At 60.6% G+C, this 57338-nt stretch carries 53 protein-coding genes (2 of these 53 cut by a window edge); 30 read left to right on the forward strand and 23 right to left on the reverse strand.

The features are described from left to right. The 5 genes from VXL81_RS18910 to VXL81_RS18930 all read right to left on the reverse strand — a co-directional run. On the reverse strand, window positions 1–51 hold the beginning of the coding sequence (locus VXL81_RS18910; RefSeq protein WP_340546459.1) for an ABC transporter ATP-binding protein. The gene continues 1062 nt to the left of window position 1, outside the view; only the first 51 of its 1113 coding nucleotides appear in the window; its start codon is at window positions 49–51; its stop codon lies beyond the left edge, outside the window. 152 nt (window positions 52–203) lie between these two features. Next, a complete protein-coding gene (locus tag VXL81_RS18915; protein ID WP_340546458.1) occupies window positions 204–1328 on the reverse strand; it encodes an extracellular solute-binding protein in 1125 nt (374 codons plus the stop codon). A gap of 305 nt (window positions 1329–1633) precedes the next feature. After that, on the reverse strand, window positions 1634–2473 hold the full coding sequence (locus VXL81_RS18920; RefSeq protein ID WP_416555618.1) for a hypothetical protein: 840 nt from the start codon (window positions 2471–2473) through the stop codon (window positions 1634–1636). Between the two features lie 38 nt (window positions 2474–2511). Continuing rightward, entirely contained in the window at window positions 2512–4188 is a 1677-nt protein-coding gene (locus VXL81_RS18925) for a Na/Pi cotransporter family protein (protein WP_340546456.1), read from the reverse strand. Window positions 4189–4298: 110 nt separating this feature from the next. Beyond that, a complete protein-coding gene (locus VXL81_RS18930) occupies window positions 4299–5126 on the reverse strand; it encodes a DeoR/GlpR family DNA-binding transcription regulator (protein WP_416543504.1) in 828 nt (275 codons plus the stop codon). Window positions 5127–5312: 186 nt separating this feature from the next. On the opposite strand from VXL81_RS18930, the gene VXL81_RS18935 reads away from it, so the two are divergent. After that, window positions 5313–6890 (forward strand): sulfatase-like hydrolase/transferase, encoded by a 1578-nt coding sequence (locus VXL81_RS18935; RefSeq protein ID WP_416555620.1) that lies wholly within the window; start codon window positions 5313–5315, stop codon window positions 6888–6890. Continuing rightward, window positions 6883–8157, forward strand: coding sequence for a glycerate kinase type-2 family protein (locus VXL81_RS18940; protein ID WP_416555622.1), 1275 nt, complete (start codon window positions 6883–6885; stop codon window positions 8155–8157). Before VXL81_RS18935 ends, VXL81_RS18940 begins: the two co-directional genes overlap by 8 nt. Before the next feature lie 15 nt (window positions 8158–8172). Here the strand turns inward: VXL81_RS18940 and hpaR are convergent, their stop codons facing one another. Then, the gene (gene hpaR, locus VXL81_RS18945) at window positions 8173–8607 is read right to left on the reverse strand and encodes a homoprotocatechuate degradation operon regulator HpaR (protein ID WP_340546452.1); all 435 of its coding nucleotides are present in this window, start codon (window positions 8605–8607) and stop codon (window positions 8173–8175) included. A 229-nt stretch (window positions 8608–8836) separates the two neighbouring features. Here hpaR and VXL81_RS18950 point away from each other — a divergent pair, with 229 nt between their 5' ends. The 7 genes from VXL81_RS18950 (at window position 8837) to VXL81_RS18980 (ending at window position 16181) form a co-directional block, all read left to right on the forward strand. Further along, on the forward strand, window positions 8837–10255 hold the full coding sequence (locus tag VXL81_RS18950; protein WP_416555624.1) for a pyridoxal phosphate-dependent decarboxylase family protein: 1419 nt from the start codon (window positions 8837–8839) through the stop codon (window positions 10253–10255). A gap of 44 nt (window positions 10256–10299) precedes the next feature. After that, on the forward strand, window positions 10300–11070 hold the full coding sequence (locus VXL81_RS18955; protein WP_416555626.1) for an HpcH/HpaI aldolase family protein: 771 nt from the start codon (window positions 10300–10302) through the stop codon (window positions 11068–11070). 142 nt (window positions 11071–11212) lie between these two features. Beyond that, window positions 11213–12397, forward strand: coding sequence for a substrate-binding domain-containing protein (locus VXL81_RS18960; RefSeq protein ID WP_340546449.1), 1185 nt, complete (start codon window positions 11213–11215; stop codon window positions 12395–12397). A 114-nt stretch (window positions 12398–12511) separates the two neighbouring features. Continuing rightward, the gene (locus tag VXL81_RS18965) at window positions 12512–13288 is read left to right on the forward strand and encodes an ABC transporter ATP-binding protein (RefSeq protein ID WP_416555628.1); all 777 of its coding nucleotides are present in this window, start codon (window positions 12512–12514) and stop codon (window positions 13286–13288) included. Next, the gene (locus VXL81_RS18970) at window positions 13281–14024 is read left to right on the forward strand and encodes an ABC transporter ATP-binding protein (RefSeq protein ID WP_416534540.1); all 744 of its coding nucleotides are present in this window, start codon (window positions 13281–13283) and stop codon (window positions 14022–14024) included. The genes VXL81_RS18965 and VXL81_RS18970 overlap by 8 nt, the downstream gene beginning before the upstream one ends. A 58-nt stretch (window positions 14025–14082) precedes the next feature. Beyond that, on the forward strand, window positions 14083–15114 hold the full coding sequence (locus VXL81_RS18975; RefSeq protein WP_340546446.1) for a branched-chain amino acid ABC transporter permease: 1032 nt from the start codon (window positions 14083–14085) through the stop codon (window positions 15112–15114). Beyond that, window positions 15111–16181 carry a branched-chain amino acid ABC transporter permease gene (locus VXL81_RS18980; protein ID WP_416555630.1) on the forward strand — a complete coding sequence of 357 codons (1071 nt, stop codon included), beginning with the start codon at window positions 15111–15113 and terminating at the stop codon, window positions 16179–16181. The genes VXL81_RS18975 and VXL81_RS18980 overlap by 4 nt, the downstream gene beginning before the upstream one ends. A 24-nt stretch (window positions 16182–16205) precedes the next feature. Here the strand turns inward: VXL81_RS18980 and VXL81_RS18985 are convergent, their stop codons facing one another. The 4 genes from VXL81_RS18985 to VXL81_RS19000 form a co-directional block, all read right to left on the reverse strand. Beyond that, entirely contained in the window at window positions 16206–17879 is a 1674-nt protein-coding gene (locus VXL81_RS18985; RefSeq protein ID WP_416555632.1) for a DUF4139 domain-containing protein, read from the reverse strand. Between the two features lie 118 nt (window positions 17880–17997). Next, complete coding sequence (locus VXL81_RS18990) at window positions 17998–18342, reverse strand: hypothetical protein (RefSeq protein ID WP_416555634.1); 345 nt, start codon at window positions 18340–18342, stop codon at window positions 17998–18000. A 130-nt stretch (window positions 18343–18472) separates the two neighbouring features. After that, the gene (locus VXL81_RS18995; protein WP_340546442.1) at window positions 18473–19495 is read right to left on the reverse strand and encodes an aspartate-semialdehyde dehydrogenase; all 1023 of its coding nucleotides are present in this window, start codon (window positions 19493–19495) and stop codon (window positions 18473–18475) included. A gap of 78 nt (window positions 19496–19573) precedes the next feature. After that, on the reverse strand, window positions 19574–20752 hold the full coding sequence (locus VXL81_RS19000; protein ID WP_416555636.1) for an MFS transporter: 1179 nt from the start codon (window positions 20750–20752) through the stop codon (window positions 19574–19576). A gap of 177 nt (window positions 20753–20929) precedes the next feature. Between VXL81_RS19000 and VXL81_RS19005 the strand changes: the two genes are divergently transcribed. Further along, window positions 20930–22087 (forward strand): DUF3095 domain-containing protein, encoded by a 1158-nt coding sequence (locus VXL81_RS19005; RefSeq protein WP_416555638.1) that lies wholly within the window; start codon window positions 20930–20932, stop codon window positions 22085–22087. A gap of 41 nt (window positions 22088–22128) precedes the next feature. On the opposite strand, the gene VXL81_RS19010 is transcribed toward VXL81_RS19005, so the two are convergent. Continuing rightward, on the reverse strand, window positions 22129–22779 hold the full coding sequence (locus VXL81_RS19010; protein WP_340546439.1) for a carbonic anhydrase: 651 nt from the start codon (window positions 22777–22779) through the stop codon (window positions 22129–22131). A 130-nt stretch (window positions 22780–22909) separates the two neighbouring features. Here VXL81_RS19010 and VXL81_RS19015 point away from each other — a divergent pair, with 130 nt between their 5' ends. The 3 genes from VXL81_RS19015 (at window position 22910) to VXL81_RS19025 (ending at window position 25884) form a co-directional block, all read left to right on the forward strand. After that, window positions 22910–23314 carry a hypothetical protein gene (locus VXL81_RS19015; RefSeq protein WP_340546438.1) on the forward strand — a complete coding sequence of 135 codons (405 nt, stop codon included), beginning with the start codon at window positions 22910–22912 and terminating at the stop codon, window positions 23312–23314. A gap of 294 nt (window positions 23315–23608) precedes the next feature. After that, complete coding sequence (locus VXL81_RS19020; protein ID WP_416555640.1) at window positions 23609–25027, forward strand: leucyl aminopeptidase family protein; 1419 nt, start codon at window positions 23609–23611, stop codon at window positions 25025–25027. 8 nt (window positions 25028–25035) lie between these two features. After that, a complete protein-coding gene (locus VXL81_RS19025) occupies window positions 25036–25884 on the forward strand; it encodes a C40 family peptidase (RefSeq protein WP_416555642.1) in 849 nt (282 codons plus the stop codon). Between the two features lie 48 nt (window positions 25885–25932). Here the strand turns inward: VXL81_RS19025 and VXL81_RS19030 are convergent, their stop codons facing one another. After that, entirely contained in the window at window positions 25933–26277 is a 345-nt protein-coding gene (locus VXL81_RS19030) for a DUF2794 domain-containing protein (protein WP_340546435.1), read from the reverse strand. A gap of 69 nt (window positions 26278–26346) precedes the next feature. Further along, window positions 26347–27048, reverse strand: coding sequence for an ArsR/SmtB family transcription factor (locus VXL81_RS19035; RefSeq protein WP_340546434.1), 702 nt, complete (start codon window positions 27046–27048; stop codon window positions 26347–26349). Between the two features lie 163 nt (window positions 27049–27211). Here VXL81_RS19035 and VXL81_RS19040 point away from each other — a divergent pair, with 163 nt between their 5' ends. Beyond that, a complete protein-coding gene (locus VXL81_RS19040; RefSeq protein WP_416555644.1) occupies window positions 27212–27760 on the forward strand; it encodes a cytochrome c in 549 nt (182 codons plus the stop codon). Window positions 27761–27791: 31 nt separating this feature from the next. Here VXL81_RS19040 and VXL81_RS19045 read toward each other — a convergent pair whose 3' ends face one another. Next, complete coding sequence (locus VXL81_RS19045) at window positions 27792–28436, reverse strand: TetR/AcrR family transcriptional regulator (RefSeq protein ID WP_416555646.1); 645 nt, start codon at window positions 28434–28436, stop codon at window positions 27792–27794. 421 nt (window positions 28437–28857) lie between these two features. Here VXL81_RS19045 and VXL81_RS19050 point away from each other — a divergent pair, with 421 nt between their 5' ends. From VXL81_RS19050 to VXL81_RS19080, 7 genes are all read left to right on the forward strand, one after another. Beyond that, entirely contained in the window at window positions 28858–29796 is a 939-nt protein-coding gene (locus VXL81_RS19050; protein WP_416555648.1) for an AEC family transporter, read from the forward strand. A 175-nt stretch (window positions 29797–29971) separates the two neighbouring features. Beyond that, the gene (gene fghA, locus VXL81_RS19055) at window positions 29972–30805 is read left to right on the forward strand and encodes an S-formylglutathione hydrolase (protein WP_340546430.1); all 834 of its coding nucleotides are present in this window, start codon (window positions 29972–29974) and stop codon (window positions 30803–30805) included. A gap of 3 nt (window positions 30806–30808) precedes the next feature. Then, window positions 30809–32302 (forward strand): Si-specific NAD(P)(+) transhydrogenase, encoded by a 1494-nt coding sequence (gene sthA, locus VXL81_RS19060; protein ID WP_416534551.1) that lies wholly within the window; start codon window positions 30809–30811, stop codon window positions 32300–32302. Continuing rightward, entirely contained in the window at window positions 32299–32754 is a 456-nt protein-coding gene (locus VXL81_RS19065; RefSeq protein WP_416538280.1) for a YaiI/YqxD family protein, read from the forward strand. Before sthA ends, VXL81_RS19065 begins: the two co-directional genes overlap by 4 nt. Window positions 32755–32836: 82 nt before the next feature. Next, window positions 32837–33802, forward strand: coding sequence for a DMT family transporter (locus tag VXL81_RS19070; RefSeq protein WP_416555650.1), 966 nt, complete (start codon window positions 32837–32839; stop codon window positions 33800–33802). A 12-nt stretch (window positions 33803–33814) separates the two neighbouring features. Next, a complete protein-coding gene (locus VXL81_RS19075) occupies window positions 33815–34435 on the forward strand; it encodes an HAD-IA family hydrolase (protein WP_416555652.1) in 621 nt (206 codons plus the stop codon). After that, entirely contained in the window at window positions 34432–35352 is a 921-nt protein-coding gene (locus VXL81_RS19080) for an ornithine cyclodeaminase family protein (RefSeq protein ID WP_416555654.1), read from the forward strand. The genes VXL81_RS19075 and VXL81_RS19080 overlap by 4 nt, the downstream gene beginning before the upstream one ends. Before the next feature lie 17 nt (window positions 35353–35369). On the opposite strand, the gene VXL81_RS19085 is transcribed toward VXL81_RS19080, so the two are convergent. Continuing rightward, window positions 35370–36611: an MFS transporter gene (locus VXL81_RS19085; RefSeq protein ID WP_416538279.1), complete on the reverse strand. Its 1242-nt coding sequence runs from the start codon at window positions 36609–36611 to the stop codon at window positions 35370–35372. 224 nt (window positions 36612–36835) lie between these two features. On the opposite strand from VXL81_RS19085, the gene zapE reads away from it, so the two are divergent. Further along, a complete protein-coding gene (gene zapE / locus VXL81_RS19090; protein WP_416534556.1) occupies window positions 36836–37906 on the forward strand; it encodes a cell division protein ZapE in 1071 nt (356 codons plus the stop codon). A 115-nt stretch (window positions 37907–38021) separates the two neighbouring features. On the opposite strand, the gene VXL81_RS19095 is transcribed toward zapE, so the two are convergent. The 4 genes from VXL81_RS19095 to VXL81_RS19110 all read right to left on the reverse strand — a co-directional run bounded on the left by VXL81_RS19095 (window position 38022) and on the right by VXL81_RS19110 (window position 44427). Next, window positions 38022–39290 (reverse strand): bifunctional folylpolyglutamate synthase/dihydrofolate synthase, encoded by a 1269-nt coding sequence (locus VXL81_RS19095; protein ID WP_416555656.1) that lies wholly within the window; start codon window positions 39288–39290, stop codon window positions 38022–38024. A 91-nt stretch (window positions 39291–39381) separates the two neighbouring features. Further along, window positions 39382–40326 carry an acetyl-CoA carboxylase, carboxyltransferase subunit beta gene (gene accD / locus VXL81_RS19100; protein ID WP_416555658.1) on the reverse strand — a complete coding sequence of 315 codons (945 nt, stop codon included), beginning with the start codon at window positions 40324–40326 and terminating at the stop codon, window positions 39382–39384. A 62-nt stretch (window positions 40327–40388) separates the two neighbouring features. Continuing rightward, complete coding sequence (locus tag VXL81_RS19105; protein WP_416555660.1) at window positions 40389–41309, reverse strand: CPBP family intramembrane glutamic endopeptidase; 921 nt, start codon at window positions 41307–41309, stop codon at window positions 40389–40391. Next, on the reverse strand, window positions 41299–44427 hold the full coding sequence (locus tag VXL81_RS19110) for an ABC transporter transmembrane domain-containing protein (protein ID WP_416555662.1): 3129 nt from the start codon (window positions 44425–44427) through the stop codon (window positions 41299–41301). Before VXL81_RS19110 ends, VXL81_RS19105 begins: the two co-directional genes overlap by 11 nt. Before the next feature lie 356 nt (window positions 44428–44783). Between VXL81_RS19110 and VXL81_RS19115 the strand changes: the two genes are divergently transcribed. The 3 genes from VXL81_RS19115 to VXL81_RS19125 all read left to right on the forward strand — a co-directional run bounded on the left by VXL81_RS19115 (window position 44784) and on the right by VXL81_RS19125 (window position 46769). Next, the gene (locus VXL81_RS19115; protein WP_340546418.1) at window positions 44784–45419 is read left to right on the forward strand and encodes a hypothetical protein; all 636 of its coding nucleotides are present in this window, start codon (window positions 44784–44786) and stop codon (window positions 45417–45419) included. 189 nt (window positions 45420–45608) lie between these two features. Continuing rightward, the gene (locus VXL81_RS19120; RefSeq protein ID WP_340546417.1) at window positions 45609–46370 is read left to right on the forward strand and encodes a DUF6478 family protein; all 762 of its coding nucleotides are present in this window, start codon (window positions 45609–45611) and stop codon (window positions 46368–46370) included. A 21-nt stretch (window positions 46371–46391) separates the two neighbouring features. Then, complete coding sequence (locus VXL81_RS19125) at window positions 46392–46769, forward strand: hypothetical protein (protein WP_416555664.1); 378 nt, start codon at window positions 46392–46394, stop codon at window positions 46767–46769. An 88-nt stretch (window positions 46770–46857) separates the two neighbouring features. Here the strand turns inward: VXL81_RS19125 and VXL81_RS19130 are convergent, their stop codons facing one another. Continuing rightward, a complete protein-coding gene (locus VXL81_RS19130; protein WP_340546415.1) occupies window positions 46858–47790 on the reverse strand; it encodes an ABC transporter ATP-binding protein in 933 nt (310 codons plus the stop codon). Window positions 47791–47861: 71 nt separating this feature from the next. On the opposite strand from VXL81_RS19130, the gene VXL81_RS19135 reads away from it, so the two are divergent. From VXL81_RS19135 to polA, 3 genes are all read left to right on the forward strand, one after another. Beyond that, window positions 47862–48044 (forward strand): zinc-finger domain-containing protein, encoded by a 183-nt coding sequence (locus tag VXL81_RS19135; RefSeq protein WP_340546414.1) that lies wholly within the window; start codon window positions 47862–47864, stop codon window positions 48042–48044. 209 nt (window positions 48045–48253) lie between these two features. Further along, window positions 48254–50305: an EAL domain-containing protein gene (locus VXL81_RS19140; RefSeq protein WP_416555666.1), complete on the forward strand. Its 2052-nt coding sequence runs from the start codon at window positions 48254–48256 to the stop codon at window positions 50303–50305. A 97-nt stretch (window positions 50306–50402) separates the two neighbouring features. Beyond that, window positions 50403–53216 (forward strand): DNA polymerase I, encoded by a 2814-nt coding sequence (gene polA, locus VXL81_RS19145; protein ID WP_416555668.1) that lies wholly within the window; start codon window positions 50403–50405, stop codon window positions 53214–53216. A gap of 203 nt (window positions 53217–53419) precedes the next feature. Here polA and VXL81_RS19150 read toward each other — a convergent pair whose 3' ends face one another. The 3 genes from VXL81_RS19150 to VXL81_RS19160 form a co-directional block, all read right to left on the reverse strand. Further along, a complete protein-coding gene (locus VXL81_RS19150; RefSeq protein ID WP_340546411.1) occupies window positions 53420–53692 on the reverse strand; it encodes a DUF2798 domain-containing protein in 273 nt (90 codons plus the stop codon). A 172-nt stretch (window positions 53693–53864) separates the two neighbouring features. Next, entirely contained in the window at window positions 53865–54617 is a 753-nt protein-coding gene (locus tag VXL81_RS19155) for a hydroxypyruvate isomerase family protein (protein ID WP_340546410.1), read from the reverse strand. A gap of 278 nt (window positions 54618–54895) precedes the next feature. Next, window positions 54896–55513, reverse strand: coding sequence for a DUF1285 domain-containing protein (locus VXL81_RS19160; RefSeq protein WP_416534564.1), 618 nt, complete (start codon window positions 55511–55513; stop codon window positions 54896–54898). 64 nt (window positions 55514–55577) lie between these two features. Here VXL81_RS19160 and VXL81_RS19165 point away from each other — a divergent pair, with 64 nt between their 5' ends. Next, complete coding sequence (locus VXL81_RS19165; RefSeq protein ID WP_416534565.1) at window positions 55578–56585, forward strand: AAA family ATPase; 1008 nt, start codon at window positions 55578–55580, stop codon at window positions 56583–56585. Beyond that, window positions 56582–57338: the 5' portion of a DUF58 domain-containing protein gene (locus VXL81_RS19170; RefSeq protein ID WP_416555670.1), read on the forward strand. The gene runs 170 nt beyond the window's last position; the window shows 757 of its 927 coding nt (coding positions 1–757); the start codon lies at window positions 56582–56584; its stop codon lies beyond the right edge, outside the window. Before VXL81_RS19165 ends, VXL81_RS19170 begins: the two co-directional genes overlap by 4 nt.

Consider the following 57338-nt stretch of genomic DNA (forward strand, 5'->3'; position numbering starts at 1 on the left):
TCCAAAGCGGATCCAGAGGTTTTCAAGATCTACGCCTACCCCAGCACTCATGTGGCCTCTCCCTCGGTGCAACCGTTCGTTCGGAGGCGAACCCCCGGCCGATGCAGATAGCATCCGGTTGATGATATGTTGAATTTACGCCCTCAGGCGTGTGGCTGGCCCCCGCCGAAACGGGAGCCAGATGTACTTGCCCGATCAGGTGATCAGGCGCTCTTGAACTTGTTGACGAATTCGGTCCGTACGTCTGCGTACCAGGGGGCTTCAGCTGGCCATGGGTTGAGATTGGCAAGGCTGTTGCCGGGATAGGCTTCGGCAAAGTTCTTCTTATAGACATCGCCGGAGTAATCATCCGCTTTCAGCACGGGCGAATTGTACCCATGGCTGTCGATTGCCTTGCCCGCAGGTTCCTGCTGGTAAGCATAGTCGATAAAGGCATAGACCTGCTCTTCGTTCTGGGCGCCGACTGGCATCGACATGCCGTCAACCCAGGCCATCGCCCCCTCGACCGGTGCCTGATAATGAACAGGCTCACCTGCGGATTTCAGCGCAAGCGGCGGTCCATCCCAGGTCTGCCCGACAACGACACCTTCGTTCAGCAGGCCGTTTTTCTGGGTATCCGCATCGTTCCAGATCAGCTTGATCCGGTTTTTGCGCGCCACACACCAGTCGGTGACCTGGCCCCAGACCTTGCGCATGGTGTCTTCATCTTCATACGCCGCCCAGATCGAGCCAGGTTCCATTTCGCCGGCGGCCTCCATGTAGAGCCCCGCACCCAGCATCATGGAATGGGCACGGCCCATGGTCTTGCCTGCGTTCTCTTCACTCCAGACATCGCCGTAAGACGGCGCATCGCCGGATGGCAGCCACTTGTCAGTCCGGTAGGCAATTCCCTCAGTGCCCCAGATATGCGGCAGCCAATGGGCGCCATTGTCGCCAAAGTTCCAGGCATCTGTACCAATCTTCGCCATCGCCGGGTTCACCGCGTCAACATTTACCTTATTGAGATCAAACGGCTTCAGAAGTTCCAGTGGCCCCCATTGCAAGGAGCGGTTGTTGGTTGGCGAAACGATGTCGAAGCCTTGCCCCTTCGTGGCTTTCATCTTGTTGATGATTTCTTCGTTCGACCCGATACCTGTGTAGTTCACCTTGATCCCGGTCTTACCCTCGAACCCGGCGATGAACTCAGGTGGCAGATAGTCGGACCACATCAGAATGTTGATCTCGCCGGAGGAGGCCAGTGCGCTCTTGGAATAGAGCGGCGCTGCCAGGGCTGCCGCACCAGCGCTCTTCAGAATCGAGCGGCGGGTTACATTGGACTTTGCAGTCATATTCTTTTTCTCCCTATGGATCTGTTGGTCTTTTGTTTTTCTTTTTTGGTAGTGGAACTCTGCGAAACACACTCCGATTGCTACAGTGACAGATTCAGAATTCGATAAGGCCAGAAGAGGCCCTACAGGCGTATTTATGGTGCCAGTTTCAGTTCCATCCCTAGACATTCGGAACGAAACTTATGCGCGTTTGTCAGCGAAGACGCCGACTCCCACATGGTTCCACCGCAGTCAGTCTGCGCCTTTGGCGCCTCTCACGTCAACGATGCAACACTGTGGAAGTGTTCACAAAATCGCCGAAACCCTCAAACCGCCATGCCGATGAGCGCTACCCCCGCCGCCATGAGCACAGCCGCCCCAAGACGCCGTTTCCAGTTGCCCTCTTTCAGGATCAGAAACCCGATCAGCGCGGCAAAGATAACCGACGTTTCCCGCAGGGCAGATACAGCCCCCAGCGGCGCAAAGTTCTTGGCAAAGAGAACCAACCCGTAGGCGCACATAGATACCAGACCGCCGGCGACCCCCAAAGCCCAGACCCCGACAGGCACATCGGGCAGTGTTGCACGTTTCCGCAGAAGAACAAACGCCGCGACAAAGACATGGAGAAACGCGCCCCAAGCCCAGTAGCTGACCGTGTTGCCAGACAGACGCACGCCAATGCCGTCAACCAGCGAATATAGTGAGATGAAAAAACCGGTGCCCAGCGCGTACCACAAAGCGCTCTGCCCGACCCCTGATCGCAGCGCCTTCCAACTGCTAAGCTGAATCCCCCCAGCAATGAGCGCGATTCCCACCCAGGCCTGCACCGGCAGGATTTCCCCGACAAAGATCATCGCCCAGAGCGAAACCAACGCTGGGACAATGCCACGTGCAATGGGATAGACGACGCTCAGGTCGCCGTGATGATACGCGCGACCGAGCATGTAGAAATACCCAAAATGCACCACCGTCGACACGCCGATGTAGGGCAGGCTTGCCACATCCGGCAAAGGTAGCGTGGCCACCATGACCGCCCCGGGGATGACGTGCCCCAAAGCCACCAGACCCAGCGTCGTGGTCCTGTCGATCGCCGTCTTTACAATGGCATTCCAGATCGCGTGCAGCAACGCGGCCGACAGAATGATGGCAATCACAAATGGCGTCATATCAGGCTTTCACAGCTAGCGGGGCTCCAGAACACACATCAGTCCATTTCGTCCGCAGGCATATCCTGGATCAAACGGGTCTCCAGCAGCTGCCCGTTGCGGTATAGGATCGGATAGGCGATGGCGGCGATATGGCTGTTGAATTCCCGCAGCGCGCGCAATGTCTCGAGATGGATATCCGAGCTCTCGAAACTTTCCGCGGCGCCGCGCTGCAATCGGCGCAGATGGCGCTTACGGCTGTCACGTTCCATCCGCTTGACCTCGGTTTTCTCAAGGCTCAGCAAGCGTGCGCTTTCCAGGTCGTCCGAGATCAGCACATTCGATGCAAGCTGCATATTGGCGACGATCACCTCGTGCATACGGGTGATTTCTGCCCAGCCTTCTTTTGAGAACCGCACCCCCTTCTTGTGCATGGACGCAGCTAGGACGGCGAGCCGTTCATCCACCACGTCGCCGGCCGTCTCCAGCCGGATGGCATATTCAACCAGATCTCGGGCAACCTTGGCATTTTCTTTGCCGAACCCTTCGCTTGGCATGCCAGCCACGTAGCTTCGGATACCCGACAGGCAGCTGTTCACTTCCCGATCCAGAGCCTGCACCGCCTTGATCTGGGCACGGTCGCCGTGCTGATAAAGATCGGGAATTGGTCGGAACATCGCACCGACCAGATCCGACATCCGCAGCAGTTCGCGTTTCAGGCTGCTGATCGCCTGATTGGGTTGCCGGTAATCATCTGTGTTCAATACGCTCACCGGCAGCCCGTGCGTGTTGCCCTGCAGAGGGGTCGGGTTTGGTATCAGGCTGGTCATGACACCATGCAGCATTCCGCAGAACGGCAGCGCCAGGATCAACAGCGATGTGTTGAACAGAAGATGCGCATAGACCAGCATCTGGCCGCCCTCAGGTGCGCCCAGAACACCCGCCCGCAAAGCGATATTGGCGCCAAAGACGCAGATCACTGCCCAGGTTCCACGCAGTCCCAAATTCGCAAGCGGCACACGCCGCCCTGGCGCAGGCATCCCTCGGCTCAGCCAGACCGGAATGAAGGCCGAGCCGAAATTGGCCCCCAGGACCAGGGACAACCCGGCCGCGAAAGGGATCGCATCGATCTGAACGAGGGTGACGCACATGAGGATGGCCGCCACCGAAGAGTGCATGACAAAGGCCAGCGCAGCGCCCACGAGAAACGCCGTGATGTAATCCCGGGCGAGATATTCCGCGATTGCCGGTAGGAACGCGCTCTCCCGGATGGGGTCCATAGCCTCGCGCAGGAACCGCAGCGAAATCAGAATAAAGGCGATCCCCATCAGAATGCGCCCCATTTGCCGGGCCTTCTTCGCCTCGACCTTGACGAAAAGATAGCCACCGACAGCCAGCAGCACGGGCACCAGCCAGTCGAGCTGGAACGACAAGAGCTGAATGATAAGCGCCGATCCAAGGTCGCCACCCAGAACAATCGCCAGACCAGAGGCAAAGGACAGCAAACCGCTTGCCGCAAATCCCGAGGTCAGCAGGGCAACCGCGGCAGAGCTTTGCAGAACGATGGCCATGCCAATCCCCACGAAGCTGGCCTGCACAAGGCTGCGCTGCCCGGTCAATAGCCGCTGGAACGTCGCGCCGTAGCTGCGTTCAATACCGGTCCGCACCATCCGTACCGCAAACAGCAGCAACATGACGGCACCGGCAAGGCTGGTCAGAAAGCTCAATATGGCCATAGAGTTATGTCTTGTCCTTTTGTTGGGCAGCGTCGTGACGTTACCGCTCTTTTCTTGGCGCGATGGGAAACCCCAGCTGCGCAGCCCTCCCGGCGATTCCGCCAATCAGGTTATCCCTTCCTGATCTTGCTCTCGCCCCCTTCTGTTTCCGGGCTGTTCGAACCAGGCGCCAGTTCAAGGTCAATCTCCCAGAGTTCCAATGCACGGCGGTATTTGCGGGCAGGCATGATATCGGTCAACAACAGATCCAGCAGTTCCGGTTGCGGACCGCGATGCGGCGCAGTGCCTTCGAATTTCGGGTGCGCGACCACCAGCATGGTCCATTCGGCAACCTGCGCCACCACAGCTGCCAGCTGTGCTTCTGTCGCACTTTGGTAAAGCGCGCCGTGTTTGGCAGAAAACGCATCTGCCGACAACACCGCCACATCCAGCGCGAACTCCTGGACCTGCTGTTCAGCGACATGCCCAAATGTACCGCGTTCGTTGCTCTGTATTTCGCCGCCGAGGAAATGCACCCTGTTGCCGTTATGATTGGCCAGCGTCTGCGCCACACCAATGGAATTCGTGACCACCGTCAGACCGGCGCGACTACGCAGCGCCTTGGCGACAAAAGCGGTGGTGGAGCCGACATCGAGAAAAACCGCCATCCCGTCGGTAACGTGGTCCAGTGCCCTGGCAGCGATGCTTTGCTTTTCCGCCGTATATTTCGAGATCCGTCGGAAGAAACTATCCGCCGCATCTGGTCCCGCTAGGTAGGCGCCTCCGTGCACTCGCTGCACTAGTCCCTGTTTCGCGAGCGCCTTGATGGTCCGACGCACGGTTTCCTCCGACACCTTCAGAACCTTGGCCAGCTCGCCGCTGCGTGCCGATCCGCCCAGACGGCGCAAGGCCTCCAGCAGCTCCAATTCGCGGTGCGAGATTTTCTGGTCTTCGGGCAATAGGCAGCCTTGGCAAGGAGTGAGATTTCGCTGGAGAGTGAACCACAGGGATGCCGAAAAAATCAAACATAAAAACACAAAATTCCACACAAACGGTCAAATTCAACAATGTGATGGCAGGGAAACCCTTTGCCATACTCGTGATTTCAGGCTTATCTGGCCGCAATTGCGGCAAGGAAATTCCACATGAGCCAAGCTTCAGACCAGCGCAGGAATGTCCTGTTTATCCTGATCGATCAGATGCGGGCGGATTGCCTGTTTGGAGCCCTGGCCGAGCACGTAGCGCTGCCAAACCTGCGCGCCTTGATGGCGGATGCCGTTACCTTCCAGAGGAACTATACGGTCGTGAATCCCTGCGGACCGTCGCGGGCCTCGATCCTGACTGGCCAGTATGCGATGAACCACCGATCCGTTCGCAACGGGACACCGCTCCGGCATGACACACCAAACCTCGCGTCTGAGATGCGCAAGGCGGGTTATCTGCCGATGCTGTTTGGCTATACCGACACCTCGCATGACCCGCGCATCTACCACCCCGGCGACCCGGCGATGCAGACCTACGAATACCCGATGGCCGGTTTCCACGAGATGCTGGAAATGCGGATGGAGATGTCGCATCCATGGCGCGCGCATCTGCTGAACAAGGGCTATACCTTCGATCGCTACTGGGACATCTACAAACCGGTATCGCCAACCGGGGGCGCTCCTAGACTGAACGACCCCGCTGTGTACCGGGCCGAGGATAGCGATACCGCCTTTCTCACCGATCGGTTTCTGGCGACAATGCCTGGCTACCGCGATCAGAGCTGGTTCGCACATCTCACCTATATCCGCCCGCATCCGCCGCTGGTCGCGCCTGCGCCTTACAACGGGATGTACGATCCCGCCAGCCTGCCGCTGCCGCAGCGCCTCGCCACTGTAGAGGACGAACGCGCGGTCCATCCGTTTTTCGACCCGACCACCCGCGCTGCGTCTCCTGCCTCCTTTGTCGAGGGTTTTCCGGATCTGGACCTCAGCGACCCGGTAATCCAGACCCTGCGGGCGATCTACCTAGGCCTCGCCAGCGAGGTCGACGCTCATATTGGCCGGGTCATGCAATATCTGCAGGACAGCGACCAATTGGAGAATACACTTGTCGTGCTCAGCGCCGATCATGGGGAAATGCTGGGTGACCGGCACAGCTGGGGCAAATTCTCTGTCTATGATGCCGCCTATCATACCCCGTTGATCATTCGCCAACCGGGCAACGCCATACGCGCCGGAGCGGTCGTGCAAGACATCACGGAGTCGATCGACCTGGCCCCGACTATTCTCGACTGGGTCGGTCAGGCGGTCCCCAACTCAATGGATGGGCGGTCTTTGCTCCCACTGGTTTCCGGGGAAACACCAGACGACTGGCGCAGCTACAGCTATTCGGAACTGGACTTTGGCGAGCCAGAACGCCCCAGTATCTGGCAACACCATCTGGGAACCGATGCTAGCAATTCCTGCCTCGCTATTCTACGGGACGCGCGGTTTACATTGGTTGAATTTGCCGCTGACCTGCCGCCACTGCTGTTTGACCACACCGCCGAGGGCGAAAGGGTCAATGTCGCGGAACACCCCGAGCACCAGGGCGATCTGGCCCGTCTCACCCGCCAAATGCTGCGGCACCGGATGCGCAACATGGACCACACCCTGTCTCTCGACACCATTACGCCGCATGGGCCGCGCAGGCAGGCCCGCCACAGGCCAACGAATACTCCCGGTGTCCAGCATGGCTGACCTGCGAAGCACCCTCGGCGATCTGTTTGCCGCCGCCATCGCCCGAGCCGACCCTGCCATGGCCTTGGCGGAAAGCTTGCTACAGCATCCGCCACCCCTGCCGCGCCCCGGCGGACGCCTGATCCTTATTGCACTGGGGAAGGCCGCCGTACCCATGATGCGACAGGCCATGCGGATGCTCCCGCCATCCGACAGGGCGGTCGCCGTCACCAACCCGGAAAACCTTGCCGAGATCCCCGGAGCCAGTGTCCTGGCCGGTGACCATCCGGTGCCCAATGACATGAGCCTCGCGGCTGGCGCCGTCCTGCGTCAGGCCGTCGGCGACCTGACTGCCAATGACAGTGTGGTGGCGCTGATTTCCGGTGGTGGTTCTGCCCTCGCCGTGGCGCCGGCTGCAGGGCTTACACTTGCCCATAAAACCGCAGTCACCGATCTCCTTTTGGGAGCCGGACTGGACATCATGCAGATGAATCTGATCCGTCAGCAACTCTCTGAGCTGAAGGGAGGTGGCCTCCTGCGCTCCGCCTACCCCGCACCGGTCTTCAGCTATATTCTGTCGGATGTGATCGGTGATGATCTGCGCGCGATAGCCTCGGGTCCGACGGTGGCACCGCTGGGATCGCGCACCATGGCGCGCGACTGTCTTGTAGCGCATGACCTTTGGGCCTCGCTTCCGGGCGCTGTTCAGGCCCATTTGTCAGCACAGGATGACCCTGCACAAACCCTCCTTGATACAGGGTCCGTCATTGCACATCTGATCGGGTCTAACCGTCACAGCCTGATCGCCATGAAGGAACTGGCCGCACGCAAGGGCTGGTCTGCCGATATCGTTGATGATGCCCTGACCGGAGATGTGGAGGCCGCCGCGGCACGGATTATCTCCGCAGCCCAGGCACGGGTTTCAAACCACCCGGTCGCGCTGATCTTCGGCGGGGAAACAACGGTAAATCTGACCGGAACAGGCCGCGGTGGACGCAATCAGGAACTGGCGCTCCATGTGGCGCGCTTAGGCCGCCAAACGCTGAGCGGAAGCTGGGCTTTCCTGTCAGCGGGCACCGATGGGCGGGACGGTCCGACGGATGCGGCAGGAGGCATTGTCGATGGGGGCACGTGGCAGCGCATTCTGGACAAGGGGGGCGACCCGATGGCCTTGCTCAGGAACAACGACAGCAACCGGGCGCTCAGATTTGCGGATGATCTGTTTGTAACCGGCGGAACCGGCACCAATGTGGCGGATATTCAGATCATGCTTCTGCCCGCCCGTTAGGGACACCTGTCGCGGCTACTCTTCCAGCTGGTGCAGTTCGTTCAGCAGATCCAGAAGCGCCTCGTAACGCTCATTCCCCATCTGCGCGCGGGTCCGTTCGATCACGGCGAGACTGGCCTGCAAGTTGTCGTCAATCACCTGTTCGCCCGCTTCGGTAATACTGACAATCTGGCGGCGGCGATCCATCTGATCCTTTGCCCGTTGGATCAGCCCCTTATCCTCCAGCTTCTGCAGGATGCGGGTCAAGCTGGGAAGCAGCAGGCACGCGCGCTCGGAAATTTGCGTCGGATCAATGTCACCTGTTTCCTGAACGACCCGCAACACGCGCCATTGCTGTTCGGTCAGCCCCGCGTCGCTCAGCAACGCGCGAATAGGGCCCATCACGCGCTCACGCGCGCGCAGCAGGGCAATGGGCAAGGATCGGTCTGTGCTTGGTAACTGCTTGGTCATGCCAGATTATCGCTGTCTAGGGGCGCAAAGGCAAATCCTCAGTACCCGGTGTGACTAGCACTTACGCTGCTGGGCAATCCAAATCGACCGGGTCTATACCTGTATTGGCGGAATGACGCTGAGCGGATCTCTGACATCGGATACGATTGAGCATGTGGACAGGTATTAATGCACATGTTAATTATATGCTCATCTAAGGTAGCCGGATGCTAAGCCCAAGGACGACACGATGAACTGGAATGATTTTTCTCACTGGGGCCGCAAGGTTGCAGACTGGGCACAGGACTATCACCTGACCGTCGGCGACCGCCCGGTGCGAGCGCAGACGGCTCCCGGCGAGGTGCTGAGCGCCCTGCCCCAAACCCCGCCCGAGGATGGCGAGGGGATGGAGGTGATCTTCCGCGATTTCGAAGACATCGTGATGCCCGGCATCACCCATTGGCAGCACCCGCGCTTCTTTGCCTATTTCACCTCCAACGCCGCCGCGCCCTCGGTGCTGGCGGAATTCCTCGCCTCCGCCATCGCGCCGCAATGCATGCTGTGGCAGACCTCGCCGGCGGCAACTGAGATGGAAACGCGGATGATGGACTGGCTGCGCCAGGCGCTGGACCTGCCCGACCAGTTCCAGGGCGTCATCCAGGACTCCGCTTCCTCGGCCACCCTTGCCGCCGTCCTGACCATGCGGGAAAAGGCGCTGAACTGGCAAGGCAACCAGCAGGGCCTGTTCGCCCAAAAGCCACTCCGGATTTACTGTTCATCTGAGGTCCACACCTCCATCGACCGCGCTATCTGGGTCGCGGGCATCGGCCAGCAGAACCTGATCCGCATCCCCATCAAGGGCGACTGGCGCGGCATGGACCCGGACGCGCTGGAGGCGGCGATCCAATCCGACCTCGCCGCGGGTCACCAGCCAGCGGGCGTCATTCTCTGCGTGGGCGGCACCGGCGTTGGCGCCACCGATCCGGTGGATCAGGTGCTGAACGTCGCCGAAAAATACGGCCTCTACACCCATGTGGACGCCGCGTGGGCCGGCTCCGCCATGATCTGCCCGGAATACCGCCACTACTGGCCCGGCGTCGAACGCGCCGACAGCATCGTCTTCAACCCGCACAAATGGCTGGGCGTGCAGTTCGACTGCTCCGCCCATTTTGTGAGGAACCCGGACGATCTGGTGCAAACCCTCGCCATCAGCCCGGAATACCTCAAGACCCACGGCCATGACGGCATCATCAACTATTCCGAATGGTCGGTGCCGCTGGGCCGCCGGTTCCGGGCCCTGAAAATCTGGTTCCTGATCCGCACCTACGGGCTGGAGGGTCTGCGCCAGCGCCTGCGCAACCACATCATCTGGTCCAACCAGCTGCACGATAAATTCAAATTAGAGCCTGATTTCGAGATTGTGACACCACCAATGTGGTCGCTTTGGTCGTTCCGCTATGCCCCGGAGGGCGCTAACGATCTGGATGAACTCAATCTACAACTGGTGAACGCGATCAATGACGATGGTCGTATCTATCTGACCCAGACCCGCGTCGACGGCGCGCTGGTTATCCGGTTCCAGGCTGGCCAGTTTGAGACAACCGAAGCTGATGTTATGCTGGCACATGAGGTTATCACCGAGATTGCGCGCGCCCTGAAAGCCCGGTGACCAGAACAAACCCGCGCCACCCGACCCAAACAGGAGATTTGCCAATGCCCGCCACCACAAACACCTTCAAACAGGCTCTATCGCGGGGCGATCGCCAGATTGGGTGCTGGATGAGCTTTGGTGAGGGTGCCGTAGCCGAAGTAATGGGAACCTGTGGCTTCGATTGGCTGGTGATCGACGGTGAACATGCGCCAAACGACATCCGGTCCATTCGTGATCAGCTGATGGCTCTGGCTGCCTCCAAGAGTCATCCCGTCGTGCGCGTTCCGGCTGGAGAGACATGGATTATCAAACAGGTTCTAGACGCCGGTGCGCAAACGGTCCTGATACCTATCGTCGAAACTGCCGAACAGGCCAGAGAGCTGGTCCGAGCCTGCCACTATCCGCCCACCGGCACCCGTGGCGTGGGCGCAACTGCGGCGCGGGCGTCGATGTTCGGCTCTGTCAGCGACTATACTCGAACCGCCGATCAGGAAATCTGCCTCCTGTTGCAGGTCGAAAACCGTAAAGGCATCGAAAATCTCGACGACATTCTCGAGGTCGAAGGTGTCGACGGGATTTTTATAGGACCTGCCGACCTGTCCACTGACATGGGACATCAGGGCAACTCCGCCCACCCGGAGGTCAGAGCAGTGATCGCCGATGCCATGACCCGGATCAAGGCTGCCGGAAGGGCGCCTGGCATTCTGGGCACTGCCCCCGAGGCGACACAGGCCTATCTGGATATGGGCGCGCAGTTCCTTGCAGTTGGGATTGACGTAATGGTCTTGGCCAATAACGCCCGCGCCCTCGCCACTGAATGGTCTGCGAAATAGACGCCGAACGCCACGTTCACAAAACGAGATCAAAAAATACGTATTTCCGCGCAATTGACCGGTTTGACACCCCGCCGCTAGCCTGCCACCACAGGAGCGAGACCGCGCCAAACATCTTGGCGCGCCACGAGGGAGCTACAGGATGAAACGCACATTTGCTGCGGGGATGGTCTCCGCACTGACGCTGACCTCTGCGCTGGCCACCGCCGCCTTTGCAGATATCAAAATCGCCCATGTCTACGGCAAGACCGGCCCGTTCGAGGCCTATGCCAAACAATCCCATGACGGGCTGATGCTGGGTCTGGAATATGCCACCGGCGGCACTATGGAAATCAACGGCGAAAAGATCGTCGTGATCGAAAAGGACACCCAGCTCAAGCCTGAGAATGGCAAGGCACTTCTGGAAGAAGCCTACGGCGACGACGAGGTGGATTTGGCCATCGGGCCGGTCAGCTCCGGCGTTGCGCTGGCGATGCTGCCGGTTGCCGAAGAATACGAAAAACTGCTGATCGTGGAGCCGGCGGTTGCCGATTCCATCACGGGCGCGAATTGGAACCGTTACATTTTCCGCACCTCGCGCAATTCCTCGCAGGATGCGGTGGCCAGCGCCATCGCCCTAGCCGGTGAAAATGTGCATATCGCGACGCTGGCACAGGACTATGCCTTTGGCCGCGACGGCATCGCAGCCTTCCGCGAAGCCCTGGCCGCTCAGGGCCACCAAATTGTCCATGAGGAATTCGCCCCAACCGACACCACCGACTTTACCGCTGCGGGCGAGCGCATTTTCAACGCGATGAAAGATCTCGAGGGCGAGAAGAAGCTTTTCATCATCTGGGCCGGTGGTGGCAATCCATGGGCCAAGATCAACGCGATGGATCCCGGTCGCTTCGGGATCGAATTTGCCGGCGTTGGAAACATCCTCGCCGCCCTGAAAGGGTTCAAGGATTTCGCAGGTATGGAAGGTGGCACGTATTACTACTACGAACTGCCTGACAATCCGGTGAACGACTGGCTGGTGAAGACCCATTTTGAACGGTTCGACAGCCCGCCCGATTTCTTCACCGCGGGCGGAATGGCCGCTGGCATCGCCGCCGTGGAAGCGATCAAGAAGGCCGGATCCACCGACACCGAGGCGTTGATTGCGGCGATGGAAGGCATGGAATGGCAAACCCCGAAGGGCACCATGAAATTCCGGGCCGAGGATCATCAGGCGCTGCAATCCATGTATCACTTCAAACTACGTGTCGACGACGATGTCGAATGGGCGATCCCGGAACTGGTTCGCGAGCTGAGCATCGACGATCTGCCGATTCCGATCCGCAACTGATCACACAACGCGACCGGGTCCGGGGCGACCGCCACCGGGCCCGGCACGTCGCATAGGATTTCGCGGCCCGCCGCGATCACCCGGCCACCGCCCCCGTTTCAGATGGATGCACCCATGCCCGCCCCTCTACTGTCCACCAGCGATCTCACCGTACGCTTTGGCGGGCATGTGGCCGTCGATGCGGTGACTTGTGACTTTCATCCGGGCGAACTCACGGCCATTGTCGGCCCCAATGGCGCCGGGAAGACCACTTATTTCAACCTGATTTCAGGACAGATTCCCGCCAGCGCCGGTCGCGTCACGCTGATGGGGCGGGATATCAGCACGCAGTCCGTATCAGCCCGCACCAAAGCAGGCATCGGTCGCGCATTCCAGATGACCAATCTGTTTCCCGACCTTACTGTGCTGGAAAACGTCCGGCTGGTGGTGCAGGCCAAGGCTGCGCGCGGCTTCAATCTTTGGTCGATGGTCACAGGCCACACCGATCTGATTGATCAGGCCGAAAGAATTCTCGCCCAGGTCCGCCTGCTGGACGAGCGTCAGCAGATGGTTTCGGAGCTGTCCCATGGCAATCAGCGCAAGCTGGAAATCGCTCTGCTGATCGCGCTCGATCCTCTTGTCTATATGTTTGACGAGCCGACAGCCGGGATGAGCGTGGACGAAGCGCCGGTCGTGCTGGATCTCATCGCGGATCTGAAAAGCCAGACCGACCGCACCATCTTGTTGGTCGAGCATAAGATGGATGTGATCCGAACCCTAGCGGACCGCATTATCGTTCTTCACAATGGCGCGCTGGCTGCCGATGGCCTTCCGACGGAGGTGATGGCCTCCGACGTGGTGCAGGAGGCCTATATGGGCCGTGGGCTGGAGGGGATCCTTGATCATGTCTGACCTCGACCGGACCGCCCCCCCTCCTCTTCTGCGGATTGAGGAGATCCATACCAAGATCGCCCAGTACCATATTCTTCAGGGGGTCGACCTCGATGTTCCGCGCGGCGGTGTCACCATGCTGCTGGGGCGCAACGGTGTCGGCAAAACAACGACCCTACGCAGCATTATCGGCCATTGGCGAACCCATCGTGGCCGCATCCTGTTCGATGGAGCCGACATCACCCAGACGCCCACCGCCAGCATTGCCCGCGCGGGCATCGGCTTCGTCCCCGAGGATATGGGGATCTTTGCCGATCTGACTGTTGAAGAAAACATGGTCCTCGCCGCGGTTTCCGGCCCGATTGATACGGCGCGGCTCGACTGGATCTTTCAGGCCTTTCCGCCGCTGAAGACCTTTTGGAAATCCGAAGCCGGAAATCTCTCCGGCGGGCAAAAACAGATGCTGTCAATTGCCCGCGCCATGATCGAAGAACGCAAGCTATACCTGATCGACGAACCGACAAAAGGCTTGGCCCCGGCGATCATCTCCACCATGGCACGCGCGATCAAGGACCTGAAAGATCAGGGTGCATCGATCCTGATGGTCGAACAGAATTTTGCAGTCGCCAAGGCGCTTGGCGACACCGCCAGCGTTATGGACGACGGCCGTGTCATCTGGTCAGGCGCAATGGCTGAATTGGCAGGCGACACCGCTTTGCAGGAGCGGCTGATGGGCCTCAGCATGGAGGCGCATTGAACATGCCCGATGTTCAAGACAGACCCCGCCATTGCCTTATCCGGCAGGAGATCAACAGATGACCGCCGCCCCCGAACACGCGCCAACGATGGCTCAATCGTCGCTCCGCGACCGACTGGCCCCCTACGCACCGCTGCTGCTGGTTCCACTGTTGGCTATCGCCGGTTTTATCGCCGTGCAGAACCCTGCAAGCTGGATGACCCTGACGGTTTCCGGGCTGGCCATGGGAATGATGATCTTCCTCATGGCCTCCGGGCTGACGCTTGTTTTCGGGCTGATGGATGTCATCAACTTCGGCCATGGCGCCTTCGTTTCTGTTGGAGCCTTCATCGGAATTTCGGTTTTGCTGACACTGGGCCAGCTGACCAATGCGCCGTCGCTGGCATTGAACCTGCTGGCCATTCTCGCCGCCGTTCTTGCCGCAATGGCGGCGACCGCCCTCATGGGCTGGGCATTCGAACGGGTGATCGTCAAACCCGTCTATGGCAATCATCTGAGCCAGATCCTGGTCACCATGGGTGGCCTGATCATTGCCGAACAGCTGATCATCGTCCTTTGGGGGCCGGAAGAAATCTACTTCACACGTCCCGAGGCGCTGAAGGGGGCGCTGACCTTCGGCGACGCCGCTATCGAGAAGTACCGTCTTGTTACCGTCGCCGTCGGCCTTGCGGTCTTTGCTGCCATGCGCTTCGTGCTGCGCCGGACCAAGATCGGGTTGATCGTGCGCGCAGGCGTACAGAATGGCGAGATGGTCGCCGCGCTCGGATATCGCCTGCGCCTCGTCTTCGTCGGCGTGTTCATCGCAGGTTCAGCCCTTGCGGGCCTGGGAGGTGTGATGTGGGGCCTCTATCAGGAAGTTATCACCGCCCATATGGGCAATCAGGCGATGATCCTGATCTTCATTGTGGTGATCATCGGCGGTCTCGGATCGGTTGAAGGCTGCTTCATCGGTGCGCTGCTGGTCGGGCTGTTGCAGAACTATGTCGCCTTCGTAGAGCCGAAACTGGCCCTTGTTTCCAATATCGCCCTAATGGTCGCAATCCTGATGTGGCGCCCGATGGGAATGATCCCGGTGGTAAAGGCAAAATGATGCACATCCTTCTGTCTGGCGACCTGCCCCGCTCTCGCATTCTGGCCCTTTTGCTGGCTGTCATTCTGATTTGCCTTGCCTCCGCACCCTTCCTGTTTCCGGGCGTGCGGACAGTGGATACGGCTGCACGCATCTGCATATTCGTGGTGCTGGTGGCGAGCTATGATCTGCTGCTGGGCTACGGCGGCATCGTCAGCTTTGCCCACACGATGTTCTTTGGCATGGGCGCCTATGGTGTGGCACTGGCCTCCACCCACATGGGGCGCGGATTCGATGCGCTTCTGGTCGGCTCTCTCACCGGTGCTGGTCTCGCCGCTGGGCTGGCGCTGTTGATTGGCCTGTTTTCATTGCGGGTGCGGGCCATCTTTTTTGCGATGATCACGCTTGCGGTTGCCTCCGCCGTTGCCGTCCTTGTCAGCCAGCTCTCTGGTCTGACCGGCGGCGAAGACGGTCTGACGTTCAAGACCCCGCGCGAGTTGGGACCTGCGTTCAAATTTGGCACGGAGCTGTTTGGCGGTGAACTGTTCGGCGTCAAACTCAACGGACGACTGCTCACCTACTACCTGATTTTCGCAGGCAGCGCGCTGCTGTTTCTGGCCCTGCTGCGCGTCGTGAATTCACCGTTCGGTCGCGTTTTGCAGGCCGTCCGCGAGAACGATTTCCGCGCGGAGGCGATCGGCTACCGCGTTGTTTACTACCGCGTCACGGCCACCTGTCTCTCGGCGGCGATTGCTGCGCTGTCCGGCTCTCTCTATGCGATCTGGCTACGTTACGTGGGACCAGACACCACCCTGTCGATGACCATCATGATTGATATCCTGCTGATGGTCGTCATCGGTGGTATGGGCACGATCTACGGTGCGGTGGTTGGTGCGACCGTTTTTGTACTTGCGCAGAATTACCTGCAAAACCTGATGGGCGTGCTTTCCGGCATGACCGAAGGGTTGCCGTTGCTGCCCGAACTCCTGAGCCCGGACAGGTGGCTATTGTGGCTGGGTGTCCTTTTCATTCTTAGCGTCTACTTCTTCCCTAGCGGCGTGGTGGGCCGCCTGCGCGGGCAACGCTAGCGCCGAGACCGGCAGGCGGCAGGGCTAGCGCAGAATTTGATCTTCAGGCCAGCTCAGCTCTGTCTCGATCTGGATCACTTCACGCGCGCCCTGAGCGATCTCCATGTCCCAGGCCAATATCCCGCGCTGTTTCTCGACGTTTTCTTCCGTCGGCGCAGGGCGCGCAGACCAGCGTATCTTAAGGTCGTCCTGCTGGGAGTATGGAACACGGTCAAGGACCCGCAAAGGCCAGGGCTGGTCAGTCAGGTTCTCGATCTCGATCTCAACCCGGCTAAACTGTTCCGCATTGCGCGAAATCAGGCCCTGTTCACCTTCGCTCTGATCCAGAACATCGCGGCGCAGGGTCAGCCCCTTGATCGGCCCAAACCCGATGTCTGCCTCTGCCCCAGGTGCCAGACCCGGAAACTCTGCAACGGCGACCAGCTTCCCGTCCACAAAATGCGCAGCCTCCGTTGCAGGCAGCAACTGCTCGCCAAATTCGTTTGCGAAACGCACCACGCGATAAGCGACCTCATTGCGCAGTGGCACCGCCTGTGCCCTCAACTCGGCGCTTGCGGTGACACTGTCCATTTCTAGCCGCAACGCATCCACACCCGAGGCAATGGAGACCGGCTCACCAAACCCATAGACAGCCGCAACGCCGCCCGTGTCGACGCTCCATTGCGGAAGTAGCTCATCAACCAACACAGCCGCTTCGATTATCGGTTCGTTGGCAAGCTGCAATTCCATATCAGATGACAGCCGCTGCTTAGGCGTTGGGACAGGCATCGGTTTCTCGATCCGACGCAGCTGTGGGAACAGGCGCGATGGCGCTGATTGCCCCAGCGGTTCCGCCGTCGACAGCGTCAGCGCAATATCCTGCCAACTCTCGCCCGTATCCTGCGCCAGCATCACGCTGCGCGCCAGAGTCAGCTCCGCCACATCACCCGTCGCAAGATGCAGCTCATAATGGGGAGACCACCCTATATGTCCCGCTCCAGCTGTCAGATAGGTGAGTGTAACCTCGGCACCCCCAGCCTCCGCAACGTCGACTTCCACCTCAATGAAGAGCCGGTCCTCATCCTCCAGCGCGATGGCGGCGAGTGCTGCGCGGGCCTCCTTCAATTCGTCCTGGAGTGCTGTCAGAGCTTTTTCCTTGGCGCGGGCCTCGGCCTCTGCATCAATAATCTCACGATGGCTTGCAGTAGCCCGGTTTGAGATCATCACCGCGATATCCGCCAGCGCTGAGGCATCCGCCCCCGCCAGACCATCATTACCGCCAAGTTGTTCAAGGAATTGGATTGAACTCTGCGCGGCTCGGGCCATGGCTCGGGCACGTTCCGCTTCATCCGTCACGGCTGCGATCTGTTCTTCGATCTGACGGATACGTGTCTCAGCAGCGTCAATCTCAGGTGTCGCCACGTCCTGAGGGGGCACGGACTCCTCTCGCATTAGGGTGCTGATACGGCGCCCGCCCGCGATCTGCACCTGCAGGCTGGCGGTCTGCGCACTTTGTGGCACGTTTTGCAGGATCAGCTGGTGCCGCCCGACAGGCAGGTCCACCGCCGCAGTGCGGGTGATTTGGGCAAGCCCCGGATAAAGCGTTACCGCGGAAACCTGGCTAGAAACAGGGAACACATCCGCAACTGCGGATGTGGCAATGCTGATTGTGCCGGTGGCAGCCGCAAGAATGGCAAAAACTGAATGAACAGGTCGCATGATATCTCTCGATTGATCAAATCGCGGACAAGCGGCCCGCCTGTGATCAAATCTACGTATCGTTGCGAGATGTTACCAGCCGTTGCATCCCATCATGACGCAAACTGCCAGTGCTTGCTCAGGCTTGGCTTATGTTGTCCGGCAATGGAGCCCCAAATCGCACCTCCAGCTCTTTCCCAGGAAACCCAAGAAACCGGCAGGTACAGATTTCGACGTGGCTATGCGCATCGCGAAGACGGGTCCGCCCGTCACTGCGCTCCAGATAAAATCCCTTGCTGCGCAGAGCCCGGATCAGATCCAGCCAGTTCTTTGCTGTGCGAAAGCTCTCGCTCAAAACCATCCGCAGCTGCGCCGCCATTTCGGCATCTAGGCGCGAACCGTTGCGTGCTGTGGCCCAAGCCGTTTCCCCCGAGCTGATTACAGTCTCATGTGTCTGCGCCTGCGTCGGTGTTTTTCCCATCATGGTCTTACCCCCAAGTTACCTTCATCCAACTCCCATCAGACTAGTGGGATAAAGGCTGGCAAGAACAGTTGTACAAACGGTAAAGGGGCCGTCTCTTTCGAGACAACCCCCTCTCTGAATGGATAGGTTTTTAACCTTTTTTCAGAACTTCACGCCCCAGAAGCTCTGCGATCTGGACAGCGTTCAGGGCAGCGCCCTTGCGCAGGTTGTCGCTGACGCACCACAGGTTGATGCCGTTATCAATGGTCGAGTCCTGGCGGATCCGGCTGATAAAGGTTGCGAAGTCGCCGACGCATTCGACCGGCGTCACATAGCCGCCGTCTTCGCGCTTATCGATCACCATAATGCCCGGCGCTTCGCGCAGAATATCGCGGGCTTCATCTTCGTCCAGGAAGTCTTCGAACTCGATGTTGATGGATTCGGAGTGGCCGACAAAGACCGGCACGCGGACGCATGTCGCCGTGACCTTGATCGACGGATCGACGATCTTCTTGGTCTCCGCAACCATCTTCCACTCTTCCTTGGTGGAACCATCATCAAGAAAGACGTCGATGTGCGGGATCACGTTGAACGCGATCTGCTTGGTATAGACAGAGGGCGGAACATCCTGTGTCGGATTGTAGACTGCTTTGGTCTGATCCCACAGCTCATCAATCGCTTCCTTGCCGGAGCCGGAAACCGACTGATAGGTGGAGACCACAACGCGCTTGATCTTGGCGCGATCATGCAGCGGCTTCAGCGCGACAACCATCTGTGCGGTCGAGCAGTTGGGGTTCGCGATGATGTTCTTTTTGGCATAGCCATGCACCGCCTGCGGGTTCACCTCAGGAACAATCAGCGGCACATCGTGATCATAACGATAAAGCGACGAGTTATCGATAACCACGCAACCGGCGCCAGCGGCCTTGGGCGCGTATTTCTTGGTCGCGTCGGACCCGATGGCAAACAGCGCCATATCCCAGCCGCTGAAATCAAAGGTGTCGAGATCTTGGGTCTTCAGTGTTTTGTCGCCGAATGTGACTTCGGTGCCGAGGGATTTGCGGCTCGCCAGAACTGCAATCTCATCCACAGGAAACTGGCGTTCAGCCAGAATGTTCAGCATTTCACGGCCCACGTTGCCCGTGGCGCCCGCGATAACGACGCGATAACCCATTTTGTGTCTCCAATTGTGTCCGGCCTCGTGACCGGCTGCGGTGTCTTATCGGGAAAGCCCGCGCGAGGAAAGGCTAGATCAATCCAAGCTGTCTCGGCTGAGCAGATATATTGCGCATCCGGCCAGCAAAAACGCGAGCAGGAAACCGAAAATGGCCAAATAGGGCAAGGAAAGGTCCGCACCGGACGTTTCCGCATGCAGGCGCCCACTGGCAAACTGCATGATTCCCACCCCGCCGATGCCAAAGAAGTTGAGCATGGTCACTCCGCGACCCACCAGATGCGGCGGCACAAAGGCACGCCCCTGCGCCAGGATCACCGGAAACGCAGCGCCAAAGAAGCCAACGGCCGCCATCAGCGCCACCACCAGCGGCACGGGACCATCCACCCACAGCATCAAGGCCCCCAGCGCGACACAGGCAAGCAGATTGCCGCCAAGCACGACCCCCTTGCGGGTTCCCAGCAGCCGGTCCATCGGACCATAGGCAAAGGTGCCAAGGATCATCGCGACCCCCATCACCAGGCTGGCCAACCCGACCGCCTCCCGCCCCAGTCCAAAAACATCGCTCAGATAGGGTCCGATCCATAGCCCCCGCAAGGCCGCAGAGGGGGCGTAGGCCACGAACATCATGATGAATATCGGCCAGAGGACCGGCAGGCGCAGAATATCGAGAACAGACCCTTTGGCCCCCTCGCCCGCCTCGACCCGCGCCGGATCCTTTACCGTCAGCGCGATGCCCAGTGCGACTGCGGTAGAGATCCCTGCAAGCCCGAACAGCGTGCCCCGCCATCCCAAGACCTCAACCGCCAGCGCCGTTGGATAGGACGCGACCAGATTGCCCAGCGAGCCCACCCCGAGCATCACGGCCGCCAGTGTCGCAAAACGGCGTGGCGGATATTCGCGTGCGAATATGTAATAAGACGCCATGAGCACGGGAGAACAGCCGATCCCGATCAGGACCATCGCAAGGCTGATATGTGAGGGCTGAGCCGCCAGCGCAAAGACCAGCGTCCCACCGCCACCGCCAAGCAGCAGCAGTGCCGCAGCGGTCCGGCTTGGTCCGACACGATCCAGCGCCCAGCCGACCGGCAGTTGCATCGCCGCAAAGGTCAGGAACCAGAGCCCTGAGGCAAAGGCGAGATCCTTGGGCGTGGCTCCCAGATCGTTTTGCAAGGCGGAGCTGAGCACCGCCAGGAATGCGCGAAAAAACTGACTGAGCACGTAGCCCAGACATAATATGACCAGCCCGGCCTGCATGTTGGTCCCCCCCGGAATGAGATGTCTGCCCCGGCAAACAGCCAAGACCAGCAATCGTAATTCGTCCACAGTGGCGATTTCGCACCAATTCACAAGAGTGCGAAACCACTTAGCCGTGATTGGTCGTGTGCTGCTGTCGCGCTAGGCTATGGTGTCAACAGGATGAACGGATCGCAGATGACACAGGATGGTTTCTACCAAAGCCTAGCGCCCAGCCGCGACTTTGCCGGTCTGACCCGTTCTGGTGCCTTTACGCCGCTGCCGAGGGACTGGATGGTCGGCTGCTGCGATATCGTCAATTCCACCGATCTGATCGCGACCGGGCGCTACAAGACGGTAAACACCATCGGCGCCTCGGCGATTGCCGCGATGATCAACGCCCTAGGAGGCACGCCGTTTCCCTATGTCTTTGGCGGTGACGGCGCCTCCTTTGCAGTGGCCCCTGAACACGCCGCTATCGCGCGCGACACGCTGGCGCGGCTGCGCAGCTGGACCAGCGCGGAATTCGACATCGAGCTGCGCGCCGCATTGCTGCCGGTGTCCTGGATCAGAGCCGAAGGCCTGGATGTCGCCGTTGCCCGCTATGCCGTCTCAGACGCGGCCGACTACGCAATGTTTGCCGGTGGTGGCCTCAACTGGGCGGAACGGCAGATGAAGCTGGGAGGTTTCGAAGTGCCCCCCGCACCGCTGCCCGATCCGCCGGATCTGACAGGCCTGTCCTGCCGCTGGAATACGATACCGGCTCGCAACGGGATGATCCTCTCGGTCGTGGTGCAGCCCGATAGTCGGGCCTCAGCCAGGGATTTTGCCAAAATCGCCAGCGATGTTCTCGCAGTTGCAGACAAGTTGCAGCGCCATGGTCATCCGGTGCCGGACGGCGGGCCAAGCTTCAGCTTCCCCCCGCCGGGTCTGACGCTGGAGGCAAAGATGTCACGCGGGAAAACCGCGTTGATTTTGCGAAAGCTGCAGTTGTTTGTTCAGACGGTCTTTGCGGCCTATGCGCTCACCCGCAAGCGTCCGATTGGTGGCTTTGATGCCCAGCATTACCGCAGAATGCTCGTCGCCAACGCGGATTTTCGAAAATTCGACGATGGCCTGAAACTGACACTCGACTGTCCGGCAGAGGTGCGCGACGAGATCACACATATCCTGGAGAAAGCCGCGGCAGCAGGGCAGGTGCGCTATGGCGTGCATGAGCAGGACGAAGCGCTGGTAACCTGCATCGTACCGTCGGCGATGCGCGACGATCACGTCCATTTCATCGACGGGGCCGCGGGCGGCTATACGCAAGCAGCGCTGAGAATGGCCGCCGCTTCAAATCCGGCGGCGGCCTGAGGTCTGATTGGGACCGTTTTGCGTTGGCGAGATGCCCCCGATCAGACCGGCTGGAACTTGCCGCTGCGCGGCTCATAACACTCCAGACCACCCTCGCCGATATCGGTCCAAAGGCCATGCAGGCTCAATGTTCCATCCCGCACGGCGCTATCAATGAAGGGGAAGGTCATCAGGTTTTCGAGCGATGCAACCACCGCCTGCCGTTCAAACTGACGCGCCTGCGCGTCGGTATCCTCGATATCTTCGACCAGCGGAAACTTCGGCTTCAGGATATCCATCCAACGCCCGACAAAGCTCTCCTTGGCATCCAGCGCTGGTGCATGGCCTTTGCACATGTCGATACATCCCTGCACACCACCGCATTGTGAATGCCCCAACACAATCAGATGTGCCACCTTCAGAACGGTAACAGCGTATTCAACGGTCGCGCTGGTGCCATGGTGATCGCCGTCAGGCTGATAGGGCGGCACCAAATTCGCAATATTACGGTGAATGAAGAACTCGCCCTGATCGGCACCGAAAATCGAGGTGACATGAACCCGACTGTCGCAGCAGGAAATAACCATCGCGCGCGGGCGCTGCCCTTCGCTGGCGAGCCGCCGGTACCAGCCTTGATTTTCGCTATAGGTCGTGGCTTTCCACCCATGATAGCGCGTCACCAGATAGCTCGGCAGGGGTTTGGCAAATTGCATGTGTCGTTCCTCGATTGACCTCTGGCAGGTCTGTTACCAAGGATTGTTAGCAAATTCGAGAGATTTGGTCATCCGGCTGGAAACCTTTTGACAACTTCTAAGGCGCAAGTTTGGCCCGTGCCGTGGGGGCATGAATAAATTGGGGTTTAATGTGGTGGCTCAAATACTCACTGTAGTACACAAAGAAAATGTGCGCCTAGACTCCGACAAACTGTCGGATCTCTATACGCAACTCGGCGAAGCCGGGGCCGAAGATGTGGTTTGTCGCGCGATCGAGGAACTCGCCGTGCGGCTGTCTCATTGCGAACGTCTCTGGCGCCAGAACGATTTGCCAAACCTACGCAAAAGTGCGCGTTCCCTGATCGCTATCGCCGATCAGATTGGCATGACAGCAATGGCACGGGTTGCCCGTGACGTGACCGGCGCGATCGACATAAACGATTTTGCAGCAGTTTCGGCGACCCTGTTCCGGCTGATGCGGATCGGCGAGCGATCCCTGACCGCTGTATGGGAGCAACAGGACCTTTCGGTCTGACAAGTGATCCTGGGGGGACACTTGCTCGGATATATCTGACAGCGGATCTGCCGCCGATGGAGCCGGTCTCCAACTGTCAGACCAAGGCTTGATGCCAACCAAATGGCAATTTCGTAGCGACGCAGGTTATGCGTCCGGGCTCTTAGCGGGGCCCTTATTGGCGTTGCGCCTGCGGCCGTGGCGGATGCAACCTGTTGGAACCACATGTTGACCGACAATCAGCAGGGCTTGCAGACGGCGCTGTGACAGATACTCTGACGATGAAATCGCCCCCCGGTTCCGGAGTATCCTGTCATGCCCTCTGCCAAGCCATCCGCCATCAGCCGCCTTGCGCGTCCGGCCTTCGCCGACCCGGCGACGGCCAGCCTCGATCTGCATGTGCTGGATCAGGACAAGTGCGAAGACTGGCTTGCCAATGCGCCGAGCGAGACCAGTAACTGGGCCCGCACCAATGGGTTTCGCGGCGCCATCGGGCAGGCGCTCGTCATTCCGGATCGCGACGGTGCGCCCAGACAGGTGTTGGTGGGATACGGCACCGCCAAGGACCGCGCGAGGGGCAGGTTCATTCTGGCCGGCGCCCTCTCTGCGCTGCCCGGAGCAACCTATCGCCTGGTCGAAGGGATCGCCGAGGAGGATCGCCCGGCTGAGTGCCTAGGTTGGCTGCTCGCCCAATATAGGTTTGATCGGTATAAATCCGGGCGCGTCTCCGAAACCCATCTGATCGCACCCGAGGGCGTCGATGCAGCCCGGATCGAGGCCTGCGCGGCCGGGGAATATCTGACTCGCGACTTGATCAATACGCCCGCCTCTGACATGGGGCCGCAGGATTTGCAGGAGGCAACACAGGCGCTGGCGGATCGATATGGCGCCGCCCTTGACGTTGTCGCCGATGAAGATCTTCTGACGCAGAACTTTCCCATGATCCACACCGTTGGCCGCGCTTCGGATCGTCGCCCCCGCCTGCTGGATATGCGCTGGGGCAATACTGGCCCGAAGCTCACCCTTGTAGGCAAGGGCGTCTGTTTTGACACCGGCGGCCTCAATCTCAAACCCGGCAGCAGCATGGCCCTGATGAAAAAGGATATGGGAGGTGCCGCCAATGTCCTGGGGCTCGCAGAGATGATCATGGTGCTGCAATTGTCTTTGCAGCTCCGCGTCCTGATCCCAGCGGTTGAGAACAGCGTTTCGGCGAATGCCTTTCGCCCCGGTGATGTACTCACCGCGCGCAACGGTCTGACGGTCGAAATCAACAACACCGATGCCGAAGGTCGGCTGGTCCTGGCCGATGCCCTGTCCTACGCGGCGGAAGACGCCCCGGATCTGCTAATCTCCATGGCCACGCTGACGGGCGCGGCGCGTGTGGCGGTCGGTCCGGATCTGGCGCCGTTTTACACCGATAGCGATAGCGATGCCGATGCGCTCAGCGCGGCCGCCGCTGCCTCAGCCGATCCGGTCTGGAGGATGCCTTTTCACGCGCCCTATGAGACCATGATTGAACCGCTGATCGCTGATCTGGACAACGCGCCAAGCGGCGGCTTTGCCGGATCCATCACCGCGGCTCTGTTCCTGCGCCGCTTTGCCGGCGGCAGCCGGTATATCCATTTCGACATCTATGGCTGGACGCCGACCGCCGCCCCGGCCCGGCCAAAGGGCGGCGCATTGCAGGGCGCTCGGGCCCTGCTCGATGCGTTGCCAACCATGCTGAACCTCTGAGGCACCGGATGACCGATCCCCGCCGCACCCTGGCCAATGACCACGTGATCGCTGCACATCTGGCGCAGCACTCGCCCGACCGCACGGCAGTGACAGGACAACCCGCCTGTATTCGTTTGCCCGTGGTAAACCTGTTACGGCGCCCGGACGGGCCGCGCGACCGTCAACTGCTGCTTGGCGCCGAGATCACGATCTACGAAGAGCGCGATGGATGGGCGTTCGTGCAGGCTGTGGCTGATGACTATGTCGGCTATGTTCCGGCCACAGCCCTCGCAACCGATGCCGCCCCCGCAACCCATCGGGTCTGCACACCGGCAACACATGCCTATAGCGCTGCAGATATGAAATCCGCCGACCTCTGCAGTCTCAGCCACGGCAGCAGGGTGAGCGTCCTAGCTTTCACAGATCGATTTGCGGAAACCAATCTGGGGTTCATCCCCGCGTCTCATCTGCGGCCGGTTTCAGTGCCCGAAACCGATCCGGTCGCGGTTGCACAGCTCTTTCTCGGCACGCCTTATCTATGGGGCGGAAACAGCCGCTGGGGGATCGACTGCTCGGGTCTGGTCCAGGCGGCGATGCTGGCCTGCGGGGTCACCTGCCCCGGTGACAGCGACCAGCAGGAAAATGAACTTGGCCAGGACATATCGCTCGGCAACACAGCGGTTCCCAGTGATCTCAGACGCGGCGATCTCCTGTTCTGGAAGGGCCATGTCGCCCTGATGCAGGACCACGAAACCATGATCCATGCAAACGCCCATCATATGGCGGTTGCACTGGAGCCGGTGGCGGATGCGGTGGAGCGGATCATGGTGCAGGGCGATGGACCGATCACTCGTCACCGGCGCCCAGACCTCTGAAGCCGCTTCTTCGCGGCCCGGATCATCAGGCAGCGCCGCAACCGGCGGTCAGGTCACGGATCGGATGAGCTTGCGTTCGAGCACACGCAACACGGATTTGAGATCATGGCCGCGCTTCAGAATCTGCCCATCCATACCGACAACCGCATATTGCCCCTGCCTATTACGCAGCTTGGGACGCTTCTCGATACGGTAAAGAGGGTGCTCAGCGGTGCGCCGGAACACCGAGAAAACGGCCAGATCCCGAAGGGTCGAAATGCCGTAGTCCCGCCATTCCCCGGCTGCAACCATACGGCCATACAACGACAGGATCACCGAGAGTTCGGTCCGGTGAAAGGCAACCTGCTGCGGGCCGGAAAACGATGAGAAGGGCTGCACTTGGTCAAAGCTCATAATGACAGCGTTGCGCCAAACAGACAGCAAATCAAGCATTATTGCCACCTTGCGGCGCAGCTGGCGTCCTCAGGAAGGCGAAAGCTCGGGCAGAACAGAGCGTGTGTCCAGACCGATGGTCTGCTCAAAAGCCGCACGTCCAGGGGCGGTCAGCAGCAGCCCCCGTTTGACCGGCTGACGCTTGACCCAGCCCGAAGTCAGCGCGTGAGACAACAGCTGACGCCCCAATTCGCCCGAGATATGAAGGCGCCGCTCCGTCCAGTCCATGCAGGGCTTCGCAAAGGCTTGCCGTGAAGGCCGTGTCGGCAGGGTCACTCCCAGCCGGTCCCATTCTGCTGCCGGAATCACTTCGAACCCGCCGTTGCGCTCAACCAGAATTCCAAGATCGAGAAACCGTCGGGTCATCGCCACCGCCAATGGACCGGCAAAGTGGTCGTAGCAACTGCGCAATGGTGCCAGGACACCCGCCTTTCGCTGCTGCGCACGATGCAGATGATCCGACGGCGCAATCGCAGCCAGTTGCTCAAGGGTCTGTGCCACCTCGGCGCTGGCCAACCTGTGAAAAACGCAGCGCCCTCGCTTTTCAGCAACGACCAGGCCTGCGGATTGCAGCAGCTGCAGATGCGCTGTTGCTGTCGGCGCGGTGACACCTGCCGCCGCCGCCAGCTCCTTATTGGTGTAGGACCGACCGTCCAGCAGCTCGCATAACATACGGGTGCGGCTGGCATCGGAAAGCGCCTGGCCCAGAATATCAAATCGAGGAGTGCTCATGGTCAGACGATAACCCGCCGCCCGCGATTGCGCCTAGTACAAACGCTTCGACCATCGCCGAAGGGTTCTAGCCAGCCTGTCTATCCCATCATTAACCGGGATCTAACCTCAACCGCATAGTTTTTTCGCATCGCGCCTGATCAGGATCTGGAGCCAAGAGACCATGCAGCATGACCCCAAACAACAACGCCATCGACCTGACCGGGTTCAGACCCGAGCCGACGAGCACTGGCGTGGTCTGGGGGGCCTCTGCCTTCTCATGGGCAGCGCGCTGCTGATCGCCTCACTTCTGCTGCTGGCCGGCAAGGTCGATGCCGATCCTCAACCGACCAACAAACACGTTGCCCAACGTATCGCTCTGATGGGTGGTCAAAAAACGGCCGTTCAGGATCTTGCAGCGATGACCCGCGACTACATCGCATTCGATCGCGGCGCCGCGCGTGCAGCCCGACGCGATCTGATCCGGTCGACGCGCCGCATCCCGCGCGAATTCCGCCAGGATGTCACCGATCTGTCATCCCATGCACGCGGCGGGATCTGGGCAAACTGGGCTGATTTCAAACGCCATGCGGAGTCTGCCGAACGCGCGGCACGCGCACTGAATACCCGCTCGGCGGCCGGGTTGAAACGCAGCCTGCCCCGCCTGCTATCCGCCTGTCACAACTGTCACCAGATCTACCGTGAGACACCGCGCGAATTCACCACTCACTGAGCTGCCCTAGCCGGTTCGACCCGATGGCAGATCAGCGAGCACTGTTGCCTGCCGTACCAGCGATCCCGTAGCGGGCAAGAAACGTCTTGATCGCGGCCTCAACCACACGCTCACGCTCGTCATCGCCGATATCGGCGTCGATGTTGAAAAGCAGCCTAAGGAACATATCCGCGCGACAAAGTTCCGCAAACTGATCAGCCGCTAGATCCAGATCCTCGATCCGCAGCTCGCCCCGTGCGGTCGCTTCTGTCAGATACTCGCGCAGCTGCGCCCGGATGGTTGCCGGCCCGCTTTCGTAGAAGCGGCGTCCCAGATCCGGAAACCTGTCCGCCTCGGCAACGCAGATGCGAAACATCTTCACGCCAAACTCCGACAGGATCACCGACAGAACGTGGTGCCCCGCCTCACGCAGCGCGGTCTCAGGGTCACAGCAACCCGCGCCAATGCTGACCGCTGTGTCAGCCTGACGCGCGCAACCGTGCCGAGCAACTTCCATGAACAACAGCCGCTTGTCCGGAAAGTAGCTGTAGAGCGTTGCCTTCGAGACCCCGGCTTCTCGGGCAATATCATCCACGCTGGCGCCCTCAAACCCATGGGCCATAAACACATCCCGCGCACCGAGGAGCACCTGATCATATTTGCGACCCTTGCGGGGAATAGCGGTTGGCTGGTTCATCAATACTCTCGGTCAGGGGGCGATACAGTGATCGGATATCGCGGGTTGCAGGCCCAATCTAGGCATTCTGCGGCAAGGTCAAGCGTGACCTCACAAACGGTTGCGGCGTCGTGATAGTCTATGAGCCAGAGCCCTGCGCGGCGAACAAAAAACGCTTGCGCCGACGATCTGTCCAACTCATGACATCAGCTTAACGCGTTTGTCGGCATAGGCAAACGCGCGGATGGAAACACACCGGAACCGCTTATGGCGGCGGCTCTGCGGTTGCGCCATGGGGGCCAACGGATAGGTGCCAGCGCGTCAGCGCTGCCCGGCCCAACGGGAAGAGGACCTCACCCGAGGTCCGATGACAGGCGGGAGCCCTGCGCGGGGTGAGAAACGCTCTTCCCGAGTTGGTCAAATTAGGTTACCAATTCCCACGATGCTCGACATATTTCTGAGAACACTCCCGTTTTTTGCGATCATCGGTCTTGGATATTGGGCCGGTCGCAGCCGCTTTTTCTCGGAAGAGGCCACCGCCAGCCTCACAAAGTTCGTCTTCTATTTCCCACTTTCGGCAATGATCTTCCGATTTGCCGCCAATCTGTCTTTTTCGGAGATCTTCGATCCCCGGCTGGTGCTCGGGTATCTGTTGGGCACATCGGTAGTTTATGGGGTCACCACGCTGGTGGCTGCGCTGCGTCGCCTCGACATGCAAACCGCCGCAGTAGAGGCGCAATGCGCGGCCATCGGCAACGTTGGATTTCTCGGCCTGCCAATGATGATCATCTTGTTCGGCCCGGCCTCGGTAGGGCCGATGATGCTGGTTCTCAGCGTCGATCTGGTGGTGTTTTCCTCTCTGATCGTCGTCCTGATCAACCTGGGGCGCGGCAGCGGCCTTAGCGGCGCCACGCTGGGGCTGGTTGGTCGTGGGTTGCTGCGAAACCCGATGATCCTGTCGATCTGCGCAGGTCTGATCTGGTCGGCGCTCGCGCTGCCGATACCGACCCCTGCGAATGCGTTTCTTGCCTTGCTGGGCGATGCCGCAACGCCCGGCGCGCTCTTTGCGATCGGCGCGTCTCTGGCCTCGAAATCTGCCGAACGGGTGCAGATTGCCAGCTGGCTCAGCTTCGCCAAGCTGGTATTGCACCCGGCCGCAGTGGCGCTCTGCGTGCTGGTGCTGGTGCCTGTGGATCCCTATGCCGCCGGTGTCGCCATCGCCGCCTCAGCGCTGCCGGTGGCCGGAAACGTCTACATGCTGGCGCAACACTATGGGGTCGCCCCGCACCGGGCCTCAGCCGCCATCCTGCTATCGACGACACTCTCGATCCTGACACTGCCCTTGGTGATCGCTGGGGTCTCGGTATTGACGCAGCCCTGAGCCGATCCGGCCGCTGACCTGGCGATATTGGCATCAATCGCGGCCATCGGCGTCCGCAGTTTTCAGGTTTTTGCAATGATATGTCGCAAAAACAGGGACCACAGACGCGCAGTCACTGGACCCTATGGCTGACCACAGGTAGCGATAGAGCAACATAGAACAAAGGAGTCGCCCCATGGAAACCGTCTCGGAAAATGCCGCCTTCGGAGGCGTGCAAGGCGTCTATCGCCATGCCAGCAGCAGCACCAATTGCGACATGACCTTTGGGCTGTTCCTGCCGGAGGAAGTCGCCGATGGGCCGGTTCCGCTGCTGTGGTATCTGTCCGGGCTGACCTGCACCCACGAAAACGCCATGACCAAGGCAGGCGCGCAGGCCTGGTGCGCGGAACAGGGGATCGCCATCGTGTTTCCGGACACCTCCCCGCGCGGCGACGGGGTTGCGGATGACGAAGCCTATGACCTGGGACAGGGGGCTGGTTTCTACGTGAACGCCACCCAGGATCCCTGGGCGCCGCATTTCCGGATGTGGGATTACGTCACCGAGGAGCTGCCTGCCCTGCTGGCTGAGCAGTTTGCACTGGATATGGACCGCCAGTCGATCACCGGCCACTCCATGGGCGGACATGGCGCGCTGACGATGGCGATGAACCTGCCGGGCCGGTTCCGGTCGGTGTCGGCCTTCGCGCCGATCTGCAACCCCTCGGCCAGTGACTGGGGCCGCAAGCAGCTGACGGCCTATCTGGGTACTGACGAAGCCGCATGGGCGCGCCACGACGCCACCCTGATGATGCAGGAGAGCGGCTTTGACGGGCCAATCCTGATCGACACCGGCACATCCGATCAATTCCTCGACCTGTTGAAACCGGAGGCTCTGGCCGAGGCTGCGGCGGCCCGCCGCCAGCAGGCCGTCCTGCGGATGCAGCCGGGATATGACCACAGCTATTTCTTCGTCTCTACCTTCATGGAGGACCATGTGTCCTTCCATGCCGAAGCGCTCTACCGGGGCTGATACATGGCAGATTTCAACTACGACCTCATCATTATCGGATCCGGTCCCTCCGGGCGCACCGCAGCGATTCAGGCAGGCAAACTGCACCGCCGCGTATTGGTCATCGACCGCAAGGATCGTCTGGGCGGTGTCTCGGTGCATACCGGCACTGTCCCCTCCAAAACCCTGCGAGAGACCGTGCTGAACCTCTCTGGCTGGCGCGAGCGCAGTTTCTATGGCCGCGCCTATCGGGTGAAGGATCAGATCCAGGCCGAGGATCTCAAGGCCCGCCTGCACATGACCCTCGACCATGAGGTCGACGTGCTGGAACATCAGTTCAACCGAAACCACGTCGAGGTCCTGGCCGGCCTTGCGCGTTTTGTCGGCCCGAACGAGGTCGAAGTCGCTACCGAGGCAGGCGATACCACCCGTGTCACCGGCGAGAAATTCCTGATTGCCACCGGCACGCGCACCTATCGCCCGGAGTATGTGCCATTCAACGGCAAAACCGTCGTCGACGGCGATGAGTTCCTCGAAATGGAGGAAATCCCGCGTTCGCTTGTCGTGGTCGGAGCCGGGGTGATCGGCGTCGAATATGCCACCATGTTCTCTGCCCTTGATGTCCGTGTGACCCTGATCGAGCCGCGCGACACCTTCCTCGACTTCATCGACAGCACATTGATTCAGGATTTCACTCACCAGATCCGCGAGAACGGCGTCGATTTGCGTCTCGGCTCTGCCATCACCAAGATCGAGGACGAAGGCAGCCATATCGAGGTGAGCCTGGAGAACGGACGTCATGTACGCGGCGACATGCTGCTGTTCGCCGCTGGTCGCATGGGCAATACCGAGGCGCTGAACCTTGAGGCTGTTGGTCTGGAAACGGATCACCGCGGCCGTCTCAGTGTTGATCGCAAATCCTATCAGACCGCCGTGCCGCATATCTATGCCACCGGCGATGTGATCGGCCACCCCTCCCTGGCGTCGACCTCATTGCAGCAGGGGCGGGTTGCAGCCTGTCACGCGCTGGAAACACCGACCCTGCCCGAAAGCCCGTGGTTCCCCTATGGCATCTATTCGGTGCCTGAGATGTCAACCTGCGGCATGTCGGAGGAAGAACTCCAGGAACGTGGCATCCACTACGAAATCGGCATCGCGCGCTTCCGCGAAACCTCTCGCGGTCATATCATGGGGCTGGAACACGGCATGCTGAAGATGCTGTTCTCTCTCAAGACGCGCCGAGTGCTCGGGGTTCAGATTGTCGGCGAAGGCGCAACCGAACTGATCCATATCGCCCAGGCGGTGCTCAACCTCAAAGGCACGGTGGATTACTTCGTCCAGAACACCTTCAACTATCCGACCCTGGCCGAGGCCTATAAGATTGCCGGCCTTGACGCGTTCAACCGGATGCCGATCCCGGAGGAGTTCAAGGTGAAGAAGACCGGCCCCGAGACCTCCAAGACCGCCGCCAAGGCGAAACCGGCCGCCAAGGTAAAACCCACCAAGGCCGCTGAGTGATGGCGCTCTATATCGACGCCGATGCCTGCCCCGTCAAAGCCGAGGCAGAGCGCGTGGCAACCCGCCACAAGGTCACGATGTATGTTGTCTCAAACGGTGGGCTGCGCCCCTCGCAGAACCCGCTGGTAGAGACCGTGATCGTATCTGAAGGCGCCGATGTAGCCGACATGTGGATCGCCGAGCGTTGCGGAAACGGCGATGTCGTGGTCACCGGAGATATTCCGCTGGCCGCAAAATGTATCGAGGCCGGCGCCCGGGTGTTGCGGCACAATGGGGACCGCTTCACAGAGGCCAATATCGGCCAACAACTGGCGATGCGCGATCTGATGGCAGATCTGCGCGCCGCCAATCCGCTTGGTGCCGGGGGCAGCGGCAAAGGCTTTACCAAAGCCGACCGATCCCGCTTTCTCGACGCGCTCGAGCGTGAGATCCGCGCCGCCAGCGCCACCTGAACCGGTCCGGTCGCCCCCTGCTCTTGCCCTTTGCCCATCGTTGCGTCACTGATTGCACCAATCACCGAGGCGGAGAGCAGATGTGACGCAGCAACAGGCAGGCCTCCCCATTCTTGGCGTCCTTGCGGCAGTCGGGGCCGCGATCTGTTTCTCCATCATAGACGTCATCTTCAAATTCCTGTCCGGCGATTACCCGCTATATCAGGTGGTGATGTTCCGCTCCGTCGTGGCCATGTTCGTCTTGCTGGCGCTGATCATCCCTCTGGAAGGCGGCTATGGCATTCTGCGCACGCGGCAACCCCGTCTGCATCTGCTGCGCAGCCTCGCGGTGCTATTTGCCAATCTCTGTTTCTTTACCGGTCTCGCGATCATGCCCATCGCCGAAGCGGTGGCGATTGCCTTTGCCACGCCGCTGGTTGTCACCAGCCTGTCAGTCCTGTTTCTGAAAGAGCGGGTTGGCCCTTGGCGCTGGATGGCGGTTGCCATCGGTTTTGTCGGTATTCTGATGATCATGCGCCCGGGTCCCGGCACCTTTCAGCCTTCTGCAATCCTGCCGTTTCTCGGTGCCTGCGGCTATGCCACGCTGCATGTCCTGACCCGCCGGGCTGGCGGTTCGGACAAGGCGGCGACACTGTCCTTCTACCCGACGCTTGGGTTTCTGCTGGTCAGCTCCCTTGTCGGGCTGCTGGCCGGTGACGGGCGCTTCGCCACCTCCGACAGCGCTGGTCTGCAGTTCATCCTGCGCGCCTGGATCTGGCCTGCCTCTCAGGATTGGCTCCTGTTTCTGACCGTGGGGCTAGCCGGCTCCGTCGGCGGTTATCTGGTCAGCCAGGCCTATCGCCAGTGCGAGGCTGGTCTGGTTGCTCCGTTTGAATATATCGCCATGCCGATGGCCGTGGTTTGGGGCGTATTGGTCTTTGACGAATGGCCAGACGGCCCGGTCTGGATCGGATCGACCTTGATCATTGGCGCCGGTCTTGTTTCAGTCTGGCGCGAAACCCGCCGCAGTCGCCCGGCCCCTCGCCCACGACCGCGTTCGACCGGATAGGAGAGCCTGAAGATGACCATCCAAGCCGTCGTTTTTGACATCGGCCGCGTGCTGATCGAATGGGAGCCTGAACGCTTCTACGATGCCAAGATCGGCAAGGAGCGACGCGAAGCGCTGTTTCGCGAGGTCGACCTGCATGAAATGAACCTGGGCATAGACCGGGGCGACGATTTCAAGGGCGCCGTCTATGCGCTGGCCGATCAGCATCCCGAATGGGCCGAGGAGATTCGCCATTGGCACGACAGCTGGCTCCAGATGGCCAGCCCTGCGATTCCTCACTCCGTTCGCCTGATGCGCGCTCTGCGCCGACGCGCTGTGCCGGTCTTTGCGCTCACGAATTTTGGGATTGGCACCTTTGAACTGGCCAGAACCACCTACCCTTTCTTCGACGAGTTCGACAAAGCATTTGTCTCCGGCCATCTACGGACGATCAAACCTGAGGCAGAGATTTACGCCCAGCTTGAACAGGATACCGGCGTACCGTCTGAGCGTCTCCTGTTCACCGACGACCGCCCCGAAAACATCGAGGCTGCCGCCGAACGCGGCTGGCAGACGCATCTCTTTACCCATCCCCAGACCTGGGCTGATCGCCTGGTAACAGAGGGACTGCTGTCGTCGGAGGAGGCCCAATGAGCGCGATCCTGCAAATCCCATTCGACCAGGGCGAAGCCAATCTGGACTGGCGATCGTTCTGTGATGCCCTCGCCGCAGGACACCGGCTGCCAAAGGCTGAGGTCACCGATAGTTTCCTCTACCGGGGCAAGGACACGCTGCTGAACCGCGCTGCGTGGATTGATGGGCTTGGTCTTGCGGTGAAAAGCGCGACGATCTTTCCCGGCAACCCGGATTGCGGCCAGCCGATGGTCAATGGTGCGGTGTGCCTCTACGACGATCAACACGGGATGCTGGAGGCGCTGATCGACTTCCATCTGGTGACCAAATGGAAAACGGCGGGTGACAGCCTGCTGGGGGCGCTCCGCTTGGCCAATCCAGACAGCCGGGAGATCCTGATCGTTGGGGCCGGCACCGTCGGGGCCTCGCTGATAGAGGCCTTTGGCACCGCCTACCCCAAAGCTCAGATCCGCATCTGGAATCGTACGTTGGCAAAGGCAGAGGCGCTGGCACACCGCTACCCCCATACGAAAACAGCACCCGATCTGGAAACTGCTGTGCGGGCGGCGGATATCATCGTGACCTGCACCATGTCGTCGACGCCTATCATCCATGGGGACTGGTTGCACCCCGGCCAGCATCTCAATCTGATCGGTGCCTACCGCCCAGATATGCGCGAGGCGGATGATACAGCTCTGCAACGCGCCGAGATCTATTGTGACAGCTTTGACACCACCATCGATCACATTGGGGAGTTCAAGATTCCGCTGGCCGACGGCGTGATCCGCCGCAACGAAATCCTGGCGGACTTCTACGATCTGGAGCGCTTTCCCGAATTCGACCCGACCAAGATCACCCTGTTCAAAAACGGGGGCGGCGCACATATGGATCTGATCACCAGCCGCCACATTCTGGACCGCTGGCAAGGAGGGAGCTGACCCCCAGGTCGCAGCCCTCAGGCAGCGGCCATCCGGGCCCGCGGGTGTTCGCGAATGGGCAGGTGCACAATGGCGCTGAACGCGCCGATCCCGACACCGATCCACCAGACCAGCGTGTAATCTCCGTAGATGTCATACATCCGCCCCCCCAGCCACACGCCCAGAAAACTACCCAGTTGGTGACTGAAGAACACGATCCCATAAAGCGTGCCCATGTAACGCAGCCCGTAGAGATGCGCGACAAGACCGGAGGTCAGCGGCACCGTCGCCAGCCACAGCGACCCCATCACGATGGAAAAAATGATGACCGAAACCGGCGTGATCGGCACCAGAATAAAGGCCGCCGCCGCAATCGTGCGGCCGGTATAGATCGCCGCCAGCAGGTATTTCTTGGAATACCGGTTGCCTAGCCAACCGGCGAGCAGGGTTCCCCCGACATTGGCCGCGCCGATCAGCGATATCGCAACCGCCCCCAATGTCGAGGTTGAGGTGATCCCCATCGAATAAAGCGCACCTCCCGGCAGGATCGGGCCGCACATCTCTGTCACAAACGCAGGGAAATGCGCCGTGACAAAGGCCAGCTGATAGCCGCAGCTGAAAAAGCCGAGGAAAATCAGCGTATAGGACGGATCCTTGAACGCCTTTACCAGGATTGCCCCCATGCTCTCTTCCAGCTCCGCCTTGGAGGCCGCTTCCGGTGCGCGCATCAGGGGCAGGGTCGCGATCAGCGCCAGAACAACGCCCGCAAACACCAGAAAAACGCTCTGCCAGCTCAAAAACGTCAGCATCCATTCGGCAGTCGGCGCGCCGAAAATCTGCCCGGCAGAGCCAGCGGCAGTGACAATTGCGAGAGACATTGACCGGTTCTCATCCGAACTGGCCCGGCCAACCACGGCCAGCACGACACCAAACCCGGTTCCGGCTATGCCGAAACCCACCAGCCATTCGTAAGCCTGCATCTCAAACGGCGTGGTTGCGAAGGCGCTGAGCACCAGACCGGCTGCATAGACCAGCGCGCCGATGATGATCGCCTTGCGGTCGCCGATCTTCTCTGCGATGGCGCCGAAAATCGGCTGCCCGATGCCCCAGGCCAGATTCTGGATGGCAATCGCCAGCGAAAATTCGGACCGCAACCAGCCAAACTCCTCGGCAATCGGGATCTGAAAGACGCCAAAAGACGCACGCACCGCAAAGCTTGCCATAATGATGATGCAGCCGACAACCAGGACGGGGGTAAACAGCGGTGCGGGGCGGGTCATGATCACTCTCCTTGCCGGAGGGGCTCCGGTCAGCCGACGGTACGGAAAAAACAGGGTCGGTCAAATCAGGATTTTTGCGCCTATAGGTAAGAATATTTGATGTATTACAGCCTGCCCTTTTCCATAGAGACTTCGCGACCGCCCGCATCTGTCCTTGCAGCTGCAAAACCGCGATAGGCTGAGATATCTTTCCATCCGAAGGCCCTCAGGCTATCCCTTCCGACATGACCCATCTGACCGCGCTTTATCAGCAGAAAATCGACGCAGGCATGTTGAAGCCCGACCCTGCGCAGGAGGCCGTGCTTCCCCATTTCGACCGCATCGCCGCGGGCCTGAAAGCCCCGCCGGTGAAACGCGGCCTCTTTCGCAAGGCCAGCTATCAGGCGGTGAAGGGCCTTTATCTCTGGGGTGGGGTCGGACGGGGCAAGTCGATGCTCATGGATCTGTTTGTCGACAGCCTTGATGACGTTCCATCGCGGCGCGTACACTTTCACGCCTTCATGCAGGAAATCCACGGCAAAATGCACGAAGCGCGCCAGCAGGGGGTCGAAGACGCGCTGGCACCCGTTGCGGCAGAGGTGGCGGGGTCGGTCCGGCTGCTGGCCTTCGACGAGATGCAGATCAGCGATATCACCGATGCAATGATTGTCGGCCGCCTGTTCGAGGCGCTGTTCGCCGCTGGTGTAACGGTGATCACAACGTCAAACAGGGTGCCGGATGATCTCTATAAGAACGGGTTGAACCGGCAGCTGTTCCTGCCCTTCATCGACCTGATCAAGCAGCAGATGCAGGTCCATGAAATGGTCAGCCCGGTCGATTATCGTCAGGATCGTCTGACTGGGGCACAGGTCTATTTCTCACCAGTGAATGCCGAGGCAAACGCCAAGATTCGCGAAATCTGGGAGGATCTCTCCGGCGGCCCGGCCCTTCCCCTGACGCTGGAGGTCAAAGGGCGAGACGTAACGCTGCCCGCCTTCCGCAACGGTGTCGCTCGGGCCGGATTTTATGATCTCTGCGGCAAAATGCTGGGTCCCGGCGACTACCTGGCCATCGCCGAGGTGGTCAAGGTTCTGGTGCTTGAGGATATTCCCCGTCTCAGCCGCAACAACTTCAATGAAGCCAAGCGTTTTGTGACACTGATTGATGCGCTTTACGAGGCAGGGGTGCGCCTCATCTGCTCAGCCGCTGCTGAGCCGGAAATGCTCTATGTCGAGGGGGAAGGCACATTTGAATTCGAGCGCACAGCCTCCCGGCTGCGTGAGATGCAGGACCGGGACTGGGGACGCGAGGGCTGAGAGCAACAAGGGGGCGCTGCCCCCTCGAAAGCACGGCTTTCTCACCCCCGGAGTATTTTTGGAAAGATGACGGGCAGCACTGGCACCGATCACCGGCGCCGTCAGTCGTCAGTCGTCAGCCGTTTTCGCGCAGAATGTGACCGGCCAGATAGAGCGAGCCGCAGATCAGCACTCGTGCCTGCGGGTCCTCGGCGACAATCGCCTCCAGCGCTGCCATAGTGCTGTCTGCCGTGTCGGCCTCGATACCCACGGATTTGGCCGCGGCCTCGGTTTCTTCGGCGCTCAGCGTGTTCACCTCATCGGGGATCGAAATCGCGGTGAGACTCGCCACATGCGCTGCCAGTGGTGCCATGTAGCCGCGCACGTCCTTAGTGTTCAGCATACCGCAGATCAGATGCGTGGGGCGCTCCGGCAGCTTGGCCAGCACATCTGCAAGCGCCACGCCCGCCGCGGCGTTATGACCGCCGTCCAGCCAGAGTTCGGCCTCCGGCGCGGCCTCGATCAGCGGGCCGGTTTTGAGCCGTTGCATCCGGGCGGGCCATTCGGCGTTCGCCATCGCCGCCTCGCAAGCCGCCTCATCGGCGCCCAGATGGCGTAGCGCCGCCAGTGCGGCGCCGGCGTTCTGGACCTGATGCGCGCCAAGCAGGACCGGAAGCGGCAAATCCAGCAGGCCGTTCTCGTCCTGAAACACCAGCCGCCCGCGCTCTTCCCAGACATGCCAGTGCTGGCCATAGGCGATCAGCGGCGCGCCAAGACGGGCGGCGGTGGCCTCGATCACCTCCATGGCCTCCTCGGGCTGCGGGCCAACCACAACCGGTATCCCGCGCTTGATGATGCCGGCTTTCTCGCCTGCGATCTTCGCCAGCGTGTTGCCCAGGAACTGCTCATGGTCAATCGAAACCGGGGTGATCACCGACACCTTGGGCGTGATCACATTGGTCGCATCCAGACGCCCACCCAGGCCCACCTCCAGCAACGTGTAATCAGCAGGCCTGCGGGAAAAGGCGAGAATCCCCGCCACCGTTGTTATCTCGAAATAGGTAATGTTCTCGCCGCCGTTCCTGGCGTAGCACTCATCCAGGACCTCGGTCAGATGCGCCTCGGAGATCAGTTCCCCCGCCAGTCGGATCCGCTCATGAAAGCGCGCCAGATGCGGCGAGGTATAGGCATGAACGCTCTTTCCCATCCCCTCCAGCCCGGCCCGGATCATCGCCTGGGTCGAGCCCTTGCCATTGGTGCCGGCCAGATGGATCACCGGCGGCAGCTTGTCCTGCGGATTGTCCAGCGCTTCCAGCAGCCGCCAGACCCGGTCCAGCGTCAGGTCGATGATCTTGGGATGCAGCGCCATCATGCGGGCAAGGATCGCGTCGGAGGTCTGGGTCATTCTACAGCTCACTGGCGTTGGTACAGGCGGAAAGATGTGCAAACGGCCCACCCGAAGAACGAGCGGGCCGCAACATCAGAGATTATCAGGATCAGCCGCCTGAGGCCGGTGCATCTGCGGCACCCTTGGTGTCGTTCCCGGCCTGCTCGCTGGCATCCGGGGCGGGCAGGTCGCCGACAATCTGCGGCGGCAGGCCCAGCAGCATGCGGGTGATGGTGATCAGCTCGTCACGCATCTCTGTGCGCGGGGTCACCCGGTCCAACATGCCGTGATCCAGAAGGTATTCGGCGCGCTGAAAGCCCTCAGGCAGTTTCTCGCGAATGGTCTGTTCGATCACCCGGGGGCCAGCAAAACAGATCAGCGCATTGGGTTCGGAGATATGGACATCCCCCAGCATCGCGTAAGAGGCTGTCACACCACCGGTCGTCGGATGGGTCAGCACGACGATATAGGGCAGCCCCGCCTCTTTCAGCATCTGCACCGCAACGGTGGTCCGCGGCATCTGCATCAGCGCCAGGATGCCCTCCTGCATGCGTGCGCCTCCGGCGGCGGAGAATAGCACCAGCGGGCGTTTCAGCTTCACGGCTTCCTGAGCGGCCGCGATGATCGCATTGCCTACGAACATGCCCATGGAGCCGCCCATGAAGGAGAAATCCTGTGCCGCAGCGATGATCGGCGTCCGGCCGATTTCACCGGCAGCCACCAGCATCGCCTCTTTCTCCGCGGTCTTCTTCTGCGCCGCTTTCATCCGGTCGGGATAACGTTTCTGATCACGGAACTTGAGCGGGTCGGCCAGAGGTTCAGGCACTTTGACTTCGGTGAAGACGCCGCCATCAAACAGCGCCAGAAACCGGTCGCGTGGCGTGATGTGCATGTGGTGTCCGCAATTGTTGCAGACATTCAGATTGTCGCTCAGCTCGCGGTGAAACAGCATGGTGCCGCATTCGTCGCATTTGCGCCAGAGGTTCTCGGGAACTTCGCGGCGCGAGAAGATCGAATTGATCCGCGGCCGGACGTAGTTGGTGATCCAGTTCATAAGCCATGCCTTTGTAGGGGCGGTTTGGACCTTCAAATAAGGCCCCGCGCGTCTAAATGCAATCAGCGCCGGATGGCAAGCCGCGCAACCAACCAGCAGAAGCCCACAACCGCGAGATCCAGCCAGAGCATTTGCCGCATGACAACGGGATCCGACAGCTCAAACGGGACCAGATATAGCGCCAATCCCGACAGGCTGGTGGGCGATCCGAACAAGAGGATAGCAATGATATTATTGGCAAAATGTACTGCGATTGCGGGGCCCAGCGTGCCCGCCCGGGCGGTCAGATCCGCCATCAGCAGTCCAAACGCCCCCGCCCAGAGCGCAATGAAGGGCGCATTCACCCCGGCATCGGCCGGCACATAGTGACCAGCAGCAAAGAGGATCGACGGCACCAGAAGCCAGACCAGCGGATGAGAAAACCGCGCCGCAAGCGCCTGCTGGAGATACCCCCGGAACAGGATTTCCTCGGCGCTGACCTGCACGAATATCGCCATCAGCGCGAATGGTAGCAACAGCAGCCATTGCGCTGGTGGCAGGTTCGGCACCAGATCCGACATTACACCGCCGTCCAGCCCGCCCGGCAGGACCAACCACAGAACGGCAAGCCCCATCATCAGGACCATCAGTCGAACGCCGGTCCGGCAGAACTGTCGCAAGGTCTGCGGTATCGGGCCGATCAGGCTGGTCAGGCCGCGTCGGTGCAACAGGCGCAGCACGCAGGCAACAGCCACGGTCACGGATAAGAAGCTGCCCAGCAGCACCAGCATGGCCACAGGCGAGCCCCCGGTCGGCAAATCACTCACCCAATCACCCGGCGCGACAGCAATCAGCAGCTGGACAGCGACATTGGTCATCGCGTAGCTGAGTACTGCCACGAGCAGCATACCAAGCAGCAGCCGCCAGATCTGCGGGCTGCGCCGGGCCGGATCGACCAGTTGCGCATGGGCAGCATAGGCCGCCATTGTGGGATCAATGGACATTGCCGCTATGCTCCTCCGCAAGTGTATTGGTCGCAGCCGCCGCTGGTGATTGGCTGCCTGCAACGTTCTGATCCGCCGCGCGGACAACACCCGCAACCTGCACCAGATGCCGTGAGACCGTTTCGAGCAGCTGCACGGCCACGCCCGCATCCGCCTCGATCACGGCACGGTACTCTTCGGCGCCAATCCTGAGAAAACGGCAATCTTCCACCGCAATCAGGTCCAATTGCCGTGTGTCGCGCAGGATAACAGCCAGATCACCGATCAACCGCCCCGGCTCAACCCGGGAAATCGGCGTGGTCTCCGGCGTTCGATCGGGCCAGTACAGTTCCGCTGTACCGGTCAGGCAGAGAAACACCGCATCGCCGCTCTCTCCAAATCGGAACACGTAATCGCCCTTGGCCACATCATGCCAGCGCGCCGAGAAGGCCAACAGACGCTGGTTCCGCGCATCCAGTTTCGAGAACAGATCTGTGCTTTGAATAAGCTCCAGCCGTTTGCCAAGGTCGTTTCGCGCAGCATTCTCCATCGGGTCGGTCAATCCGCCTTCCACCCCGTCGATGCGCCCGTTCTGAATTTTCACAAAAATATCATAGCGTTCGGGGTGATTGAATTGATCTTCCAGAAACAGCATCGTGGTATTTGGCATCAGCTCAGCAAGGCGCTCGCGTGATTTCAGCCGACTGGCGCTGTCATGACTCGCCAGCGCGCGATCCAGGATCAGGACATCAGGCCGTTTGATCGCTGCACGGGTAAAGGCCGCGCGCTCCTGAAACACCGGCTCCAGCGCCGCGCCGCCCAGACCTGCCGGCAGATCATAGAGAATAAGCGCCAGCCGCTTGCGCAGACCGTGTTCCTCCAGCACGTCGGCGACCAGATCCTCAACCTGTTTCGCCTTTGCTCCCGCGCCCAGCGACAGCCGCCCGTATAGAAGATTCTCCAACACGGTGAGACGCGGAAGATAGGCGTCGGGCGAGATCGAAATAAAGAGATCGCCCAATTGCGCCTGCAGGGTCTGCGCCATATCACGCCGCATCGTCAGGATCTGCTGCTTGAAGCGTTCCGGGAACGCGGTGCCGATCTGCTCTTCGGAAATCAGAAACGGAACCGATGCAAGCAGACCCCGCTCATCCTCCCGCAATCCCAGCACACCCAGAGTCTTCTGCCGGTCGGCAACCTCAGCGATACGTTGATAGAGCGCCTCGTCCAGCCCCAGCCGCTTGAACAGCGGATGGTCGGTATCAGCCAGACCAAAGGTCTGCCGCAGTGTTTCCATAACCCCGAGGCCAAAAGCGATCACATCCTGCTGCAAGCCATTGTCACGCAGCGCACTGATAATCGGCCCATCTTCGGCAATCAGCTCTTCCGGGGCGATGGCGCGCGTGGGCGCGGCAAACAGGATATTGCCGCCCAGCGGCACCGCCGGGTTGAAACTGCCCGGGTCGAAACGGTGCACGACGTCAGACAGCCCGGCACGCTCCAGCCGTTCAGCAACCAGAGCTCGCAGCCCGATGATCTGCTGGACCAGCCCCAGATGCGGTCCGATCTGAAAACGCGTGTGCAGGGTGCGTCGAAACAGCTGCTCATCAATGCCCATCGCCTCAACCAGCTGGAACCACCAATCGCGCAGCTCGCTTTCCGATCCGAGCCCGGCCAGCGCCGGATTGATCCAATCCGCCGTCAGCGGGTCGGGGCTGTTACCCGCACGGCAGGCTTCGGTCAGCGCCCGGTTTTTGCCGCGCGCCTCGGTGTGGGCTGGCATGTGAGGTTGATCACGCAGCGGCATCAGCACATTGTCCCCGAGCGATCCGTCAAATAGGTAGGGCCGCGAATAGGCATAGCCGACGCGCGTCGCGATCACGCCTTGGTGCAGCTGATCCAGCCGATGGCCTGCAATGGTCACCGTACCTCGAAACGGCATCACCTCACGCGTCAGCAATGCGGCAAAAGCTGCGCGTTCGGCCTCGCTGCCGCTCTGGATCGCGACACGTCCCCCGGCGGGAATGGTCAGCGACAGATCTTCAAGCACCATATTGCCATCGGCGTCCTTCACCGAAACATTGCGCAGCTCAATCTCCCCGCGCAGATGGGGAATATCGGCGGGCACACCGTCGATCAGCGTCTCCGGGATCATCCCCTTGGGCGAGAAACGATCGGTCATGATCGACCAGCGCAGGCTCATATCCTGCACCTGATTATAATAGGTCAGCAACTCCCGCCACGGCGCGGAAAGGTCCTTGTAAGCTGCCAGCGCCGCCACCAGAGCGCCCACTGTGATATCGCCGCGGATCGCCAGCACCCCTCCGGCGGAATAGAACACAAAAGGCGTCAGATGGCCGATCATGTTGTTGAGGAACTTCATGAAGTATTTCTTGCTGTAGATGCGTCGCCGAATATCGAACAGTCGCCCCAAACGCGTCGAAATCTGCGCCAGCCGGTAGCGTCGTCCGCCATTGATCCGCAGATCGCTGATCCCGGCCGCCGTTTCACCGATCTCGGCCGAGAAAGCCCGCACCTCCTGGATACGATCCTTGTTCAGCAGGTTGATCTGCCGTTGCAGCATCGGGATGAGCCAGGCCTGTAGCGGGATCAATGCGATGGACGCGAGACCGAACCACAGACTCTGCATGAACAGGAACACGACGATCGTCAGCATCTGCCCGGCCTGAAACACCGGCTGGGCGACGGCATCCCCCATCAGCCCGCCCATCGGCTCCGACTCCGAGGTGATCATCGACACAAGTTCACCTTGGCTCGTGGTGCGGAAATAGGGCGTGGGAAAGCGCATCATCCGGTTGATCAGCGTATAGCGCAGACGTCGCAGCAGTCGCTCCGCCACAACCCCCTTCATGGTATTGAGACGCATCTTCAGCAGCCCGCTGATCAGAACCGCAGCAAGGAACCCAAAACAGAGCAGCAGCAGGTAATCGACCTGGCCAATCTCCTGGCCCAGTACCTCAACCTGATCCATCGGTGCCCCGATGGCGTCATTGATGATCCGCTTGGGCAGTTCCAACGCAGCGTAGAGAAAGGGGAATGTGACCATGGTCAGCGCCAACAGACCTATCTGCTGGCGCCGTGAATAGGTCCAGATGAATGAAAACAGGGTGGATTGCATCCCCTGCTCCTCTTACGTGTCGGAAGGTGTCAGCGCGAAATCGCCTGCTGGCTCTGCAGCGGTCAGACCCTAATCACTGCCCCCTGACATTACAAGGCAACACCCGGCCGACTTTTGCGTGGGCTGCTTGCGACAGAGGCGCCCCCGGACTATTCCGGAATCGAGCAAGACAACGACAGGCAGAGACCACCGTGACCATCATAAGCGACGGAAAAATAGTATCTATTTCTGATGGAACGCAGTCAGAGGCACAAACGGAAAACGGGTATCGGTCCGCTCAACCCCGGCTATCCGGTTGTTGCTTTTCTACCGCGATTGCACAGTGGCTTTGCGATGGCGCACACACGACGTTGCAGGTGACCGGCTGCCACCGACTGTATCGGCGTGCTCTGACCCTGCTTGCCGCCGCCGCTCTGGCCGCCTGCACCGCCGATTCAGGTCTCTCGCTGGTGGGGGCCACGACTGAGCCGCAGCCCGGGGATATCACCCGGATGAGCTTTGCCAGTGACACCATTCATCTGGTGCCACCAGCCGGCTTCTGCATCGATCCCCGCATGACGGGCCATCGCGCCGAAGGTGGGTTTGCCATCGTCGTTCCCTGTTCCAGTCTGCGTCCCGGCCCCGCCAGTCGCAACCGCGCCTTGATCACCGTCGCTGTCGGACCCGCTGGCCCAGCGGATGCGGCATTGACCAGCGCTGATCTGTTAAAGACAGCACCCGGCGCCCGGCTGGTCGCTGAGCGCAACGACATGATGCTGCCGCTGGTCAAGCTGAACATGCCGGACCACCGCGCTCGTGGCGCCAGCCCCGTGCACTGGCGCGGCGCCTTCGTGCTGAACGACCAACTGGTGGCCGTTGCGCTCTACGCGCCCAGCGGCAGCCGCAACCTTGGTCGACGCGGCGCACAATTGCTGAACGAACTGACCGCAAAAACGCTCGAAGCATCGGTGACTGCCGATCTTGATCCCGCTACCGATGGTATCACCCGGTGATATCCACGCCAGACCGGCGGGCGCGATGACACGGCGACGGGAGCTGCCAAGCACCAACCATCCAAACGGATTTCCGCTTCCGAGTTTGTCAGCGGTCACCGCTTTGGCTAGGGTCGAAGAAAACAATGAAACGCTGCTGCTTTGCCGCATCGCCGAAAAGCATGACTCGCAGGACAGGATATTGAGCCAATGGGCAGGACAATAGAAAAACTGCTGTTCGCGCGCGTTCTCAGGCGTTGGCGTCGGCTGGCACAGCAGGCGTCGAAAATGCCCCTCAGCCGTCTGAGGGAACAACGCAATCGCGCCCGAACCCTGCGCCTGCATCTGGACCGGCTCATTCACATCGCCGAAGGTCGGCTGGCGCTGCCGCAGGTGGGCTCGAACGCTTTTCCCCGCCCTCACGGCACCGACTGGGGCTGGCGGCCCGAACTGTGGCGTGGCCCGCTGCCGGTTCCCGGTGCCTCGGCCGTCGCCAGCAAAACACGGCTCGGCGGCGAGGTGGAGCTGTTTCACGACTGCACCGTTTCCGAACTCACCCTGCGCCAGCTGCGCAACAACCGCGAGGAAGACCTCGCCCCTTATGGTGTGCGTCTGGATGTGTTCGGGTTTGACGGCTCGTTCCTGTCTCTGGTCATCGAGTTGCCGCAAGACGTCACCGCAGGGCTGAACCGTGACCATCTGCTGCGGGTGGACTGCACGCTTGAGACGGAAAAACCGATCGAGATCTTTGCCCGGCTCAATATCAAACACGGCCCGAATACTGAACAGATGGTGCGGGAACTGCCGATGGGCGACAAACGCACCCATGTGGAATACGACCTAGCCTATGCTGAGTTGAACGAAAAACGGGTCGAGCGGCTTTGGCTGGAGCTGATCTTTGAAGCCCCGGAAATGAACCAGGTGACCCTGCGCGATGTCACTCTGTCGCGCAGTCGCCGCGCCAGCCTGTAACCCACATTCGAAAGGCCGGACATGAGCCAACTGACATTGACCAAAATTCGTTTTCGCGAGGGGCTCTGGGAAGGCCGGATCACGGGGTCCGGTCACAGCGCCTCCGCCCCGCTGATTGAGGTCCGGCACCTGGATCGCCCGGTTCGCGATGTTGCCCTGACCGAAAGCGACACCGCAGGCGAATGGTCGCTGACAATCCCGATCCCAACCGAAGCGATCGCCGACGGGGTGCAGAGTTTTGTGATCTACGACCTCAAGAGCGATGCCAAACTCGGCGATTTCACCCTGATCTGCGGTGAACTCACGGGCGATGACCTGCGAGTCGAGGTCGAGCTTTTGCGCGCCGAACTGGACATGCTGAAACGCGCCTTTCGCCGCCACTGCGTCGAAACGCAATAACCGCGTCACGCCGGGCTGGGCTAACTTATCGTCTCTAACACGGGCCCCGTTGCCTGCAGCCAACAGCGCGACTGCTTTAATACGCGTCTCAGCTGCGCGACGTCGTCAGCGCCAGGAACACGTCTTCCAGATCCGCCTCCTCGGTCTTCACATCGCGGATGGAGATCCCTGCGGCGCGCACCGCTGAGAGCACCTCCTCGGCGCTGGTTGCGTTGCCATGATAGCGCAGGATCACTGCCCCATCGCCGCGCAACTCCGATGTGATCCCCTTACCGGCTGGCAGTTCCGTCACCGCCGCCGCCGGATGCACCACCATCGCCTTGGCGTCCAGACGCCCCAGCAGATTTGCGGTGGTGTCGCGGGCAACCAGCTCGCCCTGGTTGATGATTGCGATCTCATCACACATTTCCTCGGCCTCTTCGAGGTAATGGGTCGTCAGGATGATTGTCATGCCCTGCGCGTTCAGCTTGCGGATGTTCTCCCACAGCATCTGGCGCAATTCGATATCCACGCCTGCTGTCGGCTCATCCAGCACCAGAATATTCGGATGATGCACCAGCGCCTTGCCCAGCAACAGCCGCCGCTGCATTCCACCGGACAGGGTTCGCGCATAGGCATGTGCCTTGTCCTCAAGCCCGACCATACGCAGGATCTCATCGCTGCGCCGCTCGGATTTTGGCACACCATACAGCCCGGCCTGCACTTCCAAGGCGCCACGTGGACTGAAAAACGGATCAAGATTCAGCTCCTGCGGCATCACCCCGATAGCCGCCCGGGACTGACGCGGATTTTCATCCTGGTCAAAGCCCCAGATCGTGACCTTGCCTGCGGTTTTCAGAACCAACCCGGCCAGGATGTTGATCATCGTGGATTTGCCGGCACCGTTGGGACCAAGAAGACCAAACACAGAGCCACGCGGAATGCTCAGATCCACACCTTTCAGCGCGGCTTTCGCGGGTTGCCCCCTGCGGCCCTTGTAGGTTTTTTGCAAACCTTCAATACGGATTGCGTCCTCTGTCATCGCGGCTCTTGCCCCCGGTTTTCCCTTGGCTCATAAAAGCCCCTAAACGATAACCAAGAGGACCGCCAGAGATGACCATCGAAGCGCCGGAAACCAAGATCGTGGACAGCTACCGCGTCGCCTGCGACGGCAGCGAAGGTGCGCTGGGACATCCGCGGGTCTACCTGCAAATCCCCGAAGCCGAAGGCTTTGTCGAATGCCCCTATTGCGACTGCAAGTTTGTCCATAAGGATGCAGCACAGAACCAGGCGTAACCGCCTGAAAAAAATCACAAGATTGGAAACGCCGCCGGAACGGGCGGCGTTTTGCGTTTATGCCAACACCTGCGCCAGCTCGTGAAAAGTGCGACGAGGTTGAGGCGAATTTTAGTGATCAAGACGGCGTCGATCCGGTCGCGGTAGCGGATTCTTTACGATGATGATGCACAGGATAGAAGGTATATCTGCTGCTACCGGAGACTGTGATGTACAGCGTCGTTCAATGCATTACGCAAGAACACAGCCTCGGCCTTGTGACCGTGGCTGCGCTTGTCTGCGTCATCGGATCCTGTCTTTCCGTCCTGATGACACAGCGGCTCGGTCAGACCGTCGGTAATCGCAAAATCGTCCAGCTGGTGCTGACCAGCCTGATCAGCGGCGGCACCGTCTGGACCACCCATTTCATCGCCATGCTTGCTTTTGATCCCGGATATGTCCATGGATATGATCCGCTGATCACGGCACTGTCCCTGGGTGCAGCCGTTGTCGGTATGCTGATGTCAAACGGTGTCTACGCCATTGCACATTCGACCAATCACCGCGTTGCGGCCAGCGGCGCGATGTTTGGCCTCAGCGTCTCGACCATGCATTATCTCGGGATGAGCGGCTATCTACTGCCAGGAGAGATCGTCTGGCAGACCACACCGCTCATATCCTCCATTCTGCTGGGCACGGTGTTCGGAATGGCGACCTATCAGTATCTCACCCGGTTCAACACCGGACGGCATTGGCTTGTTGCCGTCGCCCTGATGACGCTGACGATCTGTACCATGCACTTTACCGGCATGTCGGCCATCACCGTACAGCTCAGCCCACTGTATTCCGTCCCGCCCGAGGTGATCTCGGATGCGACACTTGGCCTGTTTGTTCTGGGTACGATGACGATCATCCTGGTGATCGGCTTTGCGGCGCTCAGCATCGAAACAAACGTCGAAAGCGAGGCCCGCGACCAGCTGCAGCACGCCGCCCTGCACGATCCCCTGACCGGACTGCCCAACCGGATGTCCCTGACGCGCAAGATGGCCAGCCTGACCGACTTGCTGGCGCGCGACGAGACCGAACGCGTTGCCGTGCTGACCCTTGATCTCAATCTGTTTAAGGAAATCAACGATCTTTATGGTCACGCAGCCGGGGATGCTGTTCTGATGACCGTAGCCGACCGGCTGAATAGCGTTCTGGAGAAAGATGAATATATCGCGCGCGTCGGCGGCGACGAATTTGTCGCTCTAAAGCAAGGGTTTCGCCGGGTCGATCAGGCCATGGCCTTTGCCGAGCGGCTGCACGCCTTGACCGTCGAGCCGGTGGATTTTGACAACACATCGGCGATCGTCGGTGTCGCCATCGGTGTTGCCACCAGCCTGGAAGACGGCCGCGACCTGCGCGATCTGCTGCATAAGTCGGATGTGGCCATGTATCGTGCCAAATCGGACGCAGACCGGCACATATGCCTGTTCAATGCGCAGATGGAAAAACACAACCGCGACCGTCTGGAACTGGTCAACGATCTGCGGCAGGCCTGCATCGCGGGCAATCAGTTCGAACTGGCCTATCAGCTGCAGAACGATCTGCGCTCTCTCGCTCCCATCGGGTTCGAGGTTCTCCTGCGCTGGAACCACCCGGAGAAAGGCCGCATTCCCCCCGACACCTTCATTCCCATCGCCGAGGAAACCGGGCTGATCCGCGAAATCGGCCTTTGGGTTCTGCGCACGGCCTGCCGTGAGGCAAGTGGTTGGCCCGAGCAATTCAACATCGCGGTCAACGTGGCGCCACAGCAGCTAATGCAGCCCTCTTTCGTCGAACATGTCTCCGACATCCTGCTGGAAACCGGCCTTGCTGCTGAACGTCTGGAACTGGAAATCACCGAGGCCAGCATTATCGACGATCAGGTCCATACCCTGAAGGTCATGCAACAGCTGAAAAACATGGGCCTACGGATCGCCATGGATGATTTTGGCACCGGCTACTCGTCGCTCGCGATGCTGCAAACCTTCCCCTTTGACAAGATCAAGATCGACCGCAGCTTCGTACAGGACGTACACAAAAACGATCAACGGGCGGCAATTGTCCGATCCACCCTGCTCCTGGGCGCTGCGCTCAATATCCCGGTCCTGGCCGAGGGTGTCGAGGTAGAGGATGAATTGCAGTTCCTGCGCACCGAGAAATGCGCCTCCGTACAGGGGTTTTACTTTGGCCGACCAATGGCACGGGACGAAATGCGCCTGATCGTCGAGGCGAACAAACAGGCAAAAACAGCCTGACGCCAGCCGACATCAAAAAGGCCGAGAATGGGCAATTGCTCTCCCTCCGCTGATCACCGATAACGGGGGCCAACGCGCAACACCCGGAGCATCGGCCATGACCACCGCATCTTTTGGCAAGGGCTGCCATCTGCACCTGATCGACGGATCGGCATTCATTTTCCGCGCTTACCACGCGCTGCCGCCCCTCACCCGCAAGTCCGACGGCCTGCCAATCGGGGCGGTTGCCGGTTTCTGCAACATGCTTCAGCGCTATGTTGAGGGCAATGGTGGTCCCGATGCACCAACCCATGTTGCGGTGATCTTTGACAAGGGGTCGCATACCTTCCGCAACGATCTCTATGATCAATACAAAGCCAACCGCGAGGCCATGCCCGAGGATCTGCGGCCGCAGATTCCATTGACCCGCACCGCGACCGAAGCCTTCAACATCGCCTGCAAGGAACAGGAAGGTTTCGAGGCCGATGACATCATCGCCACCCTCGCCTGCCAGGCCCGCGACGCCGGTGGCCGCGTGACCATCATCTCCTCCGACAAGGATCTGATGCAGCTCGTCGGTGGCGGTGTTGAAATGCTGGATGCGATGAAAAACAAGCGGATCGACAGCGATGGCGTTGTCGAGAAATTCGGGGTTGGCCCGGACCGTGTAGTGGACGTGCAGGCGCTGGCGGGCGACTCGGTCGACAATGTGCCCGGCGCACCCGGGATCGGGATCAAGACCGCCGCACTGCTGATCAACGAATACGGCTCCCTGGAAGAGCTGCTGGACCGCGCAGAAGAGATCAAACAACCCAAGCGCCGACAGACCCTGATCGAAAATCGCGAGCAGATCGAACTGTCCAAAAGACTGGTTCAGCTGGACAGCAACATGACGCTGGATTTCACTCTGGATGACCTAGAGGTGCGCGATCCGGACGCCGATCACCTGCTGGCCTTCCTCGCCGAAATGGAATTCCGCACCCTGTCCAAACGCATCGCGGACCAGCTTGGTAAGGAACCACCCACAATCACGGACGCCCCGGCCAAAGATACCGCGGCAACGGACGCTCCGACCGTAACCGACCTGCCGTTTGACAGCGCGTCATATGAATGCGTCCGCGATGCCGAGGCGTTAAAGAGGTGGATTGCCCGGATCCGCGAACGCGGCTGGGTCGCTGTTGATACGGAAACCACCGGCTTTGATGAAATGGTGGTGGATCTGGTTGGCATTTCACTCTGCGTGGAGCCGGGGACCGCCTGCTATATCCCGCTCACCCATAAATCCGGCAATAGCGACGATCTGTTTGGCTCGGACGAGCTGGCGGAGGGGCAGATGCCTTTGCAGGAGGCGCTCGATCTGCTGAAACCGCTGCTTGAGGACGACAGCATCCTCAAGATCGGCCAGAACATGAAATATGACGCCAAGATCTTTGCCCGCCGTGGCATTGATGTGGCGCCGATCGACGATACAATGCTGATGTCTTATGCCATGCACGCAGGTCAGCACGGGCACGGTATGGACACGCTGTCAGAGCGTTACCTGAACCACACGCCGATCCCGATCAAACCGCTGCTGGGCAGTGGAAAATCCGCGATCACCTTCGACCGTGTGCCCATTGGCGATGCGGTCGCCTATGCCGCGGAAGACGCCGATATCACCCTGCGCCTCTGGCAGCTGTTCAAACCGCAATTGCACCGGTCAGCGGTCACCACGGTCTATGAAACGCTGGAACGCCCGCTGGTGCCGGTGCTCGCCCGGATGGAGCGCGAAGGCATCAAGGTCGATCGTGATACGCTGTCCCGCATGTCGAACGCCTTTGCCCAGAAAATGGCCGGGCTGGAGGCGGAAATTCACCAGTTGGCAGGCCAGGAATTCAACGTCGGATCCCCCAAGCAGCTGGGGGAAATCCTGTTTGACAAACTCGGTCTGGAAGGCGGCAAAAAGGGCAAGACCGGCGCCTATGCCACCGGTGCCGATATCCTGGAGGATCTCGCGACGGAACACGCCTTGCCTGGTCTGGTGCTGGATTGGCGCCAGCTGAGCAAGCTCAAATCGACCTATACCGACGCGCTTCAGGATCACATAAATGCGGAAACCGGGCGCGTGCACACCTCCTACGTGCAGACCGGTGCCAACACTGGCCGCCTGGCCTCAACCGATCCCAACCTCCAGAATATCCCGGTCCGGTCCGAGGAAGGGCGCCGCATCCGCGAAGCCTTCGTGCCCGAGGATGGCAATGTCCTGCTGTCGCTTGACTACAGCCAGATCGAATTGCGCATCCTGGCCCATGTCGCCGGGATCGATACGCTGAAGCAGGCCTTTGCAGAAGGTCAGGACATCCATGCGCTCACCGCGTCCGAGATGTTCAACGTGCCGCTGGATGAAATGACCCCCGAAATCCGCCGTCAGGCCAAAGCGATCAACTTTGGCGTGATTTACGGGATCTCCGGCTTTGGTCTGGCCCGCAATCTGCGCATCCCGCGCGCCGAGGCGCAGGGCTTCATCGATCGCTATTTCGAGCGGTTCCCCGGCATTCGCCGCTACATGGATGACACCGTCGCCTTTGCCAAGGAACACGGCCATGTCCAGACCCTGTTCGGGCGCAAGATCCATACTCCGGAAATCTCCGCCAAGGGACCACGTGCAGGTTTTGCCAAACGCGCGGCGATCAATGCACCGATACAGGGCACGGCTGCGGATGTGATCCGCCGCGCCATGATCCGTATGCCCGCCGCAATCGCCCATCTGCCCGCGCGGATGCTGCTACAGGTGCATGACGAATTGCTGTTCGAAGTGCCCGAGGCCGCTGTCGACGACACCATCGAAACCGCGCGCAGGGTGATGGAAACCGCCGCAGATCCGGCCGTGCATCTCGACGTGAAGCTGGTAGTGGACGCAGGCAAAGGGCGGAACTGGGCCGAAGCTCACTAGCTTTGGCCGAGGCTTGATGCCAAAGATCCGGGCCGCTTTCAAAACCTGACCGAAGCGGATCGGATCGGACGCCCGCCTCGCATTTCAGCGGCACGCCATGCCTTAGGCATGGCGCCCGGCCCAACGGGAAGAATAGCATCCATGATGCTGTGATGACGGGCGGGAGCGCTTGCTCGGTCAGGACATTGTCGGAGGGGCTTCGCTTAGCGATCCTGCCGGGGAGAGGAAACCGTACCCTTGCTGGCTTCCTGCGGCGGCTTCACCATCCATGCCACCATGCGGCGCACGGCGGGTGCAACAACCAGCACCACGCCAAAGGCCACCGGCCAGCCAAAACTCCAGGCAGCCATCCAAAGTCCCGGCGCTTCGGAACTCAGGCCCACCGCCTTCAGCGTGGCCACCCCGGTGACGATACACGACATGATACCCGACAGGATCAGACCAAATAGGATGGGGGCAAAACGCGCAGGCAGCATGGACGTCTCCAGATCACGACTTACTGCCTTATGCCCCGCGCTCAGTCACATTTCAATTCACGAATATGTATTCCTGTCCCGCTGGACGTTTGGCCGCAGAGGCCGCAGCCCTCCCTCCACACCTGCCAAGCCTCAGGGTACGCCAGCCCCCCCTCACGGGTTCGGCCCGCTCTCACCCCATCCAGGCCAGACTGTCCTCTGTCCGCTTGGTACTGGGGGTGTATTCCGCGCTGACCCAACCTCCATAGCCGCTCTCGTCGATGGCCGCGAACAGCTGCTCAAAATCGACCGGCCCGGTTCCCGGTTCGCAACGCCCCGGCGCCGCACCGATCTGTACATGGACAGCCCGGTTACCAAAGGCCTCCCAGACCTTCACCGCATCGCCGTGGATCAACTGCGCATGGTAGGCGTCGTATTGCAGTCCCACGTTCTTGCGATCCACCGCCTCCAGCACCTCTACGGCGAGATTGTAGTCATCCAGAAAATACCCCGGCTGATCACCGCTGTTCAGCGGCTCGATGGTGAACTGCTGGCCCGGCGCATAGTCGGCCGCCCATTGCAGATTGCGGATCAGCGTTTCCTTGGCGACATCCCCTTTTGCGTAGCCGGCCATGATGTGGATCATTCCGGGCCGCAACACCTCCGCATAGCGCAGCACCCGCCGAATATCGCGCTGAAAGCGATCCGACCCCATCGGCAGCGCGGCATAGCCCGGCATCCCGCCTGTATAATTTGGCGGCGGCGCATTGATCAGCAGCAGTTCCAGACCATTGGCCAGCAGGGCGCGCTGGGTTTCCTTCGCAGCCAGCTCATAGGGAAACAGGATTTCCACCGCCTCAAATCCGGCCCGCGCCGCCGCCGGAAAACGATCCAGATAGGGCAATTCGGCAAACAGCAATGAAATATTGGCCGCAAACTTCGGCATCGAAAACCTCCTTTGGAGCCACCCCCGATTGGCGGCCAAACAGACATGCTCCGGGCAAAAGTCACCAAAGGCTCGTCCCGGCCCCCGCCGGTTGCGCCATTGATCGGCCCGTTTTTGCACGCCCCCAATCTGCCCCATATCTCCGCCGATTTTGAGCGGGTTTTCACAAGAATTTTCGGTAATTTAACAATATACTCAAGCGGGTCAGCGACTTCCTGCCGCTGCCCTTTGCCACCGGCAAACCCCTGCCGACGAGCGCCGGGTCGGATGCGCCGTGGTCAGCCCTCCGGCAAATCAGCCGACGGGATCATCCCAAAAAACTCGCCGCCCGACCACAGCCCGAACCAGCCGTCCCGGTGGCATCCCAGCTCGACCAGCCGATAAAAGCTCTTGCGATCAATCAAGGCCTCCAGCCCGGCACGCACCATCACATAGGGCGAGGGCTCGCCGGTTGCATCGTCTCTTACCACACGAATCTTATGCGCAGGCCCGGCTTCGACCCTGTCGCCGACATGTGTCTCGAACCGCAGAATCTGCGCGGCGCCGTCGCCCTCGACCTCGAAATCCACCGCAACGAAAGGCGCATCCTCGACCGTGATGCCCACTTTCTCGACCGGGGTCACCAGAAAGTATTTGCCGTCTTCCAGCTTCAGAATGGAGGAAAACAGCTTCACCAGTTCAAACCGGCCAATCGGCGTGCCAAGGTAGAACCAGGTGCCATCACGGGCGATCCGCATGTCTAGATCGCCGCAAAACGGCGGATTCCACAGATGTACCGGCGGCAACCCGCCTTTGCTCGCCGTCTTGGCAGCGGCCGCCAGCCCCTCGGCACTGGGCGGTTCTGATCCTGTTTCAGGGGATTTGCTGCCGGAAGTCACGGGATTTTGTCCGCTCATTGCTTTTGCCATTTTCTCTCAACGCGATACAGTAACACTATATATTCGCCGTGAAGGGAAAGTCATGTCCGAACCCGACGATCTGCTGGCCGAGATTGAAGCGCTTGAAGACAAGCTGACACAGGCCAGATCCTCTATCACCCGGCGCTTTATCGGTCAGGAAAGAGTGGTTGATCTCACTCTGAGCACGCTGCTGTGCGGTGGTCATGGGCTGTTAATCGGCCTGCCCGGGCTGGGCAAGACCCGGCTGGTCGAAACCCTGTCCACCGTTATGGGGCTGGCCGGCAACCGGGTGCAGTTCACCCCGGACCTGATGCCTGCCGATATTCTGGGCTCCGAGGTCCTGGACACCGCCAGCGATGGCAGCCGCGCCTTTCGCTTTGTGCCGGGGCCGGTGTTCTGCCAGCTGCTGATGGCCGATGAGATCAACCGCGCCAGCCCACGAACACAATCGGCACTGTTGCAGGCGATGCAGGAGCGTATGGTGACCGTGGCGGGCGCCGACCGACCACTGGGGATGCCCTTCCACGTGCTGGCCACCCAGAACCCCATCGAACAGGAGGGCACCTATCCGCTGCCCGAAGCCCAGCTGGACCGTTTCCTGTTCCAGATTGATGTCCCCTATCCGACGCGGCAGACCGAACGCGATATCCTGCTGGCCACAACTGGGGTTGAGGAAGGCAGCGCCTACCAGGTCTTCACCGCCGATGAACTGATGGCCGCGCAGACTCTGCTGCGCCGGATGCCCGTCGGTGACGGCGTGGTCGAACTGATTCTCGATCTCGTGCGCGCCTTCCGCCCGGATGATCCGGCGGCCTCCGAACAGGTGCAGCAAACCGTTGCCTGGGGGCCCGGACCACGGGCTGCTCAGGCGCTGATGCTGGCGGTGCGCGCCCGCGCCCTGCTCGAGGGGCGCCTCGCTCCCAATGCCGACGACGTGCTGGATATGGCCCAGCCCGTACTCAGCCACCGGATGGCGCTGAACTTCGCCGCGCGTGCCCGTGGCGAGAACCTGAGCGCTCTTATCACAAGCACAGCCGAGGCGATGGCCCGGCCCGGTGTCGCCGCGTGACACAGCCGCGCGCCCTTCAGCCGGCCCGGCCGACCGGCAGCGCGCTCCAGCCGGCAGCGGCGGATCTGCGCCACCGCGCCGAAAGTGCCGCCAGCCGATTTCCGCCGCTCCTGGTGCAGGCGCAACAACTGGCCGGATCTGTGCTGATTGGCGAACACGGTCGCCGCCGTGCGGGGCTGGGCGATGATTTCTGGCAATATCGCCCGGTTCAGGCCGGTGACAGCCGCCGCATGATCGACCACCGGCGCTCGGCCAAGGGCGATCAGCAATTCGTACGCGAGCGGGAATGGCAGATTGCGCAGACGGTGCATCTCTGGGTCGATCAGGGGGCGTCGATGCGCTTTGCCTCCGGCAGTGCCCTGCCGCAGAAAATTGACCGGGCGCGGCTATTGGGGCTGGCGACGTCGGTGATGATGCTACGTGGCGGCGAACGGGTCGGTCTGACCGGTGGGCATCTGCCACCCCGGCGCGGCAATACCCAGATCCTGCGACTGGCCGAGTATCTGAGCAGGGACGACGCCACGGATTATGCCCCGCCGGAAGATCGCGCCATGCAACCCAACGCGCGGGTTCTGTTCCTGTCGGATTTTCTGGGCCCCTTCGCGCCACTGGAACAGGCGCTGTCCAAGGCCGCGGATCGCGGCGTGCACGGCGTGCTGATGCAGGTGCTTGATCCGGCAGAGGAGGAGTTCCCCTTTGACGGGCGCACGATATTCGAAAGCATCGGCGGCGGTCTGCGGCACGAAACCCTGA

Source organism: Phaeobacter sp. JH204B (genome assembly GCF_048055755.1).
Taxonomy (GTDB): Bacteria; Pseudomonadota; Alphaproteobacteria; order Rhodobacterales; family Rhodobacteraceae; genus Phaeobacter; species Phaeobacter bryozoorum.

Bases quoted from the DNA above. Each gene is read 5' to 3' on its own strand.
- VXL81_RS19075 (WP_416555652.1), top strand. From the start codon at position 33,815: ATGACCATCCAAGCCGTCGTTTTTGACATCGGCCGCGTGCTGATCGAA.
- VXL81_RS19020 (WP_416555640.1), top strand. From the start codon at position 23,609: ATGCCCTCTGCCAAGCCATCCGCCATCAGCCGCCTTGCGCGTCCGGCC.
- VXL81_RS19035 (WP_340546434.1), bottom strand. From the start codon at position 27,048: ATGAGCACTCCTCGATTTGATATTCTGGGCCAGGCGCTTTCCGATGCC.
- VXL81_RS19160 (WP_416534564.1), bottom strand. From the start codon at position 55,513: ATGAGCGGACAAAATCCCGTGACTTCCGGCAGCAAATCCCCTGAAACA.
- accD (WP_416555658.1), bottom strand. From the start codon at position 40,326: ATGAACTGGATCACCAACTACGTCCGGCCGCGGATCAATTCGATCTTC.
- VXL81_RS18940 (WP_416555622.1), top strand. From the start codon at position 6,883: ATGGCTGACCTGCGAAGCACCCTCGGCGATCTGTTTGCCGCCGCCATC.
- polA (WP_416555668.1), top strand. From the start codon at position 50,403: ATGACCACCGCATCTTTTGGCAAGGGCTGCCATCTGCACCTGATCGAC.
- VXL81_RS19025 (WP_416555642.1), top strand. From the start codon at position 25,036: ATGACCGATCCCCGCCGCACCCTGGCCAATGACCACGTGATCGCTGCA.
- VXL81_RS19130 (WP_340546415.1), bottom strand. From the start codon at position 47,790: ATGACAGAGGACGCAATCCGTATTGAAGGTTTGCAAAAAACCTACAAG.
- VXL81_RS19120 (WP_340546417.1), top strand. From the start codon at position 45,609: ATGGGCAGGACAATAGAAAAACTGCTGTTCGCGCGCGTTCTCAGGCGT.
- VXL81_RS19125 (WP_416555664.1), top strand. From the start codon at position 46,392: ATGAGCCAACTGACATTGACCAAAATTCGTTTTCGCGAGGGGCTCTGG.
- VXL81_RS19005 (WP_416555638.1), top strand. From the start codon at position 20,930: ATGACACAGGATGGTTTCTACCAAAGCCTAGCGCCCAGCCGCGACTTT.
- fghA (WP_340546430.1), top strand. From the start codon at position 29,972: ATGGAAACCGTCTCGGAAAATGCCGCCTTCGGAGGCGTGCAAGGCGTC.
- VXL81_RS18965 (WP_416555628.1), top strand. From the start codon at position 12,512: ATGCCCGCCCCTCTACTGTCCACCAGCGATCTCACCGTACGCTTTGGC.
- VXL81_RS18935 (WP_416555620.1), top strand. From the start codon at position 5,313: ATGAGCCAAGCTTCAGACCAGCGCAGGAATGTCCTGTTTATCCTGATC.
- zapE (WP_416534556.1), top strand. From the start codon at position 36,836: ATGACCCATCTGACCGCGCTTTATCAGCAGAAAATCGACGCAGGCATG.
- VXL81_RS18975 (WP_340546446.1), top strand. From the start codon at position 14,083: ATGACCGCCGCCCCCGAACACGCGCCAACGATGGCTCAATCGTCGCTC.
- VXL81_RS19000 (WP_416555636.1), bottom strand. From the start codon at position 20,752: ATGCAGGCCGGGCTGGTCATATTATGTCTGGGCTACGTGCTCAGTCAG.
- VXL81_RS18970 (WP_416534540.1), top strand. From the start codon at position 13,281: ATGTCTGACCTCGACCGGACCGCCCCCCCTCCTCTTCTGCGGATTGAG.
- VXL81_RS18985 (WP_416555632.1), bottom strand. From the start codon at position 17,879: ATGCGACCTGTTCATTCAGTTTTTGCCATTCTTGCGGCTGCCACCGGC.
- VXL81_RS19095 (WP_416555656.1), bottom strand. From the start codon at position 39,290: ATGACCCAGACCTCCGACGCGATCCTTGCCCGCATGATGGCGCTGCAT.
- VXL81_RS19040 (WP_416555644.1), top strand. From the start codon at position 27,212: ATGCAGCATGACCCCAAACAACAACGCCATCGACCTGACCGGGTTCAG.
- VXL81_RS18960 (WP_340546449.1), top strand. From the start codon at position 11,213: ATGAAACGCACATTTGCTGCGGGGATGGTCTCCGCACTGACGCTGACC.
- VXL81_RS19140 (WP_416555666.1), top strand. From the start codon at position 48,254: ATGTACAGCGTCGTTCAATGCATTACGCAAGAACACAGCCTCGGCCTT.
- VXL81_RS19150 (WP_340546411.1), bottom strand. From the start codon at position 53,692: ATGCTGCCTGCGCGTTTTGCCCCCATCCTATTTGGTCTGATCCTGTCG.
- VXL81_RS19155 (WP_340546410.1), bottom strand. From the start codon at position 54,617: ATGCCGAAGTTTGCGGCCAATATTTCATTGCTGTTTGCCGAATTGCCC.
- VXL81_RS19085 (WP_416538279.1), bottom strand. From the start codon at position 36,611: ATGACCCGCCCCGCACCGCTGTTTACCCCCGTCCTGGTTGTCGGCTGC.
- VXL81_RS19050 (WP_416555648.1), top strand. From the start codon at position 28,858: ATGCTCGACATATTTCTGAGAACACTCCCGTTTTTTGCGATCATCGGT.
- VXL81_RS19080 (WP_416555654.1), top strand. From the start codon at position 34,432: ATGAGCGCGATCCTGCAAATCCCATTCGACCAGGGCGAAGCCAATCTG.
- VXL81_RS18990 (WP_416555634.1), bottom strand. From the start codon at position 18,342: ATGATGGGAAAAACACCGACGCAGGCGCAGACACATGAGACTGTAATC.
- VXL81_RS19045 (WP_416555646.1), bottom strand. From the start codon at position 28,436: ATGAACCAGCCAACCGCTATTCCCCGCAAGGGTCGCAAATATGATCAG.
- VXL81_RS18995 (WP_340546442.1), bottom strand. From the start codon at position 19,495: ATGGGTTATCGCGTCGTTATCGCGGGCGCCACGGGCAACGTGGGCCGT.
- VXL81_RS18980 (WP_416555630.1), top strand. From the start codon at position 15,111: ATGATGCACATCCTTCTGTCTGGCGACCTGCCCCGCTCTCGCATTCTG.
- VXL81_RS18955 (WP_416555626.1), top strand. From the start codon at position 10,300: ATGCCCGCCACCACAAACACCTTCAAACAGGCTCTATCGCGGGGCGAT.
- VXL81_RS19135 (WP_340546414.1), top strand. From the start codon at position 47,862: ATGACCATCGAAGCGCCGGAAACCAAGATCGTGGACAGCTACCGCGTC.
- VXL81_RS19030 (WP_340546435.1), bottom strand. From the start codon at position 26,277: ATGAGCTTTGACCAAGTGCAGCCCTTCTCATCGTTTTCCGGCCCGCAG.
- VXL81_RS19105 (WP_416555660.1), bottom strand. From the start codon at position 41,309: ATGTCCATTGATCCCACAATGGCGGCCTATGCTGCCCATGCGCAACTG.
- VXL81_RS19110 (WP_416555662.1), bottom strand. From the start codon at position 44,427: ATGCAATCCACCCTGTTTTCATTCATCTGGACCTATTCACGGCGCCAG.
- VXL81_RS19010 (WP_340546439.1), bottom strand. From the start codon at position 22,779: ATGCAATTTGCCAAACCCCTGCCGAGCTATCTGGTGACGCGCTATCAT.
- VXL81_RS18950 (WP_416555624.1), top strand. From the start codon at position 8,837: ATGAACTGGAATGATTTTTCTCACTGGGGCCGCAAGGTTGCAGACTGG.
- VXL81_RS18920 (WP_416555618.1), bottom strand. From the start codon at position 2,473: ATGACGCCATTTGTGATTGCCATCATTCTGTCGGCCGCGTTGCTGCAC.
- VXL81_RS18915 (WP_340546458.1), bottom strand. From the start codon at position 1,328: ATGACTGCAAAGTCCAATGTAACCCGCCGCTCGATTCTGAAGAGCGCT.
- sthA (WP_416534551.1), top strand. From the start codon at position 30,809: ATGGCAGATTTCAACTACGACCTCATCATTATCGGATCCGGTCCCTCC.
- VXL81_RS19165 (WP_416534565.1), top strand. From the start codon at position 55,578: ATGTCCGAACCCGACGATCTGCTGGCCGAGATTGAAGCGCTTGAAGAC.
- hpaR (WP_340546452.1), bottom strand. From the start codon at position 8,607: ATGACCAAGCAGTTACCAAGCACAGACCGATCCTTGCCCATTGCCCTG.
- VXL81_RS18925 (WP_340546456.1), bottom strand. From the start codon at position 4,188: ATGGCCATATTGAGCTTTCTGACCAGCCTTGCCGGTGCCGTCATGTTG.
- VXL81_RS19015 (WP_340546438.1), top strand. From the start codon at position 22,910: ATGAATAAATTGGGGTTTAATGTGGTGGCTCAAATACTCACTGTAGTA.